The sequence below is a fragment of the Sporosarcina sp. Y1004 genome (assembly GCF_057669665.1).
Genome location: NZ_JBYHFQ010000001.1, coordinates 229,973 through 287,643, shown reverse-complemented (window position 1 = coordinate 287,643; position 57,671 = coordinate 229,973). Strand labels below are relative to the sequence as shown.

The window sequence follows — 57,671 nt, the reverse complement described above, 5'->3', positions numbered from 1 at the left end:
AGAAGAACGTTAATCATGATTCCGCAACTAATCCTTCTCAGCTTAATAATCTTTTTGCTTGCAAAAGCAATGCCGGGCGATGCGGTAACGAGTGCCTTTCAGGGCAACCCGGATGCAACGCCAGAACAAATAGAGAAGATTCGTGAAAAACTTGGTCTTAATGATCCTTGGTATGTTCAATATGGAACATGGATTGGAAATGCGGTTCAGGGTGACTTAGGTCAGTCATATACGCACAAACAACCGGTCACGACATTACTTGCCGGGAGAGTTGCCAATACACTGCTGTTAGCAATAGGTACATTAATTGTCACGTATATAATTGCTATTCCACTTGGCATTATTGCTGGGAGATGGACAGATACGTGGGTGGATAAAATCATTGTCACGTATAATTACTTCGCATTTGCAACACCGCTATTCGTTTTTGCGTTATTAATGCTGTTTTTATTCAGCTTCATATTAGGTTGGTTTCCAATCGGTGGCAGTGTCGACATACGGGCTGAGGCAGGATCGTGGGAATATATCGTCAGTAAAGTGGAACACCTCGTTTTACCCGTCATGTCAGGTGCATTACTTATGACGTTCGGGACCATCCAATACTTACGTAACGATATTATCGATACAAAGTTGAAAGATTTCGTCAAGACTGCCCGTGCTAAAGGGGTTCCGGAAGGTAAAGTGTATACGCGTCATATCTTACGCAACTCTTTGCTACCGATTGCGGCATTTCTGGGCTATGAAATTACTGGTCTTATTGCCGGTTCAATCTTCATCGAAATGATTTTCAGTTATCCCGGACTCGGAAAACTTTTCATAGAGTCGGTCTTGGGACGTGACTTTACGGTGGTTACAGCTCTTGTCATGATTTCAGGCGCAGCTGCAATTGTCGGGACGATGCTATCGGATATTATCCTCAGCATTGTCGATCCACGTATCCGTATTGACTGATGAAAATGAAGAGAAAAGATGAGGAGGGGAAACGAGTGGTAGTCTTAAATGAAAAAGAACTAATGGCAAAAGAAAAATTGAATAATCCTTCATTTTTGAAAACAATCTGGCGTGAAATAAAGAACGACAAGATGGCCTTGGGTTCACTAATCTTACTAACGATCATTCTGTTGGCCGCCTATACATCTCCATTATTCATTGACCAAGTAGCGATGACTCGCGTTAACTTCTTTAACAACTGGAAAGCACCATCTGCAGCCAATTGGCTTGGGACGGATGATGGCGGACGAGATGTGCTCAGCCAGCTACTGCTAGGGACAAGGAACTCTTTTACAATTGGTTTAAGTGTAACTTTAATAGCAGGTGTTTTTGGATTGACGGTTGGTCTGATTTCAGGCTTCTACGGAGGGCTCGTCGACAATATTATTATGCGTATCATTGACTTCCTAATGGTATTGCCGTCACTTATGATCATCATTGTTTTCGTAGTTATTGTTCCAAAATATACGATTTTCAATTTCATCTTAATCATGAGCGCATTTGCTTGGTTTGGTAAAGCACGTCTAATTCGCTCTCGAGGACTTGCTGAAAGGGAACTCGATTATATCAATGCTTCTAAGACATTGGGCACCCCGAGTTGGAGAATTATGTTTTTCGAGCTTTTTCCCAACCTGAGTTCACTTGTCATAGTTAATATGACACTGACACTTGCGGGGAATATCGGATTAGAGACAGGTCTTACATTCCTAGGATTTGGACTGCCGGCAGGAACGCCTTCTCTCGGCTCTCTAATCAGCTATGCGGTAAATCCGGATGTTGTGCAAAATAAGTGGTGGATATGGTTACCCGCAGCATTACTGATTTTAGTAATGATGCTGTGTATAAATTATGTTGGGCAAGCGGTTAAACGTGCGTCCGACGCAAGGCAAAGATTAGCTTAAAAAAAGGGGAGGTAATACAATTGGTAAAAAAGAAACTTATGCTACTCGTTGGTCTGATGCTTGTTCTCAGCATGTTTTTAGCTGCATGTGCAGGTGAAAAAAGCACAGATGGCGACAAAGGTAAAGACGAAGGCAAAGAAGGAACAAAAACAGAGGACGGAAAAGAAGAAGAGCCTGCTGATGAAAGCGGAGAACTCGTATTCCCACTTGATGTTTCAAACACTGGGACAGTTGTAGAAGACGGTGAAGTAACATTTGGTCTTGTATCCGATACGCCATTTGAAGGTACATTGAACCGCGTATTCTACTCTGGAGCTCCAGACTTTGATATAATCGAATTCTTTGACGAAGATCTTTTAGACGTTGACGGTGACTATTTGATCACGAACAACGGTGCAGCAGACTATACAATCTCTGATGACAACAAAACAATTACCGTTACTATCAAAGATGGCGTTAAATGGCATGATGGTGAGCCTGTAAAAGCAGATGACCTTCTATACTCATATGAACTTCTTGGTCATCCTGATTACACAGGAGAACGCTACACGTTCATGATTGAAAACGTAGCAGGTATGCCTGAGTATCATGAAGGTAAAACTGACAAAATTTCTGGTATTGAAGTAAAAGACGATAAAACAATTGCGGTTACATTCACAGAAGCTACACCATCACTTCTCTCAGGTTTCTGGTCTTCGCCAACACCTAGACACTATCTAGGCGATATCGCTTCACTTGACGAAATCGTAGCATCTGAAAAAATCCGAACGAAGCCGATTGGTTTCGGACCATACAAAGTTACAAAAGTTATTCCGGGCGAATCAGTTCTTTTCGAACGCTATGATGAGTACTGGAGAGGTAAACCAGCACTAAAATCAATCGATCTTAAAGTAGTAAGCTCTGCATCAGTAATTGAGTCACTTAAAAAAGGCGAAATCGATTATGCAGAGATTCCGGTTGATCAATACGAGGTGGCAAAAGGACTCGATAACATCGAACTTCTTGCAAAAGTTGACACTGCATACACATATATCGGTTTCAAACTTGGTAAATGGGATGCAGCTAAGAAAGAAAACATCACTGATCCTAACGCAAAACTATCTAACAAACTAGTACGTCAAGCAATGTGGCATGCAATGGATAACGAAACAATTGGTAAAGAACTTTACCACGGTCTTCGTTTCCCTGCAACAAGCCTGATTATACCTGTATTCGCAAGCTTCCACGATGCGAGCATCGAAGGACGCTCATATGATCCTGAAAAAGCAAAAGCACTTCTTGACGAAGCTGGATACGTTGACACTGACAGCGACGGTTTCCGTGAAGATCCAGAAGGTAAAGAATTCGTTCTTAACTTCGCTTCAATGGAAGGCGGAGAAACGGCAGAACCAATTGCACAATTCTATATTCAAAACTGGGGTGACGTAGGTATTAAGGTACAACTTCTAGACGGTCGTCTACATGAATTCAACTCATTCTACGATATGGTAGAACTTGATGATCCTAAAATTGATATTTATCAAGCTGCATGGGGAACTGGAACAGATCCGGATCCTGAAGGTCTATACGGCAGAACTGCAGCGTTCAACTACACGCGTTACACGAGCGAAAAGAACGACGAGCTTCTTGCAGCTGGTACATCAGAAAAGTCATTTGACACTGAGTTCCGTAAAGACATCTACAATCAATGGCAAGCGCTTATGGTTGAAGACGTTCCTGTAGCACCAACTGTTTACCGTTACTCTCTAATGGGTGTTAACAAGCGCATTGTTAACTACTCTATCGATCCGGCATCTGAAATTCGCCTGTTCGAAATGGGTGTAAGCGAATAATTACAAATTAAAAACCGTTACCTGGATTATTCCAGGTAACGGTTTTTATTTTGGAGAGTTATTGCAATTAAACCAAAAAATGTTACAATTACAGGTAACTAATTAATAGAATATTTAGATTTGATAGATAAGTGGGTTGGGGGGATAACGCATGGCGGTGTACATAGTAAAACGCTTCTTCATGATGATTGCTACGATACTTATCATTGCAACATTGACCTTTTTCCTCATGCATGCGATACCTGGATCGCCATTCGATGAAGAAAGGACGTCGAATCCAACAATCCAGGAAAATCTTGAAAAATTCTATAAGCTTGATCAGCCAGTTGGCGTTCAATATGTGTATTATTTAAAGTCAATTGCGACATTTGATTTTGGGCCGTCCATAAAGAAACCGAATGAGTCCGTTAACAGCTTACTAGCAAGAGGATTCCCAATATCATTTGAGCTTGGGATGATCACCATTTTGGTCGCGGTTGTATCGGGCATCATTCTTGGTACATTTGCTGCTCTGCGGCATAACGGGTTTATTGATTATATGGCTATGACGTTTGCTGTTATAGGAATATCCGTTCCGAACTTCGTACTTGCTACACTATTAATCCAGCAAGTCGCCGTCACATGGCAATTGTTGCCGCCGGCGACGTGGAGTAGCCCTCTTCATATGATATTGCCAACATTGGCACTGGCAACAGGCCCGACTGCAATCATCGCAAGGCTAACTAGGGCAAGCATGCTAGAAGTTCTGACGCAAGACTATATGAAGATGGCACGCGCGAAGGGACTTTCACCGTTTCGCATCGTTGTGCGTCACGCACTGCGTAATGCACTTTTACCAGTTGTCACGATAATGGGAACGATGCTTGCAGGTATATTAACAGGGACATTTGTCATTGAGAAAATTTTTGCGATACCGGGAATGGGTAAATATTTCGTTGAAAGTATTAATAATCGAGATTACCCAGTTATTATGGGATCTACCGTTTTCTACAGCGCATTTCTCGTCTTTATGCTGTTCCTCGTTGACATCGTTTACGGCTTCCTAGATCCGCGCATTAAACTTCACAGGAAGGATGGTGATGTGTAATGGTGCAGCGAGAAGAAAGGGTAGTCGTTCCGGATGAGTGGTTCAGACCAAAGGAGAAGGACGCGGGTAAACAAGAATCAGTCATAAGACCATCATTATCCTATTGGAAAGATGCCTGGCACCGCTTGCGAAAAAACAAACTAGCGATGGCGGGACTTATTTTTCTTATCGTCTTAACGTTGTGTGCACTATTTGGGCCGTTACTCTCACCACATTCTGTGACGGGAACAGATTATCCGAATCAGAATAAAGCACCTTCTGCTGAACATTGGTTTGGAACAGATGAAGCGGGGCGTGATGTCTTTACCCGTACATGGTATGGCGCACGTATTTCGCTATTCGTAGGAGTCATGGCAGCCTTAATCGATTTCTTCATAGGCATTATCTATGGAGGCATTAGTGGGTATAAAGGCGGGCGAACCGACACACTTATGATGCGCATTATTGAAATACTTTATGGGTTGCCGCATTTGCTTGTTGTTATCTTATTGATGGTTGTGATGGGTGCGAGTTTGACGACAATCATCATTGCACTAACCATCACAGGCTGGGTCGGAATGGCCCGTATCGTGAGGGGACAAGTCCTCCAAATTAAAAATTATGAATTTGTTACTGCTTCGAAATCGTTTGGGGCGAAGACTCCGAGGATCATTCGGAAAAATTTATTGCCAAATACAATGGGTCCAATTATCGTCCAGATGACACTTACTGTACCAAGTGCCATATTTGCGGAGGCTTTCCTAAGCTTCCTCGGACTCGGCATTCAAGTTCCATTTGCAAGTTGGGGCGTCATGGCGAACGATGCACTTCCAGTTATTTTGTCGGGTCACTGGTGGCGTTTGTTCTTCCCGGCATTTTTCATTTCAATGACGATGTTTGCATTTAACGTCCTAGGTGACGGTATGCAAGACGCGCTCGATCCGAAGTTGAGGGGGTGATGGGTTTTGAATGAACATCAATTGGATAATGCGAAAGCACTGGTCTGTAATAGGCAGGAGGACGTGCTCCTTTTTGACAGGCAAGTAGATTCTGAGAAACAGCATGGCAAAAAAAGAAGGCGTAAAGCAGTTTCAACTGAGAAAGTGCTTTCTGTGGAAAATATACACGTATCTTTCAAAACGTTTGGTGGAGAAGTCCAGGCGCTACGTGGCGTGTCGTTCGAACTGTACAAAGGGGAGACGCTCGCAATTGTAGGAGAATCAGGATGCGGGAAGAGTGTCACAGCAAATACAATCATGGGGTTAATCCCACAGCCGCCAGGGCGAATAAAGGATGGCAAGGTCTTATTCAAAGGGAAAGACCTGACCAAACTGAACATAGCAGGCCATCGGAAGATTCAAGGCGTTGATATTTCTATGATTTTTCAAGATCCGATGACAGCGCTTAATCCGACACTCCAAATTGGCGAACAGTTAACTGAAGGCTATCGGACGCATCACAAAGTAAGTAAAGGAGATGCACGGAAGAAAGCGATTGAAATGCTGGAACTCGTCGGTATTCCAAATCCACAAGAGCGGCTGAAACAATACCCGCATCAGTTTTCAGGAGGAATGAGGCAACGTATTGTCATTGCGATTGCACTTATCTGTGAACCGGAGCTGTTAATTGCAGATGAGCCGACAACCGCGCTTGACGTTACAATTCAAGCACAAATTCTTGAGTTATTCGATGAAATCCAAGAGAAGACGGGTGTCTCAATCATTCTGATTACGCATGATCTCGGTGTCGTTGCCAAGATCGCAGACCGCATCGCAGTCATGTATGCAGGAAAAGTAATTGAAATTGGGGAGAAACGAGAAATTTTCTACACACCAAAACACCCGTATACACAAGGACTGCTGAAATCTGTACCGAGGCTTGACTTGAAAGAGGAAGAGTTACAACCGATTGAGGGAACACCGCCGGATTTATTCTCACCGCCGAAAGGATGTCCATTTACTGCAAGATGTCCGTTCGCGATGGATGTCTGCGACCGCGTTTATCCAGAAACAACACAACTCTCTAAAGACCATGCAGTGGATTGTTGGCTGCAGGATGAACGCGCGAAACGGGTTTTCGCTTAAACGTTGGGTACACGCACGAAAGTGCTTCCATATTCATGACAAACAAAGGGGGATTTTGAATGAAGAAGTGGTTAACGTTTCTAATGGTAGCGTTGCTCGCGCTTGTGCTTGCAGCTTGTACAGCTACAGAAGATGCAGGAAAAGAACCGGAGAAAGTGAAGGATGACGGTGAAAAAGAGGAACCGGTCGCAGCGGAAAAGATCCTTTACCTGAACAATGGTGAGGAACCAACGTCATTCGATCCATCTGTCGGGTTCAATGCGGTTTCATGGGGTGCATTGAACAATTTGATGGAAGGATTGACACGTCTGTCAGAAGAGCACCTTGCTGTAGAGGCGACGGCAGAGAAGATTGATATTTCTGAAGATGGCCTGACATATACATTTACCATCCGTGATACTGCGAAATGGTCAAATGGAGATCCTGTTGTAGCGGGGGACTTTGTCTATGCTTGGCGCCATATGCTTAACCCAGAGACAGCTTCACCTGCTTCGTTCCTGGCGTATTTCATCGAAGGAGCGGAAGCCTATAATACTGGGGAAGGTGCTGCTGAGGATGTAGCAGTAGAAGCACCAGACGAGAAAACATTTGTCGTAACATTAACGGCTCCAAATGAGGCGTTTTTAAATATTATTACAAATCCAAGTTTCTTCCCGATTAATGAAAAAGTGGCGACTGCTGATTCAAAATGGTTTACAGAAGCGGCATCGTTTGTTGGGAATGGTCCATTCAAATTAGCATCATGGGACCATGATGTAAGTTTCATATTCGAAAAGAATGAAAATTATTGGGATGCAGACGCTGTCAAGCTCGATAAAGTGAATTGGGCTATGGTCAATGATCCAACAACTGAATATCAAATGTACGAATCGAATGAGCTGGACCAATCAGGTGTACCGCCTGAACTAGCGGAAAAGTTGAAAGATAGTGATGAACTACGCATTGACGACCAAGCGGGACTTTACTTCTACCGTTTTAATACGTCAATGGAACCTTTCACAAATAAGAAGATTCGAAAAGCATTCGGACTCGCAGTTAATCAGGAAGAAATCGTTGAGTATGTAACGAAAAATGGAGAGAAACCTGCGCACGGTTTCGTCACATACGGATTCATCGGTCCGGATGGCAAGGAATTCCGGGATTCTGTAGGTAAACTAGTTGAATTTAATAAGGATGAGGCGAAAAAGCTTCTAGAAGAAGGTATGAAAGAAGAGGGTTATACAGAATTACCGGCAGTGGACTTAACGTATTCAACGAGTCCATCTCATCAAAATATCGCAGTAGCGCTACAAGCGAAGTTCAAGGAAGTTCTTGGCGTTGACGTAGGATTGAAAACAGTGGAGAGCGCAGTTTTTGCGTCTGAACAAAAAGAGTTTAAATACCAGCTGTCCCGCTCATCTTTCTTACATGACTATGCGGATCCAGTGAACGCGCTTGAAAGTTTTATCACGGACTCTTCCATGAACCGAACAACATGGTCGAATGCAGAATATGATAAGCTTATTACGGACGTTAAAAATGAAACAGATGCAAATAAGCGCTGGGAATTGTTAAAACAGGCGGACCAGCTTCTAATGGAAGAAATGCCTGTCTTCCCGATTTATTATTACAACCAGACAACGCTTGAGAAGCCTGGCGTTACTGGGATTTTGCGTCATCCCGTTGGCTATATCGACTTGAAGTATGCAGATAAGAACTAATTGAAAGTCGCGGCGTCCGTTGTGGCGCCGTTTTTTTGCTCCCAAGGGAATACTACAACGTACTTTAACGCCCAAAAGTGTTATGAATGAAAGGAAGTTTTACTTATGAAAATACGACCACAACGCCTACAAAAAGGGGACACAATTGGTATCATCGCCCCGTCAAGCCCACCCAATCAGGAAAGTTTGGAAAAGTCACTTGCGTTTCTTGAACAACTCGGATTGAAATGGAAGTTCGGAAAAAATATGAACAATGTCAACGGCTATCTTGCAGGAACAGACGACGAACGGCTTAATGACTTACACGACATGTTTGCAGATTCGGAAGTGAAAGGAATTATTTGTGCAGGCGGCGGATTTGGTTCGGCCCGCTATGCCGATAAAATCGATTTACAGTTGATGAAAGAAAAGCCTAAAATCTTTTGGGGTTTCAGTGACATTACATTCCTGCACACGGCAATGGGTCTGTATTCTAATCTCGTCACGTTTCACGGTCCTATGCTTGCATCTTGTGTCGGAAAAGACACGTTTCACGAATTATCAGCGAAAATGTTCCAACAGTTATTTGAACCAATGGAACTTCATTATACGGAAGCAATTTCACCACTTGAAACCATTACAGCTGGAGCAGCCCAGGGAGAAATCGTTGGCGGGAATTTGTCCTTGCTTGCTAGTGGGATTGGGACTAAGTTCGAAGTGGATACAAAAGGGAAGTTACTATTTATCGAAGATGTCGGTGAAGAGCCTTATAAAGTTGACGGGCTTCTCAATCAGTTGCGCCTTTCGGGTAAATTGAAGGAAGCTGCAGGAATTATCATCGGTGATTTTTCAAAAGCTGAACCGAAAAAACGGATAGAATCGCTAACGCTTGATGAAGTTTTCAAACATTACACAGCGAATCTCGGCATACCTGTCGTGAAGGGTTTTAAAATCGGACACTGCGAACCTCATTTCGCGATACCACTCGGCATCGGCGCAAAACTCGACGCGGACAACAAGACACTGACGATATTGCCTGGAGTGGAATAATCGATTTTGAATGCAACGCCCGGCTGATGAAGTAAAACCAGTTTGGCACAAGCCTGAAATTGACCTTGAATTCGAATGACTGTGACACCTACGAAAAGGAGTGGTTTGGTCGATGGGTACGAACTTGAACACGTGGTATTGTTCCGTTTCAGTTGCAACCGTGTGGACATCACCGGAATCTGCCAGGGAAATTGACGAGCCAGGAATTGTAAACCCAGTCAGGTTAACGAAATGGCTCGAAAACTTAGCTTTCGAAGAGCGCCTCGATTTATGTAATGGGAACCGGATTCAGACCCAGTTGCTTTACGGTGAACCGGTCATCGTGGAAGAGGTACAAGATGCGTGGGCGAAAGTGATTGCTGTCTGGCAGCCTTCAACTAAAGACGAGCGCGGTTATCCTGGATGGGTCCCACTCGCGCAACTAAAAGAAGCGGAACCGATTCACGCGATTGGATTTAGTAGAGTGACTGCTGGGAAAGCACAATTGTGGAACGCGGACGGTACTCCGTCAATTGTCATTCCATTTAATTCAATACTGCCCTATATTGGTGAATCAGGTGACTATTTACGAGTATGCACACCGGATGGAGAAGCATTGTTATTGAAGGAGAACGTAGAACTTGCGCCTTCCGTCCATCAATTTGAGAAAAAGCCTGTTTCAGATGCTGTCGACAAAGGTCTTGCGTTTCTTGACTTACCTTACTTATGGGGAGGTATGTCAACGTATGGCTACGATTGTTCTGGTTTTACATACAATATGCTGAAAGCCTGCGGACATTCCATTCCGCGGGACGGCGGAGATCAGGCAAGCGGTGGTAAAGAAATTCCAGTAGATAATCAATCGCTCTGGGCAAAAGGGGACCTCCTCTTCTTTGCTGATAATGAAGGAAAAGCAAGTGTCCGTCACGTCGGGTTTTATTTTGGAGAGGGCATGCTTCTTCATTCCCATTCAACAGGAAAGTCAATTGAAGTGATGAAACTTGCAGGTACAATACTAGCGCGTGAGCTATGCGCCGTCCGACGTTATGGCATTATAGAAGGAGGCGTACGAGCATGACAAAACGGGTTTTATTGTCCGTAAAAGATTTGAAACGTTATTTTGACGTGGGGCGCGGAGAGAAGTTAAAAGCGGTCGACGGAATTAGTTTCGATATTTACAAAGGGGAAACGTTTGGACTTGTTGGAGAGTCCGGTTGCGGTAAATCAACGGCAGGCCGTACGATTCTTGGGTTGTACAATAAAACAGACGGCGAAGTGCTGTATAACGGGCAAAGCATTCACGATATGACGACTAAAGAAAGGGAACGTTTCCTAAAGAAAATGCAAATGATCTTTCAAGATCCCTATGCATCGTTGAATCCGCGTTCCACGGTCTATGAAATCATTGCTGAGCCAATGCAAGTACATGGGTTGTATAAGTCAAAGGTGGAAATGCGTAATCGGGTTTTTGAGTTACTGGAGGACGTCGGGCTAAGTCGGGATCATGCAAATCGCTATCCACATGAATTTTCCGGCGGGCAGCGTCAGCGAATCGGCATTGCCCGCTCACTCGCACTCGATCCAGAATTCATCATTGCGGATGAACCCATTTCGGCACTTGATGTTTCTGTACAAGCACAAGTTGTTAAGTTATTACAGCGACTACAGCGTGAAAAAGGCTTAACGTACCTGTTTATCGCCCATGATTTGTCGATGGTGAAATACATTTCTGACCGCATAGGCGTCATGTACCTCGGTCATATGGTGGAATTGACGACAAGTGTACAACTGTACGATAAACCTCTCCATCCATATACGGAAGCACTGTTATCAGCCATTCCGATTCCGGATCCGGACATCGAAGAATCGCGCGAACGCATTTTACTGCAAGGCGAACTGCCAAGCCCCATCAATCCGCCGTCAGGTTGCGTCTTCCGTACACGGTGTCCCTATGCAATGGACGTCTGTGCAGCACTAAAGCCAAAGTGGCTTGAGAAGGAATCAGATCACTTCGTCGCCTGTCACTTGTACGATGAACAAGTAATGGCACGACCTGATGCAGTTGCAGTACTCGAGCTATCCCGCTAAACTGGGACAGCTTTTTTCATTTTCATTTGAACGAAGTATTAACTCTTGCGAAAGACCTGGTATTACTACTTCGCTCAGCGTGATGCTATCTAGCTCTGAAAGGCACGAGTAGCTTAAACCACGAGAAGTAGAATATACTAGAGTGAGGAAAATCAATTATGAAAGTTATTTGATGGAGGACATTATGTTAAATAAGAAGCTAAAGATTTTACTCGTTTTTTCCCTGCTGGTACTCGTTGCCTCCGGTTGTGCGAAAAAAGCGGATACTGATACTAAACCAAAAGAAAATCGCCTCGTATACGCTTCCGAGTCCGAATTTGAAGGACTAAATCCGATTCTTGAAGAGACAAACCTAGATTCATTACTATTCCGGGGTCTAATGAGGTTCGATGAAAAGAATGAGGCTATTACAGACATTGCAAAATCATATACTATTTCTCCAGACTACTTAACGTATACATTCATTTTAGAAGAGGGCATCAAGTTCCATGATGGCAAAGCCCTGACGGCTGAAGATGTCATTTTCACAATTGAAAGCATCTTGGATGATAAAAATGCTTCCTTTTTAAAAGCAGATTTCACTGAAGTTGATTCTTTGACGAAAGTGGACGAGCTATCATTTGAATTGAAGTTAAAACATCCATTTGTACCGATACTCGATAAATTGACAGTACCAATCTTGCCAAAGCATGCATTTGAAAATGTCGAAATGCGTACGGCTGAGTTCAATAGCCACCCCATCGGTGCAGGCCCTTATATGTTTGATGAATGGGATCGGGGAAACAATTTGACATTGAAAGCATACAACGATTTTCATGGCACAACTCCATCTATCGAAAAAGTGATTTTTAAATTCATCCCAGATAGTAATGTCCGGGCGCTGCAATTAAAATCAGGTGAAGTCGATATTGCGTTACTTGACCCGGTGCAGGCGATAAGTTTGAAAGGTGAAAAGAATATTGACATACATGATATAGAATCAGCAGATTACCGCGGTATTCTTTATAATATGAACAAAGAATTATGGACTGATGTCAATGTGAGACGTGCTTTTAACTACGCAACGGATCGTACAGCAATCGTCAAAGGCATTTTAAAAGGGTACGGAACGGAAGCGTATTCGCCGCTTCAAAAACACGCCTTTAACAATGCTGAAGTTGAGAAATATGAGTATGACGTTAAAAAAGCGCAAACGCTTCTGGATGAAGCGGGTTGGAAAGAAGGAAAAGAGGGCTTCCGTTATAAAAACGGTGAAAGATTAGCATTTACGATTACAGTTCCTGCAACCGATACAGTTCGTGTGAATATAGCAAACTTCACGGCTGAAGGTTTTAAAGCAATCGGTGCTGATGTAAAAGTAGCTGCACTCGACTGGAGTGCAATTACCATTGAAGATACTGATGCGTTCGTAATCGCTTGGGGAAGCCCATACGACGCGGATCATCACACGCACATTTTGTTCAGAACAGATCAATCGAGTAGAACAAGTTCAGGATACAACTTCGGTGATTACTCTAATGCAGAAGTGGATACTTTGCTAGAGAAAGGCCGTTTATTAACAGATACAGATGAGAGAAAAGCAGTCTATATGGAGTTTCAGAAGGAACTAGCACTGGATCCGCCGTATGATTTTATTGCCTATGCAAATGCAATTTATGGCATCAATAAAAATCTGGAAGGTGTAAAAGAGCGAACACTCGGTCATCATGGATCTGGTTTTCTTTGGAACGTCGAGGAGTGGAAGTGGAATGAACGTTAAATGGATTGTGAAGCGAATGATGGCGGGAGTAAGTGTCCTTTTTATCATTAGCTTCCTCTCTTTTTTCATCATGCACTTGGCTCCCGGGGATCCGGCGACGGCTTTCTATGGAGGCAATGCACAAACATTAAACGCGGCTGAAAAAGAACGAATCAGCCGTGCTTTTTCGCTTGATCGTCCTGTGATCGTGCAATATGGCACATGGCTAAAGGAAACAATGCAAGGGAATTTAGGTTATTCGTCTAGGGAAGGCCGTCCTGTTAATACCATTCTTCTAGAACGTTTGCCAAATACGTTATTACTTTCAAGTGTAACCTTACTATTCATTATTATTGGTTCGCAATGGATTGGTACCGTCGCAGGTATGAAAGCCGGCTCATTGTGGGATAAAGGGCTATCGACAATTAGTATTGCGACATCTTCCATACCATCATTTTGGCTAGGGATTTTATTCATCTCATTCTTTTCGGTGAAACTCGGAATTCTTCCGTCCTCGGGTACGGGGGATATCGGAGGTGATGGAGGTCTCTTAGACAAACTTCGCCATCTCATTTTGCCAGCAGCCGTTATTATTCTAACCCATATAGGTATCTATGCGCGCTTCCTTCAAGAAAGTATAAAAGCAGAAAGCAGTAAATATTATGTAATGGTTGCGAGGGCAAATGGAGTTGTGGAAAGTGAAATCAGAAAAGGGATTTTGCGCAACGCATCCATTCCGTATTTGAATTACATCGGTATGACAATCCCTTCGTTTTTTGGTGGATCAATTATCGTTGAATCTCTATTTTCGTGGGCAGGGCTCGGACAGCTAATGGTAAAAGCGGTGATGATGAAAGACTTCCCGCTGATTATGGGTGGCATCCTTTTTATCGGGCTGCTCGTTGTCTTAAGTTTATTCGTCATCGACCTCATCATGTATGCAGTGGATCCCAAATTACGGAAGGGGGCATACAGTAGATGAAACTTCGAAAAACAATTCTATTCTGGTCTATGGTCCTTGGGGTGATTGTCATCATGACGGTTTTCGCGGGACTTTTTTCAACACATCCGCCAAACGAAATGGATATGGATGAAATATATGTACCACCAGGAGAAGGCCATTTGCTAGGAACGGATCATCTTGGGCGCGACGTGTTTTCCCGTCTACTGGAAGGCGGAAAAGTAACGCTCACTGTTGCGGGTACTTCTGTAATTCTATCCCTCATTATCGGTGTACTTTACGGCGGAATTAGCGGCTGCGTGGGGGGCTATGTAGATGCGGTAATGATGCGGTTTCTCGAAGCGCTAATTACAATCCCATCTCTAATCCTGATTTTGGCGTTTCAAGCATTTATGCAAGGCGGCATGTGGAGTATGGCGCTAGTCATCGGAGTTACTGGATGGCTAGTTACTGCACGTATCGTTAGATCGGAATTCATTCGCCTTAGAGAAACTGAATTTGTGAAAATGGCTAAAATGTTCGGGACACCACTGTGGCAAATCATTTTTGGCCATTTGCTACGTAATAGTGTGCCTGCTATTTTTGTTGTTACATTGTTCAACTTTGCGGGTGCGGTGTTCATCGAAGTATCGCTTAGTTTTCTCGGCATCGGTGTACCGCCGGCGATACCTTCATGGGGAAATATGTTGTACTACGCACAAAATGATATTTTGATTGGTGCATGGTGGATTGGTTTATTCCCAGGAATCATGATTTTCATAACGATTCTATCCGTTAACTTTATAGGTGAAGCATTGAAAAATCCAAAACGGAGGCGGTCAAATGCTTAAGGTAGACGGATTATCAATAGTTGTCGATGAACAGTACATTGTAGAGAATAATTCGTTTTCGATTCCACGCGGGAAGATTACGTCAATTATCGGTGAAAGCGGCAGTGGGAAAAGTATGACCGTCGCAGCATTGCTCGGGATCTTGCCAGTGGGTATGAAGGCGACTGGACAGGCCTTGTTTAATGGCAGGAACTTAATTAACAGCTCAACCGAGGAAATTATGGAAATTAGGAAATCACATATTTTCACGATTTTCCAGGATGCAGCAAACAGTTTTAATCCGTCTGTGAAAATGAAGTATCAACTTTATGCCTTTTCCGGAGAACGGATAGGGGATACTGTTGAACAGTTTTGTGTGAAAATGGCCGGTGCTTTAAGTAGTCTCGGTCTTTCGAATGAAGTTTTCCATCAGTATCCGTTCGAACTATCAGGTGGAATGTTACAGCGTTGTATGATTGCATGTGCCTTGTACGTGAAGCCGGAACTCTTAATTGCAGATGAACCTACAACCGCACTTGATAGAGTGTTGCAGCGGGACTTTATTGCTTTACTAAGAAAGTTGAATGAAGAGCAAGGGACGACGATTTTATTAATCACGCATGACTTGGATGTCGTAGCTGATGCGGCACATGAAATGGTCGTCATGCAAGCTGGTAAAGTGATTGAGACGGGAAGTGTTAAAGAACTATTTAGACGGCCAGAGCATTCCTATACAAAACGACTTCTGGAAAGTCGGTTTTAACAGGGAGAAATTAAGTTCCATTTCTCCCTGTTAAAGCCTCCGGCGGATGTCACAGATTTTGAAAGGTGTTAAGAGGAAGGCAGTCTAAGTTCGCAACGTCCTGTCGCAACAAGGAAGGATTGAACTACATCCTTCCCCACTGCATGACCCACAAGGAAGGATGCAGTTCAATCCTTCCCCCCTGTAGGCCTCAAGCTCAATTCAAAATCTTGACGCAATCACGCCGAGGCGTGATTGATGTGTTGGAAAGGTTGGAAAGAGCATGCTATTAACTGTGGAGAATATATCGAAAAGTTACCGCAAAGAGAAGAAAGTACTTCGTGGAATTGATATGGCTATTGGGGAAGGTGAAATCGTAGGTCTTGTTGGAGAAAGTGGTAGTGGGAAAAGTACTTTGTCACGTCTAATTATGCAGCTTGAAACCCCCGAAACGGGTGTTGTTTCCTTTCATGGAGCACCCATAACGAGGAATACGAAAAAAGTATTCTACAAAAAATGCCAGCTGATTTTTCAAAATGCATCGGCGGCTCTTAATCCAACTTGGACTGTCAAAGAAATTCTGAGGGAACCGTTACGCAATAGAAGTGGTGACCGAGATACGTATATTCGTCATATGCTCGGGAATGTAAAACTGACCGAAGCGCATTTGAATCGACGTCCATCTGAATTGAGCGGTGGTGAAAGGCAACGTGTCAACTTACTGAGGTCCATCCTCATTCAGCCGGAATTGTTAGTATGCGACGAAATTGTCTCTAGTCTCGATCGATTAATACAAAAAGAGATTATAGACTTACTCATCAAACTGAATCGGGAGACCGGTATGGCGATTCTTTTTATTTCTCATGATTTACAGGTTGTCGAATATATGTGCAACCGTATTTATGTTATGAAAGAGGGAGAGATTGTCGATGAAAGTGTTAAACAGGAAGGGGAATTCAAGTTTTCCCATCTCTATTCGAAAAAGTTATTTGTCGAAAAATGAAGAGGGTTTTACTTACTTGTTCGAAATTTTCCTATTCCATAGATTTATTAAAAAAGCCATAAACCAGACATAAAAGAACATGGAACCAAACAGTACAATAGCTACATAAATATACTGAAAAATACCAGGAATGTTGTATTCCTTAATGAAACCTGCCGAAAATAGCATAATGGCCGTAAGCGCAACAATGAGTAAAATCATTCCGATTGCATAAATGATCATCGCGGTGATAGGGGTATTTCGAAGGGTTTTACGGATGGCATCCCGGGACTTAACAGCTCTAACAAGTAGGTATGAAAACAAAATAAGTGATAAATAGTCTTTAGCTGTAAAGATTATGAAGAATCCAAGTAATACGATTAACCAAGTGATCTTTTGATAATGTGTATCGATAAAGTTCAGCATGAATAGACCTCCAGTATGTGTATACTCTATATACGGAAGGTATAGGGAAAGGTTCCCTTAATTCATAAAAGCGAAGGAGAGATTTTCATGGTAGAAAAAAGACCAATGAGCCATTCACGCACCATTCAATCCAAAATTGTCCTGCCGCCAGACACGAATCATTTACAAACAATTTTTGGTGGTCGTGTCCTGGCATACATAGATGAAATCGCAGCAATCGCAGCGATGAAGCATTCTCATTGTTCGGTTGTCACGGCATCTATCGATTCAGTCGATTTCCTGTCATCCGCACGCGTTGGTGACGTACTGGAACTCGAAGCAATCGTCACTTTTACCGGACGCACGTCAATGGAGGTGTTCGTATCGGTCCATTCCATGAACCTATTGACTGGAGAAACGAAGCTGACGACTGAATCATTCCTTACAATGGTGGCTATGGATGAAAACAACAAGCCAATTCCTGTACCTGGGGTATACCCGGAAACGGATGTGGAGAAGAGGTTGTATGAGACAGGTCCAGGACGCCAGGCCCACCGAAAATTACGGAGTGAGATGAAACACTGAATAAGTCCCGATACAATGGATAGAGTTGGAAATCCCGCTAATACCGCTTCTGCGCTTTGTGGATGCCTCCCGCGATAAGCCGGAAAGAAGAGCAAGGAGGGATTGAACTGCATCCCTCCATCAGTCTTATCGCTCCGGCTACCACGAAGACGCGCCTTGCTGGATGGTCTCTTTAAGAAAGCACATTTCGTTATTGGGGATTAGACTTGCAATCTATAGTGCGTCTTTCTTCAATGAAATTAGTATTAAATAGTAATCACATTATAATCTCAGTCTATACATCTCAAAATCACTATCAATAATGTACACTCCGGCGCAGGTGCGGCAAAGGGGTAGCCGAAGCCGTGAGACTGGATGCGAAGCGCTAATCCAGGCTCAGGGTCAGAGGCATCCCCAAAGCGCCAAGCGTAATTTCAGGAAATCTTTTTTCCAGCCTAGCAGAGTAAGAAAAACGATAGAAAAAGACTATATTTCGTTCAAAATTAACATAGTCTTTTAAATTTAGGCACATTACAGGATTTGAAAAAGTGCGTTTCTCAGTGGCCTCTACCAATTGCGAAGAGGATCTTTATTTGCGTCTATTTCTGTGGGCTAAGATTGAAAAACTACAGGCACTGAATTACCAAAAGCGATTACGTATATAGAGAGAAAGAGAAGGATTATTTACCGCATATAACTAGGTCGGAATTACCCATTCTTTCAGCATTTAATTCTGCAAAATTTTCGTAGAACCGTGTCGTCTATCAAACAGTTAAATTGGAAGAACAACGATACCTATACTATTTTGAAAGTGTTAACATTGTTAAAAAACCTCAATACTTTATAATAAATTAGTCAGCAATATCCCACGAATTTCCCCCTTGAATCCATTTCTATGGATTCAAATAACCAGGACCTTGTCCAAGTGCATATTCATGCAAAACTAAAACTAAAACTAAAACTAAAACAAAAAATTAACTGAATCATCTAATGCTTTGCTTTTTTATCTAACGAAAAGAGGTGCTTTTAAATGAAACTATCACCAGTTGAACAGGAAAAATTACTTCTTCACGTAGCTGGAGAACTTGCGCTTAAACGTAAAGCGCGAGGAGTAAAGTTAAATTATCTAGAGTCAATGGCGTGAAGACGCACAGTTTTTAATCAATAGCGGGGTACTTGAAGAAGACCGTATTTTGGGCGTTGAAACAGGAGGTTGCCCGCATACGGCAATCCGTGAAGATGCTTCCATGAACTTTGCGGCAATCGATGAGCTGAAATCTCGCTTTGAAGATCTTGATATTATATTTGTGGAAAGTGGCGGCGATAATCTATCTGCTACATTTAGCCCAGAACTTGTCGACGGCTATATCTATGTAATTGACGTTGCAGAAGGCCAGGATATTCCGAGAGAAGGCGGACCTGCTTTAACGCGTTCTGATCTTTTGTTGATCAACAAAACGGATCTTGCTCCGTACGTCGGGGTCGATCTTGATCTGATGGATAGCGATACGAAAAAAATGCGCAACGGACGTCCGTACATTTTCACGGATGTGCGAACACAGAAAAATGTAGACAAGGTCGTTGCTTGGATTAAGCACAATATGCTGTTGGAAGGCGCGGAATCCGCTGGTTCAAATGCTTAATCCGACCCGCTCCATCCATCACGGAAAACTAGATGTAGAGTTCGAGTTTAGAAGGGGCTATACACGGATGCCTCATGTTTACCAGCAGCCTCCTTTGAAGGCAAGCCGCGAACTTTACGAAGGGAAAGACCCGACAGCGACGGTTTACATAATGGAATCGTCTGGCGGGATGGTTGCAGGGGATCGAAATGACATTACGGTAAAAATTGCACCAGACAGCAGCGCGAGGCTGATTCAGCAGTCAGCTTTGAAAATCTATCCGTCCCATACAGGGGATACTTGTGTGTTGACAATCGATGTACAGCTCGCCGAACGAGCGCGTCTGGAATGGATGCCTGAAGTCATTATTCCATTCGCCGATGCGAAGTTCCAAGTCGACACGACACTTAGGCTAGCCGCTGATTCAACGGTATTATGGGGAGAAATCCTCGCTCCGGGTCGCGAAAAGCGCGGTGAAATTTTTGACTATGAATCATTGAAATCAAACTTTATGATTTTCGTTGAAGACGAACTGATCGCCTTTGATTCACTGCATTTTTCACCGAAAGAAGTTGACTTAACTGGTATTGGTGTACTGGGAGACGCAATGTATGTTGGCTCAATCTGGCTAGTATCTCCTAAAGCAAAGGACATCGATATCCGTTCATTACAGGAAACACTACGGGTAGAAGAAGGCTTGAAAGCCGGTATGACAAGGCTCGAAGGAAATGCAATCCATTGCAGATGGCTCGCGGTTGATCAGTGGATGATGCAGGAAGAGATGAAGCGTGTCTATGCGCTCCTAGCAGAAATAGTTTAAGAGGACACTCCAATAGGAGATGTCCTCTTTGGGTTTTGAAGTTTTAATTGAGTGTTGTTTACTTTGATTGGAAAGTTGCTTGGCTTAGGGTGAGAGGCATCCCCTAGCGCTGTAGCGAATTCAATGGGATTTATTATTTCAACATATGAAGATTGAGGAGTGGGATTATCATATGCTAGAAAAAGTACCAATGAGTTAGTCTCGCACAATCCAGACAAAACTGGTGTTGCCGCCTGGTACAAATCATTTATAGACTATTTTTGGAGGACAAGTTCTTTCATAAATTGATGAAATTGCTGCAATTACGGAAATGAAACATTCGAAAACTGAAGTTGTTACTGCCTCAATTGATTCGGTCGATTTTCTGTCATCTGCGCGTGTTGGTGATGTATAGGAACTTGAAGCGCTTGTCACTTCTATGGGCCGGACGTCAATGGAAGTGTTTGTAACCGTACATTCAATGAACCTGCTAACGGGCGTAACGAAACTGACGACTGAATCATTTTCAACGAAGCTCGCCATGGATGAAAACAATAAGCCTACTGCTATTTCGGACATATACCCCGAAACGGAAGCGGAAAAGAGACTATTTGAAACAGGACCTGAACACCGTGAACATCGGAAATTACGAAGCAAGATGAAGCACTGATACATTTGTTATGCGAAAAAGTCCATAGATAGTTGTGGGCTTTTTTATTTTGGTAAAAGTCGCCTAAATCTGGAGATTAGCTTGGTTATATTACTTGTGAACTAGAATTAATTAAAAATTACTAATATTTGAATTGACTTACTATTTAGATTGTCTTACAATAAAATATAAGAATTGGATATTTGAAATATCAGACTTATTTGGTGGGGGGGAGGAACCCGGTTAGGTAATGAAGTAGTTATTTTATGAACTGTTTCTGTGAAATGCAAGCGCTATCAAAAGATTGTAACATACAGTGGAGAAAACTGTTAAATCAAAATGATTTCTTACTGTTACTACAATTCCAAAATGGAGCACATCAAAAAACATCACCTAGAGACCAACGAAAGCTCAATTTAAGAGGGAATAGATTGTAGTGAGATTTAAGTTTGTTAGATTAAAAATAAATTAATAAAGGGGTATTTGGATGAAAAAAACGATTCAATATGGATTATTTTTATGTGTAATGTTAGTCGCACTTATCGGGTGCTCGAATGAAGAAGCTACTGGGGATGGTACCAAAAAAGAAACAACAGGTGGCGAATTGAGGGTGGCAATCGCTACAGAACCGGCTACATTAGACACGCATTTAAATACATCTAGTATGGTTTCAGGAATTGCTAGGCATATTTTTGAAACACTTCTTACAGTTGACTCTAAAGGCGCGATTCAACCAATGCTTGCAGAATCATACGAAGTGTCAGAGGATGGGAAAACAATAGACTTTAAATTGCGCGAGGGTGTACATTTTCATGATGGTCAAGAAATGAAAGCTCAAGACGTGGTAGTTTCTATGAATCGCTGGCTAACGCTTTCTACCTCAGGAAGAGAAACATTCGATGGAGCAATAATGAAAGAAGTCGATGAATATTCTGTTCAATTAGTAATGACAGAACCTACATCTACTGCAACATCCGTTCTTGCATATTCTGGTGCAATCTCTCCTAGTATCATGCCCGCTTCTATATTTGAGGGGAAAGATGAAGAAGAAAAAATAACTGAGCATATTGGTACCGGTCCATTTAAATTTGAGGAATGGAAACAAAACCAACATATTTATTTAACAAAGTTCGATGATTATTCAAGCCGTGATGAGCCGGGAGACGGTTTAGCCGGTAAAAGAGAAGCACTGGTAGATGATCTTTATCTTGTTTTCGTACCAGATTCCTCCACTCGAGTTGCGGGAATTTTATCGGGAGAATATGACGCGGTTATGGAGCTGCCTATTGATAGTGTAGATCAGATCGCTAGCAATAAGGACGTTGAAATGCATACTGTTCCCAAAGAAATCTTATTGCTATATTTCAATAAAAAAGAAGGTCTTTTCGCAGATAAAGTTGCGCGGGAAGCATTGGCTGTAGGACTAAATAAAGAAGAAATATTACACGCAGCATTTGTTAACCCGGATTATTACAATGCAAACCAATATGTGATGTTGGAAATTGATGGAAATCAATGGATTACCGATGTTGGTAAAGAAGAATATGGTATCCAAGACGTAGAACTATCAAAAAAATTGTTCGAAGAAGCTGGTTATAATGGCGAGGAAATTAGATTATTGACATCAAGAGATTTAGAACCTATGTTCAATGCCGCGATTGTTGTGCAAGAGCAATTAAAAAATATAGGGGTTAACGTAAAATTAGATGTTTTAGATTGGCCAACATATACGGAGCGTGCTAACGATCCGAGTGCCTATGACATTACTGTTCTTGCGAATAAAGGGAAATCAGAACCAACTTCTCTTGCATGGGCAAGAAAAGACTATTATGGCTGGACAGATAGCCCTGAATTAGATGTAATAACAAATAAAATCCGCCGGGCACCATCATTAGAAGATGCCCATGTGATTTATGACGAATTACAGTCTTGGTTCTTGGATTATAGGCCCGCTGTAAAAATAGGAGATGGAGATATGATTTATGCATCGCGTAAATCGGTCTCACAATTAGAAGATTTAGATGGACTTATTTACTGGAACGTTGCAAATTCTAAATAACTTTTTGCACAAGATAACGCCGTGTTATTTATAAAACACGGCGTTGTTATTTCAAGGAATTATTACTCTTTAAATTAATTATGAAATTAGATCAATTCATAAACTATCGCTTGATTTAACAGGAGGTAATCTAGATGCGGGCTTATATTATTAAACGGTTGTTGTCCTTAATTCCTGTATTGTTTGTTGTATCAATTGTTATATTTTCAATCATACATATCACCCCGGGAGATCCAACATCATTCATGTTGGGCGAAGAAGCAACGGAGGAACAGCTTGCGGAAGCCAGGACTCGACTGGGATTAGATATACCCATTTACGAGCAATATTTTAATTGGATAAAAAAGGCGGTAGTTGGTGATTTAGGTGAATCCTATCACATGAATATGTCAGTTAATGAAGCGATTAAGACTCATATTGGACCGACATTGTCGCTCGCTATTTTAGCTGAAATCATTGCGTTATGTATTGCGATTCCCCTTGGAATTGTTGCAGCCATTAAAAGAGGAACTGCAACAGACCAAACTGTTATGGGGATTTCATTACTAGGAATGGCAATCCCAAGCTTTTTACTCGCTTTATTTTTAGTATTGATAATTGGTGTACAGCTGCAATGGTTGCCTATAGCGGGCTACCGACCACTGGATAGTGGGTTATGGAACCACCTGAAGTATTTAATTATGCCGGCAATTTCTTTGGGAACTATTCAAGCAGCTTTGATTGCCCGTATGACACGATCTTCTATGCTGGAAGTGTTAAATACGAACTACATTAAGATGGCTCGTTCCAAAGGCGTTGTGGAGAGAAAGGTTATTTACAATCACGCATTACAGAATGCCTTCCTTCCAATCCTTACAGTTATCGGGATAACTTTCGGAGGCTTGGTAACGGGAGCGGTTGTTACTGAAACGATTTTCAATATACCTGGTATAGGTTCGCTGATTATTAACTCGGTTGAACGTCGGGATTATACAGTTATTCAAGGAATCGTGCTATTCGTAACATTTGTCTATGTAATGATTAACTTAGTTATCGATATCCTTTATGGGGTAATTGATCCGCGTGTAAGATTGGAAGAAAAATAACCTATCGGATTATACTTATTCTTAGCTAGTTTAAATCAGTAAATGAAATTTATTACAGAATTGATTCCCAAGTGTTAGGAGGCATATTATGGAGGGCATAGGAAGTACATTAACGTTATCTGAAACAAGAAGAAAGTTAAAAAAAGAGCAACAGCAACTTCTCAAAAGACGATTTTTTTCCAATTACTCCATGATGATCGGATTAATCGTACTTGTCTTTTTAGTGCTATTAAGTCTAGTAGGTCCTTTCTTAGTAAATTATAACCCTTTTGAAATGGTGGTTAGTGACCGCCTTCAAGCGCCAAGTGCTACGCATTTATTAGGGACTGACAATTTCGGGCGAGACTTGTTAACACGTATGATGTATGGAGCCCGCTCATCACTGGGTGTAGGAATCTCTATCTCATTAATAACGGCAGCAATAGGACTGACAATCGGTTTATATGCCAGTTATTATAAAACGTTAGATAATATTTTAATGCGTATATGTGATGGCTTAATGGCGATTCCTGGAATTCTATTGGCGATTGCATTGATGGCTGCCTTAGGACCGAAAGTTGAAAACGTTATCATCGCATTAAGCATAGTTTTCACACCATATGTAGCCCGTATTGTACGTTCTGCGGCACTCGTTGTCCGGGAACAAACGTATATTGAAGCGATGATGGCGCAGGGAGCCAGTTCTACGCGTATTATCTGGCTTCATATCGCACCGAACGTCCTGTCACCATTAATTGTTCAGGCAACTTTCATTTTTGCGGATGCCATTATTACAGAAGCCGCACTAAGTTTCCTTGGTGCAGGGATTCCAGCGCCGAATCCAAGTTGGGGGAATATTTTATATGATGGAAAACTTGTCATATTCAACGGGTGGTGGATGACTGTTTTCCCAGGCACACTCATTATTTTAGCTGTAATCGGCCTTAATTCTTTAGGCGATGGGTTAAGAGATATCATGGACCCACATTATAAAAAAGTTAAGAGAAAAAAACGTTCTAGCGAAACAAGTTGAAAGGGGGAAAGCTTGTAATGACTGATTCATTATTGGAGATTAATCATCTTAAAACACATTTTTACACGGAAACGGGATCTGTTACAGCGGTAAATGGTGTATCTTTTAGTGTCAATAAAGGAGAAATTGTCGGAGTAGTAGGTGAATCTGGCTGCGGAAAAAGTGTAATGTCCCAGTCCATTCTGAGGTTATTTGATGAACAGGACGTAGAATATGATGGAGAAGTTAATTATCAGGGAAAGAATCTTCTTTCCCTCAATAAAAGGCAGATGAACAAAATTCGGGGAAATGAAATTTCGATGATATTCCAGGATCCGCTTAGTACGTTAAATCCAGTCCATACAATCGGCCGTCAAATTTCCGAATCCATTATATTGCATCAAAAAGTGAATAAAAAAGCTGCGGCAGCACAATCGGTAGAACTACTAAAATTGGTTGGGATTCCATCACCTGAAAAAAGAGTGCATGAGTACCCGCATAATCTTTCAGGTGGGATGAGGCAAAGGGCGATGATTGCAGTAGCGCTCGCATGCCGTCCCCGATTATTAATAGCTGATGAACCTACAACGGCATTAGACGTTACTATACAGGCCCAGATTCTGGATTTAATGAAAGATTTAAATGAAAAACTAGATATGGGCATCATTTTTATCACGCATGACCTAGGTGTAGTGGCAGAGTTATGTTCTAGAGTCGTCGTTATGTATTTGGGCGAGATTGTGGAAGAAGCAAGTATTGAGGAGCTATTCACGAGGCCAATGCATCCCTATACGCAAGGCCTGATCAAATCAATTCCTCAGTTAGACGGAGACCGGTCTGCGCCTCTTCATACGATTGAAGGAACTGTTCCGCCCCTCACACGTGTACCTGAAGGATGTCGATTTGCGGCACGATGTCCGCATGCAGATGAACAATGCGTTGCCTCCTCCCCACCCATTTATGACTTTACGACTTCGCAAAAAGTGAAATGTTGGCACTTTGAAAAAATTCTTGCTAATCAGGAGGTGAAGGCAGATGCCCTTACTTACAGTTGAAGAAGAGATCGAACTAACAGAGAGTAAAACGAAAGAGCCTTTACTGGAAATTAAAAAATTGAAAAAGTTTTTCCCTATTAAAAAGGGCTTGTTAAACTTGAATAAGGAAAAAGTATATGTTCAGGCAGTAAATGATGTTTCTTTCAACATATATAAGGGAGAAACGTATGGACTCGTTGGCGAGTCGGGCTGTGGGAAAAGTACAACTGGCCGTACGCTTCTAAAATTGACGGAACCCACTGAAGGAGAAGCCATTTATAATGGCGATAATATTTTCAACTACTCAAATTCGGATTTAAGGAAAGTTCGACAAGACATTCAAATGGTTTTCCAAGATCCTTATTCTTCTTTAAATCCAAGAAAAAGAATAGGGAAAACATTGGAGGAACCTTTAGTGATCCATAATATCGGAACGCCTAAAGAGAGAACAGAAATAGTAATGGAGATATTAGATACAGTTGGTCTTCAACTAGAACACTATTATCGCTATCCTCATGAATTTTCAGGTGGACAAAGACAGAGGATTGGGCTTGCGAGGGCTTTAATTCTAAATCCAAAAATTTTAATTATGGATGAACCTGTTTCAGCTCTTGACGTTTCGATTCAATCCCAAATCCTAAATCTACTGAAAAAGATTCAACGTGATAAATCATTAAGTTATCTTTTCATTTCACATGATATTAGCGTTATTCGTTATATTTCTGATCGGGTTGGTGTCATGTACCTTGGAAAATTAGTGGAAGAAGCACCGACTGAGGTCTTATTTGCGGATCCATTGCATCCTTATACACAGGCTCTTTTATCAGCAGTACCTGTTCCTAAATTTGAAACGAAAAAGGACAGAATTATACTGAAAGGTGAATTGCCGTCACCTATGAACCCGCCTTCAGGGTGTGTTTTCCATACAAGATGTCAATTCGCAATGGATAGATGCATGGTAGAAATTCCGAAAACGGTACAAGTGACAGATGAGCATCAAGTAGCTTGTCATCTTTACAATTAAGTGCTGTTGTCTAGTAACGGCAAATTTAGTTCAATGATTTCACAGCTTAGATCTTAGAAACTCTCAATTACAAAAACGATATTGTCTAATTAATTATCAAAATCTGTTTTCGTGAATTGTAAGCACGGTGATAGAAAAGTAATTAATAAATACTCTAATTTAGAGGGGGGATATTAAGAGGATGAAAGTTTCGGTGACAGTAAATACAACGGATTTAACGGACTTAGATTTACAACAAATGTCTCAACTTGGCGTAGATTGCATTGATTTTGGGGTAGGGAACTCTTTTGGGGGAGTAAAGGAACAAGGCTTTCCAGATCTTGATAAGTTAGTTCAGTTAAAAAGAAGAATTCGCTCGTGGGGAATGGATATCAATCGGGTCACTTTACCTAATATTTCTGCGGATTTCATGCAAAACCGTCCAGGCAGTGAAAAGGAACTAGAGAACTCCATTAATGCAGTAAAGGTTTTCGGGGAAGCTGGAATCGAGATTGTCAGACAGAGATTTGATGGCGACGTGTTTTATGGACGTTCAAAGTTTTATAAAGCCATTCAACGTGGGGGAGCGATATCACGCGGTGAGAGCTTAGGATTACAGAAAGAAAAAACAGAAACCCCTACCCTTGAAGAACTTGAAAAATGGTGGGGTGCTTTTCAAAGTGCTTACAAAGAATTGGTTCCAGCCGCCCAAGAGCGCGATGTGAAAATCGCGATGCATCCTTCAGATACACCTCATCCGGATTCGCCTTTTGGAGGTTTAGGTCTACATAAAATCATCGATGACTTTCCGAATAAAAATGTTGGATTAGTTTATTGTATCGGAACAAGGGCGGAAGCAGGCGGATCTTCCTTAGTTTTAGATGAAATCAATCATTTTGGCCGAAAAGAGAGAATCTTTTTAGTCCATTTTCGAAATGTCAGAGGAAGTTTACCTACGGCGGGAGCTTTTGAAGAGGCACTATTGGATGACGGTGATTTGAATATGTTCAAACTGTTACTCGAGCTCAGAAAGGTTGGTTACAACGGTTGTATTAATCCGGATCATACACCGACATTTGCGGGAGACGTCGCGGATACAAATGATAAATGGGCATATTCCAATATTGGCTGGAAAGCTTCGAGTATGGGGTTTGCCTATTCAATTGGATATATTAAAGCATTATTGGCAGCATTGACAGAGTTTGAAGGCAAATAATTGATTGAGCTTCGAAATTAAACAGGCCCCGCGCGTCGGGGACATCGGCAAGTGCGGAGTGAAATGAAACACTTATACGTTTGCAAAAAAAAAGCCCACAGAATGTTGTGGGCTTTTTGGTGCAAGTGTTGTTTAGTTTTTTGGGAATGTTGAGAAGTTTTGCGTGAGGGCTGTCTATTTTGCAGGAAACGTTGTTTAGTACAGAGTAGTTGTTGTTTAATTTATCAAAATAGCTTATCTTTGCTTGAATGTCTTTAGTCTTAGAGTTTGTTCGAAGCAGCTCCTGCATGGCAAGTCGGAATTTGTGGAGTGAGATGAAGAGTTTTTTGAAAGGTCTGTAAAGTTAAAAAAATGTAATTGACTTAACAGTATAATTGTCTTACAATATAAAAAACTGATAGTTAATAAAATATAGATGAATAGAGAGGATGATCTAATAGGTAAAAATAATATCCCAAATAAAAAGGGGTATAAAGTTCTTTTTGAACTACGAAGAAAAACTGTAAAGCATGGGATATAAAATCCCAGTCCGAGTAAATAAACGTATATTTGAAGCTGGAGTTAAAACGGGTAATTTAATTTTTGTATCTGGAAACGTAGCGAAGGTAGATGGCGTTTTGAAATATAGAGGAATTGTGGGAGAAACAATTTCATAGAACAGGCGCAAGACGCAGCTAAGATCGCCTTTGTAAATTGTTTAGCAACAGTACGTAATTTGACAGGAAGTCTAAATTGTATTAAAAAAATTGTGAATGTAAAAGTCGTAAGTACACCCAATTTTATTGAGCAACCAGAGGTCATGGATGCGGTATCTGTTTTGGCGAATGAAGTATTTGGTGATGCAGGGAGGCACAGTAGAATCTCATTCGGGGCATCTTCACTTCCAGGAGGAACACCTGTAGAAGTTGAAATTATTGTCGAGGTAGAATGACATCACGGAGGTTTTATGGAAATTTGAATCATCTTTTAAGTATGATTGATTTATAGTTTAATTTGTCTTACAATTAAATGTAGATTCAGCATGTAATGATTCCTTGGATTCCTGCTGAAATTGCGCTTCATTAAACCTAAATTCATTATAATCATAGTTTATATTATCTGAAAATTTACAATGTTTTAAACAGTAGTGTGCTTATAAATAATCATGGTACTTTTTCTTCAGTAAATTGAAAGCGAATACATTAACTTTTGAATGGGGGCAATATAGTGAAAAATCAAGCAAACATTGCTGGATCTACCGTTGCAGTTCCTGGGGCCATAAATAAGAAACAGAGTTTTATCAGGAAGCTTAAAACATCTTATGGTCCAGGAATCCTTGCCGTTTTAACATGGCTTGGTGCAGGTGACTTGGTGACTTCATCAGTCGCTGGAGCTGAATATGGATATAGTTTAATGTGGGTTTTAGCCGTGTCATTATTACTGCGATTTCTAATTGTAAATATTATTGCCCGGTTCCAGCTTTGTAACACAGAGGGATTAACAATTCTTGAAGGATACGGACGTATACATCCGTTTTTTGGTTACTTTATGTTTGGTTATGCGCTAATCATGGGTCATCTATTTAATGCATATATGATTAAGGGAGCGGGAGAAGTATTATCCAATTTGTCCCGTATTAATCAACCGTTTCTATGTTCAGTTGTGGTAGTGGGATTAGTGTTTATGCTTATTGGAAGAAATATTTATAATACAATTGAAAGTGTAATGAAGGTAATCCTGGCGTTAATGACAATCGCCTTCCTATACCTAGCAATATCAGCAACTCCAGATGTGGGACAAATTGTTAAGGGGACATTTGGGTTCAGTATCCCTGGTGGTACTGGGGTTCATGGAGCATTATTGGTAGCGGTTTCAATTATTGGGGCAGTAGCAGGATCTATTTCTAACTTTGTTCATCCATATTTTATGAAAGAAAAGGGCTGGACGAAGCCTAGTCACTTAAAGCTACAAAGAAATGATCTACTGTTTGCTATCTGTGTATGTATTGTTATTAACTTAGCTATTTGGGTTGTAGGTGCAGAAATATTAAAGCCAAATGGAATCGAAGTGAAAACAATCGATGATTTAGCATTAGCACTAAAACTTTCTTTAGGACAAATGGGCGGGCTCATTTTCTATATAGGTGTATTTGGGGTATTGTTTGCAAGTATTGTTGGGAAGTCAACTGGTTTTCCAAGATTGATTGTAGATGCCTTTTACGTTATTAATAAAGAAAGAAAAGAAAAATACGGCGGGAAATATAATAAAGATCCTATGTTTAAATGGGTAATGATTTTTGTGTTAGTTACACCACTTATTTGGTCTATTCCGGGTATGCCGGGTTTCATTGCCTTAACGATTGGAGTAAATGCAATAAACATAGTAGGACTTCCTGTAATCGCTATAGGAATATTAATCCTATCGAACAAAAAAAACTTGATGGGTGAACATAAAAATAACTGGTTTGAAAATATCTCTCTATCTCTAGCATCAATTTTAGCGATTTGGTCCGCTGCGCAATTAGCCATTAACTTTTTCTAAACTGATAATAGGTTAGTAGATATGGCATCTGACTGCTTGGCTATTTAACGAACTAATCAGTTGGCAAGCACCAGTAGGAGTACCTTTAGATGGGAACAATACTTTATGAAAAGAGGAAACAATTATGAAACCCAAAGTAATCGTCTATAAGAAAGTGGATCAAAAAGTATTGGATTTTATTCAAAAGACTTGTGATATCGTTTATTTTGAGAATTTCGGTTCAGAAACATATCCTGAATTCCTTCGGGAGCTGAAGGACGCTCACGCTATACTAGGTTCGGGATTAAAGGTGGATAAGAGTCTACTAGACAAGGCCCCACATTTGAAAATGGTGTGCAACACTTCTGTTGGCTATGACAATCTTGACTTGTCTGAGTTGTATGAGAGAGGGATTATGGCTACGAACACTCCAGAAGTATTGAACGAGACAGTCGCAGATACGATTATGGGATTGATTTTGTCCACGGCTAGAAGGATGCCGGAGTTAGATCAAATGGTTAAGACAGGGAAGTGGGAATCGAATCTCGGAGAAAAGTGGTTTGGGTTGGATGTCCATCATAAGGTATTGGGGATTATTGGTATGGGAGAAATCGGGTCTTCGGTTGCAAAAAGGGCTCATTTTGGATTTGATATGGACATTTTATACCACAACCGATCCAGAAATGATGAAGCCGAGCAAAAGTATGGAGCTACATACTGCTCGATGGAAGATCTCCTAGCGCAGTCTGATTATGTATGCTTAATGACACCACTTACTCCTGAGACTGAAAAAATGATTGGGAAAAGAGAGTTCGCTCTCATGAAAAAGACTGCTATTTTTATCAATTGCTCAAGAGGGAAAATCGTTGATGAAGAAGCCTTAATCCATGCTTTAAAAACCGGTGAAATTCATGCAGCGGGACTAGATGTCTATGTTCAAGAGCCGGTCATGTTGGATAATCCATTGCTTTTCATGAAGAATGCTGTCACTTTGCCGCATATCGGCTCCGCAACATATGAAACACGCATGAAAATGGCGATGTTAGCGGCTACTAACCTCGTTGCAGGGTTGCAGGGGGAAATTCCACCAACCTTGATTAAAACTGGAGTAAAGGCAAAGTAAATAAACCACCAACTGATTAGTCTGAGAGAAAAAACTTGAATGCAATGGATAGTCTATTTAGGGCTATCCATTTTTATTAAACTGAAATCGATTAATATGCTCATTTAGATATTCAACTTTAATTTAATCAAATTTATCTGAATATATTGAAGTTTGAGTTGACAACTTATTATTATTGTCTTACAATAAGACATATGGAATACAAATTATTATTTTAGAGGGGTGGAGTTCATATGAGTACAAAGATTAGAAAAGCGCCGAAAGGGATTTTAGGATTCCCAGTCGCTCCAATGGATGCCGAAGGAAGATTGGATTTACATGGATTAGGAAAGAATATCGAGTTTTTAATCGAAGGAGGTTTGTCTTCCATTTTTGTGGCGTGTGGAGCAGGTGAATTCCATGCTATCAGTAACGAAGAATACAGATCGATGGTAGAAGTTGCCGTAGAAAAGACAAAAGGTAGAGTTCCGCTATATACGGGTGTTGGTGGGAACATTAAGCACGCGTTAGAGCAGGCGAAGATTTCTGAAGAGCTTGGAGCAGAAGGGTACTTGATTTTACCGCCGTATCTGATCGAACCTTCACAGGATGGTATTTACAATTATTTAAGCGAGATCATAAAAAGCACGGAGTTGAATGCAATCGTTTATCAGCGTGATAATTGTATTTTTGAAGCCGAAACCCTTCAAAAGTTATGCAATCTGCCACAATTGGTAGGGTATAAAGATGGTATTGGAAATATGGAAAAGAATGTCGAGTTTACACATCTAATCGGGGACCGACTTGAATGGGTCAACGGTATGCCTTTAGCAGAAGTAACGATGGCTGCATATGTGAACCTTGGATTCACTTCTTACTCATCAGCGATTTCAAACTATATTCCACATATTTCAGCGAAATATTATGAAGCGCTACTAAGTGGAAACAAAGAAGTATTGAATGAACTATATGAAAACGTGATATTCCCAATTCATCGTATCCGTAAACAGAAGAAAGGATACGCGGTTTCTTTAATCAAAGCAGGCATGCAAATTGTTGGTCTTCCTATTACAACGAATGTTAGGGCACCAATCGCTCCCGTTGAAGAAGAGCATTATGAAGAACTCAAAGTAATTATTGAAAATGCATTGAAGAAATATCCTGCTCATGCAGAGACAGTACAATAGGAGGCAATTATGACTACTACAACTGAAGTAACAACAAAAACGTATTTAAATTATATTAACGGCGAATGGGTTGCATCAGAAACAGGAAAGACAGGGGAAAGTAAAAATCCGGCTAGTAAGGATGAAATCGTAGGATCTTATCAAATCTCCTCAAGTAATGATTTCGACAAAGCCGCGACTTCCGCACGGCAAGCTCAAAAAGCATGGCGCAAACTTACTGGAAACGTTCGAGGCGACTACTTATTGAAAGCTGCTTCTATTATGGAAGAGCGCATTGACGATATCGCAACTGCGATGACACAAGAAATGGGTAAGACATTCCCAGAAGCAAAAGGCGAGACTGCACGCGGCGTAGCCATTTTACGTTACTACGCTGGTGAAGGGATGAGATCCGTGGGTGACGTAATTCCATCGACAGACAGCGAAGCACTTATGTTTACAACGAGAGTCCCGCTTGGCGTTGTTGGAGTGATTACTCCTTGGAACTTCCCGGTGGCAATCCCTCTTTGGAAAATGTCTCCGGCTTTAATTTATGGAAATGCAGTTGTTATTAAACCCGCGAGCGAAACGGCTATTACATGTGCAAAAGTAATTGAGTGTTTGCATGATGCAGGGATTCCGGCAGGGGTTGTCAATATGGTAACGGGTTCGGGTTCACTCCTCGGTCCGGAAATGGCAAGTAACAAAAACATTGATGCAATCACGTTTACAGGGTCGAATACGGTTGGGAAATCACTGGCTCAGACAGCTGTTGATAGAGGCATTAAATACCAACTGGAAATGGGTGGGAAAAACCCTGTCATTGTTGCCAATGATGCAGATCTTGATTTGGCAGTCGAAGCAACAATTAGTGGTGGATTAAAATCATCTGGTCAAAAATGCACAGCGACGAGCCGAGTCATCGTTCAGCAAGGCGTCTATGATGAATTCAAAGAGAAACTCCTTAAGAAAGTTGCAGAAATTACTGTCGGAGACGGTATGGATGCAGGTACATGGATGGGCCCTAGTGTAAACGAGGGGCAGCTGAAAACGGTCCTTTCCTATATTGAAAAAGGGAAAGATGAAGGAGCTAAGCTACTATTTGGCGGAAACGAAGTAACCGGAAAAGATGGATTGAACGGGTACTACGTAGAGCCGACTGTATTCGAAGGCGTAACATCTAAAATGGTGCTTGCAAAAGAAGAGATTTTTGGACCGGTTCTTGCACTTATGAAAGTTGATACGATGGAAGAAGCGTTAGAAGTGGCAAATGACTCAGAATACGGGTTAAGCGCGTCAATCTTTACGACGAAGATTAGTAATATGCTTTCATTCATCAATGAAATGGATGCTGGTCTAGTCCGCATCAACGCGGAAAGCGCAGGGGTTGAACTGCAAGCTCCTTTCGGCGGCATGAAGCAATCTAGCTCCCATTCGCGTGAACAAGGGCAAGCAGCTAAAGAATTCTATACGTCAATCAAAACAGTATTTATAAAATAAGATGAAAAGGAAGGAGTTATGCGATAAAAAGCTTAACTCCTTCCTTTTCAAAAGAAAGATAAGCATGAGGGGTAGGAAAAATAGTAGTCTGGGGGAATTATGAATGTTAATTGGTGAAAAATTGGAAAGTACTGATACTTTTAATGCGAATGGGAAAAAAACGAGTGCTCCGCAAGTTATGAAAATGACTGTCATTCCTGTTGCGGGTCACGACAGTATGCTGTTGAATCTGAGTGGTGCACATAGCCCATACTTTACAAGGAATATTGTTATTCTAGAAGATAGTCAGGGGAATAAAGGGATAGGAGAAGTACCGGGTGGGGAGTCGATTCGCCAGACGTTAGAAGATTCAAAGCCATTCGTAATTGGTGAATCCATCGGTACATATAACTCCATATTAAATAAAGTTCGCCAACAGTTTGCAGCTAGGGATGCAGGCGGACGCGGTGCGCAAACATTTGATCTGCGAACGACAATTCATGTTGTTACGGCTATAGAAGCGGCTTTACTAGACTTACTAGGGAAGTTCCTAGATGTACCTGTCGCTGAATTGCTTGGTGAGGGTCAGCAGCGCGATAGTGTAGAAATACTTGGGTACCTTTTTTATCTAGGTGATCGAAACAAAACGGATTTACCTTATCTAAGTGATACGGAATCGAAAGATGATTGGTTTAGACTACGTCATGAAGAAGCTTTGACGCCTGAATCGATTGTTGCTCTTGCGGAGGCGGCCTATGAACGCTATGGCTTTAATGACTTTAAACTAAAAGGCGGAGTACTATCTGGAGATGAAGAGATTGCAGCAGTGACTGCACTTGCTAAACGTTTCCCTGAAGCAAGAATCACACTTGATCCAAACGGTGCCTGGTCATTAGAAGAAGCGATTCGACTTTGTAAAAATCAACATGATGTACTTGCTTATGCTGAAGACCCATGTGGAGCGGAAGCCGGTTATTCTGCCCGTGAAGCAATGGCAGAGTTCCGCCGCGCTACAGGACTTCCAACAGCCACCAATATGATTGCGACGGACTGGAGACAAATGGGCCACGCAATTCAGCTTAATGCTGTTGATATTCCGTTGGCTGATCCACATTTTTGGACGATGCAAGGTTCGGTCCGTGTCGCTCAAATGTGTAATGATTGGGGATTGACGTGGGGCTCACACTCAAATAATCATTTCGATATTTCTCTTGCAATGTTCACACATGTTGCAGCAGCTGCACCTGGAAAAATCACAGCGATTGATACGCATTGGATTTGGCAAGATGGTCAACGGTTAACGAAGGAACCGCTTCAGATTGTAAGTGGGAAAATTGAAGTTCCCTCTGCGCCTGGCTTAGGTGTTGAAATTGACATGGAACAGATTGAAAAGGCAAACAAACTTTATATCGATCAAAACCTTGGGGCTCGAGATGACTCCATCGGCATGCAGTATTTAATTCCAGACTGGAAATTTGATAATAAACGACCTTGTTTAGTAAGGTGATTTTAAATCGACTGGGTTTTACTATATTAAAAAATGTAGGATAGGCCAGCGGAAAACGTTGGTCTCTATTCTGGTTTGAGGGGGATAAAAATGCATTTTATTGATGATCATGAAATTAGAAACCTTATTTCGATGAAAGAAATTATTGATACAATAGAAGATTATTATGTGAATGGTGGAGAGAAGAAATCATTTGTTCCAGAACGATTATTCATCAATGACTCCGAGAATTCAGCTCTATTAATGCCTTCCTTCTATGAAGATTATTACGGGGCGAAGCTGATTGGTATTGCTCCAGGCAATGCTGCAATCGGTGAAGCTACTTTGAGGGGTATCTTCCTGTTGAATGAAAGGAAGACGATGAAACCACTTGTGATCATGGATGCACGAACGATAACTGCTATGCGGACTGGTGCTGTAAGTGGATTGGGTATGAAATACTTGGCATCTAATGAGTCGGAGACCATTGGCATAATAGGTACTGGGGATCAAGGGTGGAGTCATTTGCAAGCGGCATGTGCTGTAAGATCAGTAAAGCGTGTTTTAGTGTATAATCGTAGTAAGGATAGACTCGATTACTTTATAGAGAAAGCGAAGAAGGAATTTCCAACTATACGATTTGATAGTTCAGATCCTGCGACCATTGTAAAAGAGGCACGAATTATTATTACAACGACAACATCAACTAATCCGGTTATTACTTACGATGCGCAAATTGATTTAACTGGAAAGCATTTCGCAGGTTCAGGTGCATTCAAATCATTCATGCAAGAGATTCCTGACTCAATTATCAAGGAAGCAGATCATCTATTTGTAGATACACATGCAGCGTTTTCCGAATGCGGTGAAATGATTAACGCAAGAAAGTTTGGCCATAGCGAAGAGACAATCCCCGAACTCAGGACCTTGGTTCAACAAGGTGAAAGTGAAGAGATGAAGCAAAAAGTAACCGTTTTCAAATCGGTAGGGGTTTCTATTTTTGACATCCTAACAGCAAAACTGATCTACGAGAGATATCTAAGTCGGGTTGACGTATAAAGTGTACTTGTAAACATAGGAAAAGGAGGGATGAAATGAAAGAATATAAAGTGGACAATGTCCGGAGAAGCACCCTCTCGCAACAGGTGTTAGAACAAATTGTTCAGCTATTAATGAGTGGGCAGCTAAACCCGGGTGATAAATTGCCTCCGGAAATGAATTTGATGGAACAATTTGATGTTAGCCGACCTGTTCTGCGGGAAGCGCTTAGTTCTTTGGAGACCTTGGAAATTATTACGAGAAGGCCGCGCGGAGGTACGTTTGTAAATGATAGGGTCGGAAGTAATCCGTTTAAGGTAATGCTCGCGTTATCAATTAACAATGTTCCTGCAATCATTGAAGCACGCATGGCGTTGGAGTTGGGACTTGTTACGATTGCCGCCGAAAAGATATCGGATGAGCAACTTGAAAAAATCAAAGAAACAATTGATGATATTCAAGAAAATTCAGATAGTAATTATGGACGTATAGATAAGGAATTCCACATTTTAATTGCACAAAGTGCCGATAATCCCGTTGTCGAAGGAATGATAGATTCACTGCTTATCACACACGAGAAAACGGATAGCTTAATCACCTATCGAGAGCCTGATATTACGATTGAGCATCACTTAGCAATCTATGAAGCGTTGAAAAAAAGGGATCCTTTTGAGTCGTTCAAGCAGATGTATACACATTTAAGTTATGTGAGAAAGAAAATAATGGCGGACTATGAGGGGAAACAGTAGCTAGGAAAAGTTGTACATCCTAGCTTTTTTGTTTGCCTTATTTGTCTAGGGAAAAAGACATAAATAAAATGTTTTGTATATTCTGTATTGACATTCTATTTGAAGTCGCGTATTGTACTGGTTAACAACTAAATACGTAACTTTCTTATCCAGAGAGGTGTAGGGACTGGCCCGATGATACCTCAGCAACAGACTTTTTAAGTACTGTGCTAATTCCAGAAGCGTAAGTGTAATGCTTACTGCTTGGAGATGAGAAGAGCAAATAGCGAATTCGCCAAAACCTCTTCTTGAAATTTAGAAGAGGTTTTTTGTTCTTTCTGGAGACCAAAGTTACCTTCAATATATGAAGGGAGAATTATTATGTTTTTGAACAAGACACCAATCAAATTGAGTTATCAAATAACTTAGATAAAGTGCCCTCAAAAAAACTCAGTCGTTTTTAACATCGTTCCGAAGCCAGAAAAAGCATCCGGATTTCCAGTCCGCTCATACGCGCGACTGCCGAAAGAGGAGGGAAATAACCCGCTCATACGCGGTACTGTCGTTAGAAAATAAATAAAGCCCGCTCATACGCGGAACTGTCGTAAGAAAAGAAAAATAACCCGCTCATATGCGGTACTGTCGTAAGAAAAGAAAAATAACCCGCTCATACGCGATACTGCCGAAAGAATAGAAAAAGAGTTCGCTCATTCGCGTCCTGTTCGGATAAAATCAAAAACCACTAAAAAACAGAAAGAAGGAATTTACTATGACAAATCAAGCGACAACACTAACGAAAGCACCATTCAGAGCGGACCATGTTGGAAGTTTACTACGACCGGATAACTTGCATAAAGCGCGCAAAGACTTTAAAGAAGGCACAATTACTGCACAACAATTACGAGAAGTAGAAACACAGGAAATTAAACGGGTGGTTGATAAGCAAATTGAAGTTGGTTTGGAACTTGTAACAGATGGTGAATTTAGACGTACATGGTGGCATTTGGACTTCTTGGAGCATCTGAATGGAATTGAAGGATTTGTACCTGAGAAAGGTTACACATTTGACGGGGTTGAAACTGAAAAATACGACGTTCGCAACACAGGTAAGATTTCATTTAACCCTAATCATCCATTCATTCAAGACTTTGTTGAGCTTAATGAAATCGTTGGCGGTCGTGCTGTTGTGAAACAAACGATTCCGAGCCCAAATCAACTCTTTAATGTCGGAATTCGTAATAGTGACATTTACCCGGATATTGAAGAATACGCAAACGATATCATTCAGGCGTATAAAGATGCACTGAATGCATTTTACAAAGCGGGTGTACGTTATTTACAGTTGGATGATGTGCATATTGCCGGTCTTTCCGCACCAGATCATCCATTCAAAGATGGAGACTATTCAAGGGAGCAACTAATTGACCTTGCATTACGTATCATTAATGGTGTGCTGGAAGATAAACCAGAAGATTTAGTCGTAACAACTCACTTATGCCGCGGGAACTACCAATCGACATGGGCGTTTGAAGGAAGCTATGCATTGATTGCGCCAACGCTCCTTGCAAAAGAAAAAGTGGATGGCTTCTTCTTGGAATATGACGACGAACGTTCAGGAGACTTTAAACCGTTAGATCATGTTCCAAATGGTGGAGCAAAAGTCGTGCTGGGTGTTGTTACATCGAAAAATGGAGAAGTAGAAGACAAAGATGCGGTTATCGCGCGCATTCAAGAAGCGGCGCAATACGTGCCACTTGAACAGCTGTGCTTGAGCCCACAATGCGGATTTGCTTCAACGCATCACGGCAACAAATTGACAGAAGAACAGCAATGGGAGAAATTGAAATTCATTGTAGACGTAGCGAAAGAAGTCTGGGGCTAAATAAAAGAAACCTGAACAAAGCTCATTTGCTTTGTTCAGGTTTTTTCATTCTACAGTGAATGGTACAGCGACAGACAACTCGTACAACGGCTCGCCAAGCGATAAAAATGTTTTCACAAGACGGTATTCGCCTGGAATCAGCGTCACGCCAAGCGCATCGACCGAAAAAGTCTGGCGTGCTTTGCTGCCGGCTGACAACACATTTCCATAGTCTTTGAAGGACGGATTCTTTAAGAACACAGCATCTGAATAAGTAATGATAAACCACTGGCCATCTTTATTTACTTCAATATGATAAAACTCACCCAATTGATAGTCGGATGAAGTGGCATTTTGCACGACTGTCTTGATAACAGATGGTGATCCGAGGTAAGTATCTTCTTCAAGCGTAAGTGATAAACCTTCCTCGGATGCATGCATCTCTTGGTCAGGTACCGGGTAAGACAATGTAGAAATGGTAGATTCATTTCCGCACGCGGTGAGGACAAGTATAAGGGTAAGTGCAATTGTTAGTTGTTTTTTCATAATAAGGTACACCTCCATTTCTATCATATCCCTTTGATTGTGGATAAACATTGATTAAAATCAAGTACTTGGGTGTGGATAAGTTGTAATAGTGAAAAATATTAATTATGCACATGTGGACAATTTATTGCGAGAGAATGAAACTTCCCCCTCAGATTTCCGTATAACAAAGAAAGGGGTGGTTTTGATGAGACAAGATATTCACGAACGGCAATTGGAACTAGCAACGCGACGGTCGCAACGCAATCGGATCAAACGGCGGTTGGACGGGGCTGAGTTGCAATTATCAGAAGCCATTGCAATGCGTGATAAATCCTACAAACAGCTGACAAAAGAACAACAGGATGTTGTGAAACTCGGAAAGTTTTCTTTCATGAATAAGATTAGTGAGTGGACGGGCACATGGGATGAAAAAATGGAAAAGGAAATTTCAGAAGCTGCTGAGGCTGAATTGCAATACAATGAGGCTGAAAAAGTAGTGACGGATTTAGAGGCGGAAGCCAAACAACTGCGTGAAGACATGAAAAATCCAGCTTTCACTTATATAGATGAAGACTGGGCAGATTTTATAAAGGAAAAGGAGACATGGATTCGGCACAATGATTCCGTTGCAAATAGTACACTGCAAAAAATTGCGGATGACCGGGTAAGGGTGCGTTCGCTGTGCCGCGAAATCGACGAAGCCCGCGATGCCGGTCAAAAGGCTAGCCGTGCACTTGATGCGGCGCTAGATAAGCTTGAATCAGCGGAAGGAATGTCGGTTTGGGACACATTTCTTGGCGGCGGTTTGATTGTATCAGCGCTCAAGTATTCCGAAATTAACAGTTCCGACGACCTCGTCCACCGCGCGCAACGTGCACTTCGCCATTATGAAACAGAATTGATGGACGTTCAGAATGCTGCGACTGAATCATTCATAGTAAATAAAAAGGATATTTTCACATTCACCGATCTGTTTTTTGATAATATATTTTCGGACTGGATGGTTCATTCACGCATTACGGATGCGAAAAGTAAGTTGAATGATGTGCTTCAAGAAGTGCGCAAAGTACAGGATCGGCTTGCGAGAAAATATGATGAATTGAATCATGAATTGGAACGATTGGATGTGAAGGAAACAGAAATTATCGAAGCCTGATAGATAATCCATGGTTGTTGAGGTAATTCGACAGACAATCATGGCAAACAAAAAATCCGTGAGAAAATCTCCTTATTCTTGAAGCAACGGGATGCAGGTAATGCATCCCACCACATAATGGAGCAAAATTCGAACACTCAATAGGTTTCATTCAAATGCCAAAAATTCAAGCCGATTGCCAAAAGGATCCTGTGTGAAAAAGCGAGAACGGCCTTCGATTGGGGGCTCTTCGCTAATGATGTAACTAGCTTCTTCCAATCGCGATTTTAACTGATCAAGTGCATTCACTGTAAAACCGGGGTGCGCTTTTTTGGCAGGGATGAAGTCCTGCTGAATGCCGATGTGCACTTCGTGTGAACCACACTGGAACCAGCAACCGCCGCGTGCCTTCAAGTTTTCCGGTTTTGGGATTTCCTGCATGCCAAGAAGGTCTCCATAAAACGTCCGAGCTGCATCCTCAGAACCGGGTGGCGCTGCAATTTGGATATGATCAATGCCTGTTAAAAACGAACTCATGATTCATCACTCCTTTGAACGTTGTAACTTTAGTATAGCCCTCATTCAACCGCGGCACCATTCCTCATTTTGGACTACCAGACATAAGTAACTCTTATTGAAATCGGTAAAAGTATTCAATTTTTCCTATCAGAGTCAATTTCATTGTTTCTTATTTTAATTGCAAAAACTAATATTAACAAGATTTCTTAATCGATTATTCGTTTGCATGGATGAGTTCCGTTGATTGTAACGTAAGGCGGCGACTCCTGCGGGAACAGCGCGAGCGGAAAGCCCCGCAGGAACGAAGTGACGAGGAGATTGAAGCCGTGCCCGCGGAAAGCGTCCGCCTGGAGTATAAATCAACCTTGTTCGGATTTCATAAAAAATCTTCAATTATGAAGTTAACTCATTAATCAAACGAATATCTTTACACTATATCGCATACAGTGTACTATGTAACTAATACACCGATACATTAAGGAGGAAAGCTTATGAAGCAGTGGAATGGGTTAGTGAAAAAAGAGTGGATAACGATGAAGTGGGCGTTACTCGTTAGTGCATTGTTCGGAACCCTTGTCATGTCATTTTTTCCGCTATTGATAACCAGATTTTTGGGATCCGAAGTACATGTTTTTGAAGTCGCGCTTGTTATCTGTTTTCTATGGGCGATTGCAAGTGCGTTCGCTCCGGTGATTGCATTGTCTACGATGCTGGAAAGGGAAATGAAGCGTCCGGATGTATGGCTTCATTCGACAGCATCTATTTATAAACTGGTTGGCGCAAAAGCATTGTTGGGATCCCTTATTGGCGCAGTAGGACTGCTAATTTCTACAATCGTTCTTGCGGTACAATACGCATTATTCAAATCTGCAACAATTACATTCAACGATTTGTTTTTCTTTGGAAGTATTTTCATCGTACTGGTTTTTGCGGTTTCGTTCATTTTCATGAGTGTCGGATTTTTCTTCTGGGTCATTGATCGTCTGATGAAACCCTTTTTAAAGGGATATTCAATAGTGGCTACTATCATTTTGATCTTCATTTCATCTCGAATCTATAGTCTATTCACCCTTTCCGATTTTTATCAGAAGCTGGTGTCGATTGGACCTATTGATGTTATGAAACTCAAAAATCCGTTACTTAATGTGGAGTTCATTTACTTTGAACATATGGAGACACTATTTTACTCAGGTGAAATTCTATTCAATGTTTTTTGTACAGTCGCTTTGTTCATCGTAGCAGCTGTTCTGTTCGAGAAGAAAGTGAGGTTGTAAAGCTTATGAAAAGATGGAGAGGGTTAGTGCAAAAAGAATGGGTGCAGATGAGATGGAGACTTGTTTTCTATATTTTTATCAATAGTCTAATCCTATTCTGGGGTGTGGATCACCTGGTTTTTGGGTTGCCAGAGGACCTTTTCGCTTCTCTTCAACCGATGATTGGACTTTGTTTCATACTCCACTTGGTTATGGCGGTGACCTTGCTAATTGATAGTCTTGGAAAGGAAATGGGACATCTGGCTATTTGGCTTCATTCCCCAGCATCGATGCGGCAGCTGGTGGGTGCAAAGTTTTTACTAATTAGCTTGACGGTAGGCTGTTCGCTCGTACTATGCGGAATGATTGCTGGAATTACTTATTACGCGGACGGTGGAACGGTGTCCGTTGTAGACAATCTGCTTTTATCGCTTAGTGTGGGCGCTGTCATTATGATGAACGCCCTCTATGGCATGGCACTCGTGTTTTTCTTCTGGTCGATTTACCAGGTGTTTCGTTCACGGATAGGCTTGTTCTCGATTGTTGTCATCATTATCTTGGTCAACATTTGGATTATTGGATGGGGATTTGTCTGGTTCACGGAGGTGTTCCAAACGGTCAAGGATATGGGGCCAATGTATGGCTCGATTCAGGAGATGAATCTACTAATGTTTAACAATTACATTGTCCCAAGCGGAACGATTTTAACAATCGGCAGTATTGTATTATACGTTTTGCTGACGGTATTCTATTTCGTTTTCGGGTCCATGTTATTCGAAAAGAAAGTGAGGTTGTAACAATGGGCATTAATTTTCTTCCAGACAAACCGATTTACCAACAGCTCATCGACCTGATAACGGGAGATATCATCCGAAGAACGTTGAAGCCAGGGGAGAAATTGCCGTCTGTTCGTGAGTATGCCATTGAAGCTGGTGTGAATGCCAATACGATGCAGCGCGTCTATAAGGAGCTGGAGCAAATGGAAATCACCGAAACGAAGAGAGGGCAAGGATCTTTCGTCACGGAAGATGAAGTGAAAATAGCCATGCTTCGTAATGAAATGAAGGAACAGCTTGTGGCGTCATTCATTCAAAATGTTGAAGCACTTGGTTTTACGACCTCAGAAATGCTGCAGCACCTACAGGAAAGGGGTGGAAAAGATGATTGAGCTTAGAAATATATCGAAAAAGTATGGCAGACGAAAAGCGCTTGACGGTCTTACGCTTTCCCTGCCGCAAGGAAAAATAATCGGACTTGTTGGGGAGAATGGAAGCGGGAAAACAACGCTGTTGAAAATGATTGCTGGATTAGTGACACCTGATTCTGGAAGTGCTGTGTTAAGCGGAAGTCATATTACGCGAAGGGTGGCATCCACTATCGCTTATATGCCGGACGCGGACCTGTTCTATCCGTATTTCACTGTGGGTCAGCTCATCGAATATTATGAGTCGCAGTTTACCGATTTTAACTTGGTGAAAGCGAAGGAGATTGCGCAATTTTTAAATCTTTCACTCGATTCTAAAATAAAACATTTGTCCAAAGGGAACCGGGGACGTGTCAAAATTGCGGTGACGCTTGGACGTGAAGCGGATTACTATTTGTTGGATGAACCCTTCTCCGGCCTCGATCCGATGGTGCGTGATGACATCGCGAAAGGCCTGATCCGTTTCACTGATACTGAGCGCCAAACCATTTTAATGTCGACACATGAAATAAAAGAAGTGGAACCATTGCTCGATGAAATCGTAGTACTAAGAGGGGGACGTATAATCGCGCATGAAGCGGTTGACGAAATCCGGAATACTTACGGGAAAGATGCCACCTCATGGATGGTGTCACTGTTCAAAAAGAAAGGGTGATGTGGGGATGAAACCAGTAGTAGAATTAAAGAATTTATCGAAAACAATCGGTAGAAAAAAGATTATCGACAACTTGAGTCTATCGTTGTATCCTGGACAAATTACAGGGTTCCTCGGACCAAACGGAGCTGGGAAAACGACGACAATTCGTATGATGGTTGGTCTCATGAAGCCATCGGGCGGGGATATCGTCATTGACGGTAAATTACTAGCTGATGATTTTGAAGAAGGCCTATCGAAGGTCGGAGTCATTGTAGAGAATCCGGAAATGTACAAATTCATGTCGGGTTACAAAAACTTATTGCACTTTGCGCGTATGCATGACGGTGTGACAAAAGAGCGGATTAATGAAGTCGTTAATAAGGTAGGTATGCAAAATCGAATTCATGAAAAAGTATCAACCTATTCACTTGGAATGAGGCAGCGACTCGGATTGGCACAGGCACTTTTACACAATCCGAAGTTTCTGATTCTCGATGAGCCGACAAATGGACTCGATCCCGCAGGAATTCGCGAGTTCCGGACGCATCTAAAAGTAATTGCGGAAACAGAAGGCGTTTCTGTTTTTGTTTCAAGCCATATGCTATCGGAAATTGAACTTATGTGTGATCGGATTGCAGTCATTCAGAACGGGAAACTGGTTGATATCCGAGATGTGTCGAATGAGCAAGAATCTCATTACTATATTGAAGCATTTCCGACAGAAACTGCTGAAGCTTTGCTAATTGCGGGCGGATTTACAATTGAACCACTGAATGGCGGATTTATCATTAATGCAGAAAAAACGCAGATACCAGGACTTATCCAGCAGATGATGGCACAGGAAATTCAATTGTTTGCAGTCCAGCCGCATCGCAAAACACTGGAAGATCAATTCCTAGAAATGACTGGAGGTGGCCAGATTGCTGAAGCTCATACAAAATGAATGGATGAAATTATGGAGTAAAAAAGCGACTTGGATTATGACTGGCCTACTCGTGTTGGCGATTTTAGGAATGTTCGGTCTAACGAAATGGATCGATTCGGTGAATGATTACGAGGAGCAAGATTGGAAAACAAATGTACAGAGCGAACTAACCTATGCAGAACAAGATCTAAGCAGTCCGGGTCTATCAGAAAGCGACCGAAAGCGAATTGAAAAGAATAAGAAGATTCTTGAATACCGCTTGGCAAATTCAATCGAACCGCTAGACGGTAATAGCCGGGAAAGTATGATTATGAATTCAAGTACGATCGTCGGAGCCATCGTTGTTTTGCTGACGGTTATTGTTGCAGCAGGAATTGTTGCATCTGAATTTACGCAAGGAACGATAAAGATGCTGTTATCCCGCCCCGTCAAAAGATGGAAAATCTTAACGTCCAAATACACGACGGTCATATTATTTGGCATTTTTCTTATGTTACTCGGATTTATCGTTTCCACGCTTGGCGCGTTTCTCTTATACCAATCAGGCAATGGTGCAGAACTTGTTTGGAACGGGAAGGAAGTTGTAGAAGTATCGGTTTGGGGTAAAGGGCTTTATATGTTGTTACTATCATTCGGGAATGTTTTCGTAACGGCAACATTTGCGTTCATGATTGGTAGCGTATTCCGTTCTAGCTCACTCGCAATTGGACTATCGCTGTTCATCTACTTCATGGGCTCGACATTGGTCGTACTTTTAGCAAAATACGAAGTCGTGAAATACATCGTCTTCACACATATGGATTTGACGATTCATGAAACAGACTTTCAAATTGTAGAGGGCATTACGATGCAATTTTCACTCGCCGTTCTTGCAGTGTATGTTGTAATATTCCTGTTTATCAGCTATACGACGTTCATTAAACGGGATATTACAGCTTAATCGCTCTTTTTTTAACGAGATAGTCAGAGACTTGTCCGAATGTTGTCTCGTGGAAATGCTAAATTACCAAACAAAAAGCCCTCCATCATCGGAGGGCTTTTGCATGTAATTAATTATGGTTGCTGAATGTACGAACGAGACCAGCGATATTCCCTACGATTACAAATGTAAACAGTGCGATTAGAATGTATACGAAAAACATTGGCTATCACTCCTTTTATACAATAAATCCTACCTCTATTATACCACTGGGTTGATGGGTGGGCAATGATATCCCAATTGAACTGCTACTAATTGTGACGAGGTTGTTGAGCAAGAGGGATTGAATCAGAAGTTCTTATTATCTTGTGACAATAGAAAGTCCGCAAATTTACTGAATTACCAATGAAAACATTACCATTCGGTAGAGTATTCGATATAATCAGATAGTGAAGGGGGAATGGGGATATGATCAAGCAGTCAACGATTGAAAACGTGTTAGAAGCCGCACTTTCTACAGGCGGCGACTTTTCGGAAGTGTTCATAGAAGACAAATTGTCTAACGTAATGGAGTTGCAGGGTGGAAAGATAGAAAAAAGTATTTCTGGCCGAGACTTCGGTATTGGGATACGTATCTTTTCAGGTCTGCAGAGTATCTATACGTACACGACCGATTTCTCAGAAGAAGGATTAATTAATGCGGCGAAACGGGCAGCACTTGCCATCAAAGGTGGGGGCAGCGGAACAATTCACCCGCTTCAGAAAGAGAAGTTTGAAGCGATCCATAAAATTGCCCAAATGCCGCAAACTGTGGAGCATGCACGGAAAGCAGCAGTCATGAAAAAAGCCAATGAAATTGCTAGAAATTACGATGAACGCATTAAGCAGGTAGAACTTCGATATATTGACGAGCAACAGAACGTTCTCATTGCAAACTCGGAAGGGAAATTTGTTGAAGACACACGTGTCTATAGCAGGCTTGCTATTCAGGCAACTGCATCAGACGGTATTGAATTGCAAACTGGTTTCTACGGTCCGGGTGCACATGCCGGTTTTGAATTTATCGAAAACCTTGACCTTACTCATTACGCGGGTGAAGCTGCGCGCATTGCGGTGACGATGCTTGAAGCGGATGAATGTCCGAGCGGAAAGTTTCCTGTCATCATTGACAATGAATTCGGCGGGGTCATTTTTCACGAAGCATGTGGGCATGGACTTGAAGCGACAGCCGTTGCGAAAAACAATTCCGTTTTTGCAAATCGAATTGGTGAAAAAGTCGCTCCGGATATCGTAACGTACATCGATGACGGAACACTGCCAAATGAGTGGGGGTCGCTCAATATTGACGATGAGGGTGAAAAGACACAAAAGAATGTCTTAATTGAAGACGGTATTCTCAAAGGCTATCTCGTCGATAAATTCAATGCGCGTCGCATGAATACCGAAGCAACAGGTTCTTCACGCCGTCAATCATACCGCTTTAGTCCGACATCCCGTATGACGAATACCTATATTGCTTCAGGTAAATCGACTCCCGAAGAAATTATCGCATCGACCGAACACGGTATTTATGCAAAATATATGGGCGGTGGCCAAGTGAACCCGGCTACTGGTGACTATAATTTTGCCGTGGCCGAGGCTTATCTAGTGAAGAATGGAAAAATTGACCGACCAGTACGTGGCGCAACATTAATTGGAAACGGCGCAAAAACACTGCAGCTCGTTGACATGGTTGGTAATAATCTTGCACATGGCGCAGGAATGTGTGGGTCGATAAGTGGAAGTTTGCCGGTCAACGTTGGCCAGCCCATGATTCGTATCAGTGAAATTACCGTCGGCGGGACAAAGGGGGAGTAATTGATGACGATTAATGAATTTCAAAAGAAACTGTTAGCTGAAGCTATGAACGCAGGTTTTAAAGAAGCTGAAGTTTATTATGAGAAGTCCGAGTCGTTTCAGGTCATGATTTTCAAAGGAGAAATTGACAGTTACGAGACGTCTGAAGAAGGCGGCCTTGGTTTACGTGGACTCTATAATGGTAAAATGGGATACGCTTATACAGAAAAAATTGAAGAAGCGTCAATCGGATTTTTGATAAACAGCGCCAAAGCCAATGCGGATGTTCTTGATGAAGACGACGGAACGGACATATTCGAAGGCAGTGAAACGTATGCAGCGCATGATTTCTATAGTGAAGCGCTCGCACAGGTTCCTACCCTTGAAAAGATTGAACTCATCAAGTCAATCGAAAAGAAAGTTTTTGCATATGATTCACGAATTGTCACGCTCAACTACTGTGCGTTGCAAGAGTTTTCGGCGGAGCGCGTAATGGCGAACAACAAAGGCCTAATGTTGAATGAAAAGCAGAATGGACTCATTATCTTCATTTCCGCAGTCGTTAAAGAAGGGGAAGAAATGAAAACGGGAAGCTTTAGTAAAATGACGCGTGATTTCAATGAACTTGACGCCGACGCAATTGCGAAAGAAGTGGCGGAAGAAGCACTATCAAATCTGGGTGAACAATCAATTCCAGCCAAGAAGTACAAGGTTATCCTGCGCCACGATGCATCTGCATCGCTACTCGCCGCGTTCACACCAATCTTTTCGGCTGAGAACACACAGATGGGTCAGTCATTATTAAACGGGAAAGTTGGGGAACAGATTGCGTCTGCTCATTTCACGTTACTAGATGATCCAACACATCCAGACGCGATTGCCGGTTCGAACTTTGACGGAGAAGGCGTTGCGACTAAAAAACGTGCAATCGTCACGAATGGGACACTAGAAACATTGCTTCATAACCGGAAAACGGCGAAAAAAGATGGTGTCGAAACGACCGGACATGCACGTAAATCATCCTACAAAAGTACACTGACAGTCGCTCCACAAAATTTGTATATTGCATCAGGTACGAAGAGCAAGGAAGAAATGATTGCATCTACACAAGAAGGCGTTTTGATCACAGGCTTGTCAGGCCTTCATTCCGGAGCGAGTACAGTCTCAGGCGACTTCTCCCTCGCTGCAACAGGCTTCTATATTAAAGATGGGCATATTGCATCCGCTGTTAAACAGATGACAATTGCCGGAAACTTCTTCGATTATATGAAAGACATCGAAGAGACAGGTTCAGACTTGGAATTCAAGCCAGGCGGCTACGGTTCGCCATCCGTTGTGGTCAAAAGTCTTTCTGTAACGGTCGATTAAGTCGAGATGACAGGCGTAGTAACTAAGCTACTTTTTTCGGAATAAAAAAAGGGGCAATCCCATCGCTGGGATTGCCCTCTTTTTAGTTGAATATTAAAGTGTTTTTCCTTCTTTTAACAAGTCTCGAATTTCCTCTAGAAGTGCTTCTTTAGCGTCGATTGGTGCATCATCAACGATTGGCTCTTCTTTACGCTTGAATTTCATAAGCAAACGAATGACCATAAAGATAGCAAATGCAACAATAAGGAAATCAATGACGGTTTGAATGAACATCCCGTACATAATTTTAGTATCGAGGAAAGTATAGCTTAGTCCGGAGAAGTCAATGCCGCCTGAAATTAGTCCGATTAATGGTGTAATAATATGTTCTACGAGTGAGGACACGATTTTTCCAAATGCAGCACCAATTACAACTGCGATGGCAAGGTCGAACACATTGCCTTTAAATGCAAATTCTTTGAAGTCTTTTAACACTTCATTCAATCCCCTGTCTCTTCTTAACTTTATTGAAGAGGTAAACTATGTAATGACTTTACCCTCTACCAATAGATTATAAACTGAGAGAATGCGATTAACAACAGTCGCAATACATAGGGAATGGATTAGAAATCCTCCTAATACCGATCCGACGCTTTGTCGATGCCTCCGAAGCCACCGAAAAAGTCCGATTTCCTTCAATGCCGTTGATTTCCGTTCCGAGCGGACGCTTTCCGCGGGCACGGCTTCAGCCAATCGAACAGCGAAGGGTTCGATTTGCCGTATTTCTGCTTTCTTTGCAGAAATTAAGGCATCCTTCCCTCGTGCTCCCAACGCTAGCGCTGGAGTCGCCGCTCTTCACTACAATCAACTAGTTCTTACTATAAAAAAGAACTTTTTCAGTGCCCTCGATGCCTCTCGCAGTAAGCCGGAAGTGAGCCCAGGGAGGGATTGAACTATATCCCTCCATCAGTCTTATCGCTCCGGCTACCACGAAGTCGCGCTTTCGCTAGATGGTCTCTATGTAGGGAAGCACATTTCGTTATCGGGGAAAAGACCTGTAGCCTTTAGTGAGTCATTCTTCAATGAAATTAGTATCAAATAGTAATCTCATTATAATCTCAGTCTATACGTCTTAAAATCACTCTCAATAATGGGACACCCTAGCGCAAGCGCGACAAGGGGTAGCCGAAGCCCTGAGACTGGATACGAAGCACCAATCCGCTCATGGCCAGAGGCATCCCCAGAGCGCCAAGCGGTCTTTATTCCACACTCCGAATCACAGTAATATTGCTATTCAGCCGTCCACTGCGTCATCAGGAAACCAGCGGTAAACAGTCAAATCAACTTTACCGTCCGCACTAAATGTAATGCCTTCCATTTCAAGCAACTCGCGTTGGTGAAGACCCTTGCTTTCCACGTCGGCAGGTGCAGAAATACCGCCTTGTGCATTGATGATTCGGTGCCAAGGTAGCTCATACTTTGCACTCATCGAGTGGAGTACCCGGACAACTTGCCTTGCGCCACGCGGACTTCCCGCAGCCGCGGCAACTTGTCCATAAGTCATGACGTGCCCGACGGGGATACCTTGGATAATTCCTATGACTCGTTCGGTAAATAAATTCATAAACAACACCCCCATTTTGCGTTACTTCCATTATATCAAAGCTTCATATGAAACTTTTAACGACTCAGTTCGTATAGTTAATAGAATAGTTTGGATAGGGAAAGGGTTGATGAAATGCAAGAGTTATTTGTCAGGCGCACACTCATCGGTTTTGTGTTGAAAGTCGTCGGACTGATTGCGATAAGTTGGGGTATTCTTCAAGGATTCCTCCTATTGGTTCAACTATCTTATTCCTTTCCAAATGGAATGGGGTTTATTAGTTTAGGAAGTGTGGTTGTACCCTCTGCTATTTACGGGGTGGTATTCATAGGACTTGGCGAAGTAATTGATTTGCTGCAAAAGATTCATGACCAGAATGACCCGAAAGTTCAAGCATTACAAGCAGTGGAAAAAGAGTTGCGTGCTTCAGCCATTGCACCAGTCCCTTTATATGCCGAAAAGGAAATAAAGGAATTCTATTCCAATCAAAACAGTTGGGTGGACCATATCCTACCTACGAAGGCGAAGGACATTTTTATTGTAATAGCGAATGGTCGTACAACGTATATTGAACTTGGCGGACTTGTACCAAAAACGCTCAGTGAGGATGAAGCACTGAAGCGCTTGTAATACATGGACAAAGAATATTCACATACACATCAAAACAAGAGCGTTTCCCATCACTCATCGACGCGAAACATGCTTATTTTTTTCTCATATTTGTGTTGGAAATAGGCATAAACTGAGATTGCGACTGTAACCCATAAAGCACTCGCCGCAATTCCGCCGACGACATCGCTTGGATAATGGACACCGAGATAGATTCGACTGATCCCAATCATACTAATCATGAAGGCGGCGAATAAGAACAGCAGCACACGAGTCCATGCTGTTTGCACATTGCGACTGATGCTATACGCAACGATCGCATAGGCACTAAATGCCATCATCGTATGCCCACTTGGAAAGCTGAAACCATTCGCGTCCATGATACGGTAGATTTCAGGGCGCTCTCGTTTGAAATAAATTTTTAGTAGAAAATTCAAGATAGGTGTCAGAAAAATAACGACTATGAACAAGATTGCTTGGTGTTTATGGTGTTTCACAAAGTAAAAATAGAAAAACGCAATGAGCGCAAGTGGCATGACGAAAAAAGCGGATCCGCCCCACGTGAACACGATCATGATCGTTGTCAGCCAAGGAGCTTCCAGTCCTTGAACGTATTCAATAATAGAAGTGTCGAAGTTTACTATCGATTTGTTGCTGATAGCGGTTGCGATATATCCAAAAGCGATACCGAAACCGAGAACTAGGATAAATGCTGTAAATAATCGGAGTGGGAGTTCGCGCATTAAATGCACTCCTTTCGTTTTCCCAATTGTATACCATGCTGAAGTAGAAAATATAGCTAATCTCGTTTTGAAGACTATATCATTAATGGGGAAAGATGCTACACTAGAAAAAACTATCATTTCCAAAAAGGATGTATTATGACACTACTTCTTTTATTTGTTGGTTCATACTTGCTAGGCAATGTGTTGACAGGCTCCATCATAAGTCGTTTCCTTTATAAGAAAAACATTAGAACAGAAGGCAGTGGGAATCCCGGAGCTCGCAATGCAGGGCGGATTTTAGGTAAGAAAGCTTTCATTGCGACCTTTATTGGAGATGCATTAAAAGGTGCACTGGCTGTTATCGTTGCTAAATCGCTCGGTTTTGATGCGTTCATAGCACTACTGGTGCTTTTCGCCGTAACTTTAGGACACGTGTTTCCAGTCATCTTTAAGTTTCGTGGCGGGATGGGCGTGTCCACTTACATTGGCGGTATGCTGGCTTTCGACCTGTTTCTATTTTCAGCTTTCGTGGGAATTTTCCTTGTCTTGTATCCTTTATTGAAAAGCTTCACACTTGCAGGAATGGGTGGAGTCTTACTCATGCCTGTTTTAGTGCTATTATTTCCATATACAATGCCTGTTTTCATCGCCGCCTGTTTGCTGTCCACACTTCTTTTATTCACACATCGGGATGATTTGAAACAGAAACTTATGCCGGAAAAGAGTTGAGAGAATGACTTTCATCTACAAAGTTGCGGAAACGCATTCGGAGTTTGAACAGATTCACGATTTGAATTATCGGACATTTGCAGAGGAAATCCCTCAGCATGAACGAAATGAAAAACATCAACTGATTGATAAGTTTCATGATGAGAATACATATATTATTTGTAAGAAAAAAACACAAGTTATCGGGATGATTGCGGTGCGCAGTAAGCGGCCTTTCTCGCTTGACGGAAAAATCGGGATAGTGGAAGATCATTTACCGTTTGAAGCAAATAATCCTGTTGAAATCAGACTTCTTGCGATTGAGCGTAACTATCGGAATGGTCGAGCTTTCCTTGGTCTTACGCAGGCGCTTGTTCAATATTGCCTAAAAGCAGGTTATGACGCCGCACTTATATCGGGGACAGTGCGGGAACAGAAACTCTATGGTCAACTAGGATTTTTGCCGTTTGCTCAATTGACAGGGACAAAGGAAGCTGCTTTCCAGCCGATGTACTTAACAAAAGAAACATTCGACGCTGGGATTGCAGGAAGAATTTTGAAACCGCTCATCAATTTACTACCAGGTCCTGCGACCATTACTGAAGATGTGAGAAAAGCAATGATGACTGAACCCTTTTCACATCGATCTACGGCGTTTGAAATGATATTGAAACGCGTGAAAGAGAGGCTGACAACTTTGACAGGCGCAAAGTATGTTCAGCTCTTTCAAGGAACAGGTACACTTGCGAATGATGTAGTGGCGGCACAGTTAAGTATGCACGACGGCAAGGGCCTTATACTGGTTAATGGAGAGTTTGGCTCAAGGTTATCAGATCATGCAAAGCGCTTTGGTATGGCGTTTGACACAATCGAAACCGAGTGGGGCTGTTCTTTTGATGGGGATGAAATCGACCATGCATTGCAATCCGGTCAATACAGTTGGTTATGGCTTGTGCATTGTGAAACGTCCACGGGTGTGCTGAACGATTTGGATTTAATGAAAAAATATTGTTCACTTTACAACATCACACTTGTAGTCGACTGTGTGAGTGCAATTGGGACAACACCTGTCGATTTATCAGGAGTCACATATGCTTCAGGAGTCAGCGGAAAAGGACTATTGAGTTATACGGGTCTGTCGTTCGTTTTCCATAACGAGATAATCATCAAGAGGGATAGCTTGCCGCGTTACCTTGATTTGGGCGCATACGCAGATGCATCTGGAATTCCTTATTCCCAGTCATCTAATCTGGTCTCCGCACTGGATGCAGCTTTACGGAAATTTCAGCTCCCGGAGGAAGTTTTCACGGCAATTTCAAACCGTGCACAAAAAGTTAGAAGAGCGGTTGAAGGAGCTGGATTCACAATCCTGTCGTCGGAGGAATCTGCAGCTGCTGCAATTGTTACGATTGTATTGCCGAAAGGTTTATCGGCAATACGGCTTGGAGATAATTTGTTTTTGAACGGCTTTAACGTGCATTATGAAAGTGAATATTTACGCCAACGAAATTGGCTTCAGATTTCATGTATGAACGACGTGAAGGAAAAAGAGCTCGACAGATTACTTCACTTGCTCCCGTTCTTAACATTTGCAGACGAACAAGTGTTTAAGGTAGACTCCATAGGGAAAACAAATGATAGAGAAGGAGTGGTTAGTCATGAAGGAATTAACAACAGTAGGTGAGTGGAACGACGTATTGGAACAATCAAAAGAAGGACCTTTACTCGTTTTAAAACACAGTACGACATGTCCAATCAGTGCTGCTGCCTACAGTCAGTTTGAAACCGTTACAACAGACGCACCGAAATACTTTCTGAAAGTTAGTGAAAGTCGTCCTGTTTCCAATGAAATCGAAAGTAATCTCGGAGTAGCACATGCATCTCCGCAACTGTTTCTGCTGAAAGACGGAGAAGCAGTCTGGCAAGCGACCCATCATTCAATTCAAGGAACAGCCATTGAAAAAGCAGTAGAAGATCTCGTAAATAAATAAGCTGAAACAGGTATTCCAATTGAGGATACCTGTTTTTTGTTAGAAAAAATTCGTGCTTTCCAATAACTATGTTAAAATTGGAACAATGGGAATAATCAATCACAATTCAAATGAGGGTAGGTCAAATGTATGCGATTAAGAGATAAAATTGTTGTCATAACAGGCGGTGCGAATGGAATTGGAGCTGTCGCCGCTTCACTTTTCGGCAGACATGGAGCGCAGATTGCCATCGTTGATTTTGATAAAGAGGCTGGAGAATTAAAAGCGCAACAGCTGCACGGCGAAGGAATCGAAGCTGCATTCTTTCAGGCGGATGTAGCCAATAGTGAAAAAGTGAAGGAGATGGCAACAAAAGTCATTGAGCAGTTCGGTAAAGTGGATATCCTTATTAATAACGCGGGTATTACTAGAGATGCCATGATGCTAAAGCTTGAGGCAGCAGACTTTCAGAAGGTAATTGACGTAAATTTAACAGGTGTATTTAATTGTACGCAAGCCTTTCTTCCAACAATGCTTGCACATGGCAAAGGAAAAATCATTAATACATCTTCCATTGCAGGGACAGGTGGCAATGTTGGCCAGACGAACTATTCTGCCGCAAAAGCGGGCATTATCGGCATGACAAGAACGTGGGCAAAGGAATTTGGTCCAAAAGGGATTAATGTCAACGCGGTTGCCCCCGGTTTCATCGAAACGGATATGGTTGATACGATTCCAGTGAAAGTGATGGAACAAATTAAAATGATGACTCCTTATAATAGAATGGGAACACCCACGGATGTGGCGAATGCCTATCTGTTTTTAGCATCTGACGAATCCGATTTCATCAATGGAACTGTTTTGGAAGTGGATGGCGGCATGTTGAAGTGACAGTGAAGGGCAACAAAGTAGTTAGAAATAAGAGGAGTAATGGAGATGATTGAACATCTCCATTACTCCTCTTATTTGTGCGGGGCGCTTTTATATTTGAATATCCTTACGTTTACTTGAAGGGGGGATTCGTAATTCTTCCCTGTATTTGCTGATTGTCCGTCTGGATATTGTAATTCCTTGTTCAGCATTGAAGTATTCCGCTATTTTTTGATCGGAATAGGGTTTGAATTTGTTTTCTTGTGCAATGAAACTTTCCAGAAGTGTTTTCATCTTCGTTTGGGAAATGGTATTTCCATCTGCCGTTTCTAGCTTGGAAGTGAATAGCAACCGCAAATCAAAGGAGCCGAATGGCGTCTGTATTACTTTGTTTGTCGTTGCCCGGCTGACAGTCGATTCATGCATTTCAATTTCATCGGCGACTTCTTTAAGGGTTAGAGGTTTCAATGAACGGAACCCATTTTTGAAAAAGTCCTCCTGTCGTTCCAAAAGGACATGCACAATTTTAATGATCGTATTTCTGCGCTGTTCAATGCTGCTAAGAAGCCATTGATAGTTTTTGAATTGCGTATTCATATATTTTGATGCGTCATTTTTTGCGTGAAGATGCAGTGCATAGTCTTTATTCACATGAATCGCCGGTAAAAACCCGTCATTCAAATGGAAAGCGAATTCATTATCCTTCCACTCAACGATGATATCGGGTGTCAAATACTCCGTGGAAGAATCAGAAATGAAGGAGCAAGGTCTAGGATTCAGTGTTTGGATAAAATCGAAAAGGTCTTTCACTTCGTTCATTTGGATGTTCATTTTTGAAGCGATTTCGTTCCATTTACGGTCAGCAACTAGGTTCAAATGGTGTTCCACCAAACAAGCAGCCAATTTGTTTTCCGGATAGCTATACGTAATTTGTAGAAGCAAACATTCTTTTAAGTCCCTCGCGCCTATCCCGATTGGACCTAGTTGTTGCAGGAGGTGGATACCTTTTTCGATGTCATCTTCTTCAAATGCTAAATAGTCATTCGAATAGGCATCGGTGATTTGTAAATAGCCATTGTCGTCGAGATTGTAGAGGAGATACTTAATCAGTTTTTGCGTCTGGATATCCGGGTATAAGAATTTTGCCTGTTCGAGTAATTCATCACGCATATTTTTATCGTTGCTTTGGACCGCG

Annotated in this window: 54 protein-coding genes, 4 pseudogenes and 1 riboswitch (2 of these 59 running past the window's edge); of the genes and pseudogenes, 51 read left to right on the top strand and 7 right to left on the bottom strand. The window is 41.8% G+C overall.

Going from position 1 to position 57,671, the window contains the following annotated elements:
* The 15 genes from opp4B to AC25Y6_RS01480 all read left to right on the top strand — a co-directional run.
* Window positions 1-951 carry the 3' portion of an oligopeptide ABC transporter permease gene (gene opp4B / locus AC25Y6_RS01550; RefSeq protein WP_488141842.1) on the top strand. Its footprint begins 18 nt before the window's first position, so the window shows 951 of its 969 coding nt (coding positions 19-969); its start codon lies beyond the left edge, outside the window; its stop codon occupies window positions 949-951.
* A 62-nt stretch (window positions 952-1,013) separates the two neighbouring features.
* Window positions 1,014-1,892 carry an ABC transporter permease gene (locus AC25Y6_RS01545; RefSeq protein ID WP_482104938.1) on the top strand — a complete coding sequence of 293 codons (879 nt, stop codon included), beginning with the start codon at window positions 1,014-1,016 and terminating at the stop codon, window positions 1,890-1,892.
* Window positions 1,893-1,912: 20 nt separating this feature from the next.
* Window positions 1,913-3,724, top strand: a complete 1,812-nt coding sequence (gene opp4A / locus AC25Y6_RS01540) for an oligopeptide ABC transporter substrate-binding protein (RefSeq protein WP_482104900.1) — start codon at window positions 1,913-1,915, stop codon at window positions 3,722-3,724.
* A 151-nt stretch (window positions 3,725-3,875) separates the two neighbouring features.
* Window positions 3,876-4,811 carry an ABC transporter permease gene (locus AC25Y6_RS01535; protein ID WP_488141841.1) on the top strand — a complete coding sequence of 312 codons (936 nt, stop codon included), beginning with the start codon at window positions 3,876-3,878 and terminating at the stop codon, window positions 4,809-4,811.
* Window positions 4,811-5,749, top strand: coding sequence for an ABC transporter permease (locus AC25Y6_RS01530; RefSeq protein ID WP_482104898.1), 939 nt, complete (start codon window positions 4,811-4,813; stop codon window positions 5,747-5,749). Before AC25Y6_RS01535 ends, AC25Y6_RS01530 begins: the two co-directional genes overlap by 1 nt.
* Before the next feature lie 144 nt (window positions 5,750-5,893).
* The gene (locus AC25Y6_RS01525) at window positions 5,894-6,874 is read left to right on the top strand and encodes an ABC transporter ATP-binding protein (protein ID WP_488141849.1); all 981 of its coding nucleotides are present in this window, start codon (window positions 5,894-5,896) and stop codon (window positions 6,872-6,874) included.
* Between the two features lie 59 nt (window positions 6,875-6,933).
* Window positions 6,934-8,574 carry a peptide ABC transporter substrate-binding protein gene (locus AC25Y6_RS01520; RefSeq protein ID WP_488141840.1) on the top strand — a complete coding sequence of 547 codons (1,641 nt, stop codon included), beginning with the start codon at window positions 6,934-6,936 and terminating at the stop codon, window positions 8,572-8,574.
* 105 nt (window positions 8,575-8,679) lie between these two features.
* Entirely contained in the window at window positions 8,680-9,603 is a 924-nt protein-coding gene (locus AC25Y6_RS01515; protein WP_488141839.1) for a S66 peptidase family protein, read from the top strand.
* 112 nt (window positions 9,604-9,715) lie between these two features.
* Window positions 9,716-10,660, top strand: a complete 945-nt coding sequence (locus AC25Y6_RS01510) for a C40 family peptidase (RefSeq protein WP_488141838.1) — start codon at window positions 9,716-9,718, stop codon at window positions 10,658-10,660.
* Window positions 10,657-11,670: an ABC transporter ATP-binding protein gene (locus tag AC25Y6_RS01505; RefSeq protein WP_488141837.1), complete on the top strand. Its 1,014-nt coding sequence runs from the start codon at window positions 10,657-10,659 to the stop codon at window positions 11,668-11,670. Before AC25Y6_RS01510 ends, AC25Y6_RS01505 begins: the two co-directional genes overlap by 4 nt.
* A gap of 184 nt (window positions 11,671-11,854) precedes the next feature.
* Window positions 11,855-13,429, top strand: coding sequence for an ABC transporter substrate-binding protein (locus tag AC25Y6_RS01500; protein ID WP_488141836.1), 1,575 nt, complete (start codon window positions 11,855-11,857; stop codon window positions 13,427-13,429).
* Complete coding sequence (locus AC25Y6_RS01495; RefSeq protein WP_482104892.1) at window positions 13,419-14,390, top strand: ABC transporter permease; 972 nt, start codon at window positions 13,419-13,421, stop codon at window positions 14,388-14,390. Before AC25Y6_RS01500 ends, AC25Y6_RS01495 begins: the two co-directional genes overlap by 11 nt.
* Window positions 14,387-15,199: an ABC transporter permease gene (locus AC25Y6_RS01490; protein ID WP_488141835.1), complete on the top strand. Its 813-nt coding sequence runs from the start codon at window positions 14,387-14,389 to the stop codon at window positions 15,197-15,199. Before AC25Y6_RS01495 ends, AC25Y6_RS01490 begins: the two co-directional genes overlap by 4 nt.
* A complete protein-coding gene (locus AC25Y6_RS01485; RefSeq protein ID WP_488141834.1) occupies window positions 15,192-15,941 on the top strand; it encodes an ATP-binding cassette domain-containing protein in 750 nt (249 codons plus the stop codon). The genes AC25Y6_RS01490 and AC25Y6_RS01485 overlap by 8 nt, the downstream gene beginning before the upstream one ends.
* A gap of 262 nt (window positions 15,942-16,203) precedes the next feature.
* A complete protein-coding gene (locus AC25Y6_RS01480; protein ID WP_488141833.1) occupies window positions 16,204-16,923 on the top strand; it encodes an ABC transporter ATP-binding protein in 720 nt (239 codons plus the stop codon).
* A gap of 12 nt (window positions 16,924-16,935) precedes the next feature.
* On the opposite strand, the gene AC25Y6_RS01475 is transcribed toward AC25Y6_RS01480, so the two are convergent.
* Complete coding sequence (locus AC25Y6_RS01475) at window positions 16,936-17,328, bottom strand: hypothetical protein (RefSeq protein ID WP_488141832.1); 393 nt, start codon at window positions 17,326-17,328, stop codon at window positions 16,936-16,938.
* 87 nt (window positions 17,329-17,415) lie between these two features.
* On the opposite strand from AC25Y6_RS01475, the gene AC25Y6_RS01470 reads away from it, so the two are divergent.
* The 22 genes and pseudogenes from AC25Y6_RS01470 (at window position 17,416) to AC25Y6_RS01365 (ending at window position 39,709) form a co-directional block, all read left to right on the top strand.
* Entirely contained in the window at window positions 17,416-17,892 is a 477-nt protein-coding gene (locus AC25Y6_RS01470) for an acyl-CoA thioesterase (RefSeq protein WP_488141831.1), read from the top strand.
* A gap of 1,009 nt (window positions 17,893-18,901) precedes the next feature.
* Window positions 18,902-19,012: pseudogene (locus AC25Y6_RS01465) on the top strand (urease subunit gamma); the annotation flags it as partial.
* A pseudogene (ureG, locus tag AC25Y6_RS01460) lies at window positions 19,011-19,514 on the top strand (urease accessory protein UreG); the annotation flags it as partial. The pseudogenes AC25Y6_RS01465 and ureG, both read left to right, overlap by 2 nt.
* Window positions 19,507-20,313, top strand: coding sequence for an urease accessory protein UreD (locus AC25Y6_RS01455; protein ID WP_488141830.1), 807 nt, complete (start codon window positions 19,507-19,509; stop codon window positions 20,311-20,313). The pseudogene ureG and the gene AC25Y6_RS01455, both read left to right, overlap by 8 nt.
* A gap of 208 nt (window positions 20,314-20,521) precedes the next feature.
* Window positions 20,522-20,962, top strand: a pseudogene (locus AC25Y6_RS01450) (acyl-CoA thioesterase).
* 466 nt (window positions 20,963-21,428) lie between these two features.
* Window positions 21,429-23,000, top strand: coding sequence for an ABC transporter substrate-binding protein (locus tag AC25Y6_RS01445; RefSeq protein ID WP_488141829.1), 1,572 nt, complete (start codon window positions 21,429-21,431; stop codon window positions 22,998-23,000).
* A 134-nt stretch (window positions 23,001-23,134) separates the two neighbouring features.
* Complete coding sequence (locus AC25Y6_RS01440) at window positions 23,135-24,085, top strand: ABC transporter permease (RefSeq protein ID WP_488141828.1); 951 nt, start codon at window positions 23,135-23,137, stop codon at window positions 24,083-24,085.
* An 88-nt stretch (window positions 24,086-24,173) separates the two neighbouring features.
* Window positions 24,174-25,097, top strand: coding sequence for an ABC transporter permease (locus AC25Y6_RS01435; RefSeq protein ID WP_488141827.1), 924 nt, complete (start codon window positions 24,174-24,176; stop codon window positions 25,095-25,097).
* Window positions 25,098-25,114: 17 nt separating this feature from the next.
* Window positions 25,115-26,131: an ABC transporter ATP-binding protein gene (locus AC25Y6_RS01430; protein ID WP_488141826.1), complete on the top strand. Its 1,017-nt coding sequence runs from the start codon at window positions 25,115-25,117 to the stop codon at window positions 26,129-26,131.
* The gene (locus AC25Y6_RS01425; protein ID WP_488141825.1) at window positions 26,112-27,134 is read left to right on the top strand and encodes an ABC transporter ATP-binding protein; all 1,023 of its coding nucleotides are present in this window, start codon (window positions 26,112-26,114) and stop codon (window positions 27,132-27,134) included. The genes AC25Y6_RS01430 and AC25Y6_RS01425 overlap by 20 nt, the downstream gene beginning before the upstream one ends.
* A 193-nt stretch (window positions 27,135-27,327) precedes the next feature.
* Window positions 27,328-28,329: a mannonate dehydratase gene (locus tag AC25Y6_RS01420; RefSeq protein WP_488141824.1), complete on the top strand. Its 1,002-nt coding sequence runs from the start codon at window positions 27,328-27,330 to the stop codon at window positions 28,327-28,329.
* Window positions 28,330-28,838: 509 nt separating this feature from the next.
* Window positions 28,839-28,985: a hypothetical protein gene (locus AC25Y6_RS01415; RefSeq protein WP_488141823.1), complete on the top strand. Its 147-nt coding sequence runs from the start codon at window positions 28,839-28,841 to the stop codon at window positions 28,983-28,985.
* Window positions 28,982-29,260 (top strand): RidA family protein, encoded by a 279-nt coding sequence (locus AC25Y6_RS01410; RefSeq protein WP_488141848.1) that lies wholly within the window; start codon window positions 28,982-28,984, stop codon window positions 29,258-29,260. Before AC25Y6_RS01415 ends, AC25Y6_RS01410 begins: the two co-directional genes overlap by 4 nt.
* Before the next feature lie 275 nt (window positions 29,261-29,535).
* Window positions 29,536-30,849 carry an Nramp family divalent metal transporter gene (locus tag AC25Y6_RS01405; protein WP_488141822.1) on the top strand — a complete coding sequence of 438 codons (1,314 nt, stop codon included), beginning with the start codon at window positions 29,536-29,538 and terminating at the stop codon, window positions 30,847-30,849.
* Between the two features lie 124 nt (window positions 30,850-30,973).
* Complete coding sequence (locus AC25Y6_RS01400) at window positions 30,974-31,951, top strand: 2-hydroxyacid dehydrogenase (protein WP_488141821.1); 978 nt, start codon at window positions 30,974-30,976, stop codon at window positions 31,949-31,951.
* Between the two features lie 233 nt (window positions 31,952-32,184).
* Window positions 32,185-33,117, top strand: a complete 933-nt coding sequence (gene kdgD / locus AC25Y6_RS01395) for a 5-dehydro-4-deoxyglucarate dehydratase (RefSeq protein ID WP_488141820.1) — start codon at window positions 32,185-32,187, stop codon at window positions 33,115-33,117.
* A 9-nt stretch (window positions 33,118-33,126) separates the two neighbouring features.
* Window positions 33,127-34,596, top strand: coding sequence for an alpha-ketoglutaric semialdehyde dehydrogenase GucD (gene gucD, locus AC25Y6_RS01390; protein ID WP_488141819.1), 1,470 nt, complete (start codon window positions 33,127-33,129; stop codon window positions 34,594-34,596).
* Between the two features lie 103 nt (window positions 34,597-34,699).
* Entirely contained in the window at window positions 34,700-36,082 is a 1,383-nt protein-coding gene (gene gudD / locus AC25Y6_RS01385) for a glucarate dehydratase (protein ID WP_488141818.1), read from the top strand.
* A gap of 90 nt (window positions 36,083-36,172) precedes the next feature.
* The gene (locus tag AC25Y6_RS01380; RefSeq protein ID WP_488141817.1) at window positions 36,173-37,120 is read left to right on the top strand and encodes an ornithine cyclodeaminase family protein; all 948 of its coding nucleotides are present in this window, start codon (window positions 36,173-36,175) and stop codon (window positions 37,118-37,120) included.
* A 35-nt stretch (window positions 37,121-37,155) separates the two neighbouring features.
* Window positions 37,156-37,848 (top strand): FadR/GntR family transcriptional regulator, encoded by a 693-nt coding sequence (locus tag AC25Y6_RS01375; RefSeq protein WP_488141816.1) that lies wholly within the window; start codon window positions 37,156-37,158, stop codon window positions 37,846-37,848.
* Between the two features lie 142 nt (window positions 37,849-37,990).
* Window positions 37,991-38,104, top strand: a riboswitch (SAM riboswitch).
* A gap of 100 nt (window positions 38,105-38,204) precedes the next feature.
* Window positions 38,205-38,403, top strand: a pseudogene (locus tag AC25Y6_RS01370) (hypothetical protein); the annotation flags it as partial.
* A 193-nt stretch (window positions 38,404-38,596) separates the two neighbouring features.
* On the top strand, window positions 38,597-39,709 hold the full coding sequence (locus tag AC25Y6_RS01365; RefSeq protein ID WP_488141815.1) for a 5-methyltetrahydropteroyltriglutamate--homocysteine S-methyltransferase: 1,113 nt from the start codon (window positions 38,597-38,599) through the stop codon (window positions 39,707-39,709).
* Window positions 39,710-39,754: 45 nt separating this feature from the next.
* On the opposite strand, the gene AC25Y6_RS01360 is transcribed toward AC25Y6_RS01365, so the two are convergent.
* On the bottom strand, window positions 39,755-40,234 hold the full coding sequence (locus AC25Y6_RS01360) for an immunoglobulin-like domain-containing protein (RefSeq protein WP_488141814.1): 480 nt from the start codon (window positions 40,232-40,234) through the stop codon (window positions 39,755-39,757).
* A 187-nt stretch (window positions 40,235-40,421) separates the two neighbouring features.
* On the opposite strand from AC25Y6_RS01360, the gene AC25Y6_RS01355 reads away from it, so the two are divergent.
* Window positions 40,422-41,372, top strand: a complete 951-nt coding sequence (locus AC25Y6_RS01355) for a hypothetical protein (protein ID WP_488141813.1) — start codon at window positions 40,422-40,424, stop codon at window positions 41,370-41,372.
* A gap of 147 nt (window positions 41,373-41,519) precedes the next feature.
* Here AC25Y6_RS01355 and AC25Y6_RS01350 read toward each other — a convergent pair whose 3' ends face one another.
* On the bottom strand, window positions 41,520-41,888 hold the full coding sequence (locus AC25Y6_RS01350) for a VOC family protein (protein ID WP_488141812.1): 369 nt from the start codon (window positions 41,886-41,888) through the stop codon (window positions 41,520-41,522).
* A gap of 473 nt (window positions 41,889-42,361) precedes the next feature.
* Between AC25Y6_RS01350 and AC25Y6_RS01345 the strand changes: the two genes are divergently transcribed.
* The 8 genes from AC25Y6_RS01345 to AC25Y6_RS01310 all read left to right on the top strand — a co-directional run bounded on the left by AC25Y6_RS01345 (window position 42,362) and on the right by AC25Y6_RS01310 (window position 50,012).
* The gene (locus AC25Y6_RS01345; RefSeq protein WP_488141811.1) at window positions 42,362-43,144 is read left to right on the top strand and encodes a hypothetical protein; all 783 of its coding nucleotides are present in this window, start codon (window positions 42,362-42,364) and stop codon (window positions 43,142-43,144) included.
* Between the two features lie 5 nt (window positions 43,145-43,149).
* Window positions 43,150-43,920, top strand: a complete 771-nt coding sequence (locus AC25Y6_RS01340; RefSeq protein ID WP_488141810.1) for a hypothetical protein — start codon at window positions 43,150-43,152, stop codon at window positions 43,918-43,920.
* A 2-nt stretch (window positions 43,921-43,922) separates the two neighbouring features.
* Window positions 43,923-44,291, top strand: coding sequence for a GntR family transcriptional regulator (locus tag AC25Y6_RS01335; RefSeq protein WP_482104874.1), 369 nt, complete (start codon window positions 43,923-43,925; stop codon window positions 44,289-44,291).
* Window positions 44,284-44,982 (top strand): ABC transporter ATP-binding protein, encoded by a 699-nt coding sequence (locus AC25Y6_RS01330; protein ID WP_488141809.1) that lies wholly within the window; start codon window positions 44,284-44,286, stop codon window positions 44,980-44,982. The genes AC25Y6_RS01335 and AC25Y6_RS01330 overlap by 8 nt, the downstream gene beginning before the upstream one ends.
* Before the next feature lie 7 nt (window positions 44,983-44,989).
* Window positions 44,990-45,907, top strand: a complete 918-nt coding sequence (locus AC25Y6_RS01325) for an ABC transporter ATP-binding protein (RefSeq protein WP_488141808.1) — start codon at window positions 44,990-44,992, stop codon at window positions 45,905-45,907.
* The gene (locus AC25Y6_RS01320; RefSeq protein ID WP_488141807.1) at window positions 45,885-46,829 is read left to right on the top strand and encodes an ABC transporter permease; all 945 of its coding nucleotides are present in this window, start codon (window positions 45,885-45,887) and stop codon (window positions 46,827-46,829) included. Before AC25Y6_RS01325 ends, AC25Y6_RS01320 begins: the two co-directional genes overlap by 23 nt.
* Before the next feature lie 447 nt (window positions 46,830-47,276).
* Window positions 47,277-48,665, top strand: a complete 1,389-nt coding sequence (locus AC25Y6_RS01315; RefSeq protein WP_488141806.1) for a TldD/PmbA family protein — start codon at window positions 47,277-47,279, stop codon at window positions 48,663-48,665.
* Between the two features lie 3 nt (window positions 48,666-48,668).
* Window positions 48,669-50,012 (top strand): TldD/PmbA family protein, encoded by a 1,344-nt coding sequence (locus AC25Y6_RS01310; RefSeq protein ID WP_488141805.1) that lies wholly within the window; start codon window positions 48,669-48,671, stop codon window positions 50,010-50,012.
* A gap of 93 nt (window positions 50,013-50,105) precedes the next feature.
* Here AC25Y6_RS01310 and mscL read toward each other — a convergent pair whose 3' ends face one another.
* Together mscL and AC25Y6_RS01300 are read right to left on the bottom strand one after the other, a co-directional pair.
* Window positions 50,106-50,486, bottom strand: a complete 381-nt coding sequence (mscL, locus tag AC25Y6_RS01305; protein WP_482102731.1) for a large conductance mechanosensitive channel protein MscL — start codon at window positions 50,484-50,486, stop codon at window positions 50,106-50,108.
* Between the two features lie 799 nt (window positions 50,487-51,285).
* Entirely contained in the window at window positions 51,286-51,615 is a 330-nt protein-coding gene (locus AC25Y6_RS01300; RefSeq protein ID WP_488140974.1) for an MGMT family protein, read from the bottom strand.
* A 114-nt stretch (window positions 51,616-51,729) separates the two neighbouring features.
* Between AC25Y6_RS01300 and AC25Y6_RS01295 the strand changes: the two genes are divergently transcribed.
* Window positions 51,730-52,224: a hypothetical protein gene (locus AC25Y6_RS01295; protein ID WP_482104867.1), complete on the top strand. Its 495-nt coding sequence runs from the start codon at window positions 51,730-51,732 to the stop codon at window positions 52,222-52,224.
* A gap of 50 nt (window positions 52,225-52,274) precedes the next feature.
* Here AC25Y6_RS01295 and AC25Y6_RS01290 read toward each other — a convergent pair whose 3' ends face one another.
* Entirely contained in the window at window positions 52,275-52,946 is a 672-nt protein-coding gene (locus AC25Y6_RS01290) for a phosphatase PAP2 family protein (protein WP_488141804.1), read from the bottom strand.
* 138 nt (window positions 52,947-53,084) lie between these two features.
* Here AC25Y6_RS01290 and AC25Y6_RS01285 point away from each other — a divergent pair, with 138 nt between their 5' ends.
* From AC25Y6_RS01285 to fabG, 4 genes are all read left to right on the top strand, one after another.
* Window positions 53,085-53,657 (top strand): glycerol-3-phosphate acyltransferase, encoded by a 573-nt coding sequence (locus AC25Y6_RS01285; RefSeq protein WP_488140976.1) that lies wholly within the window; start codon window positions 53,085-53,087, stop codon window positions 53,655-53,657.
* Window positions 53,658-53,661: 4 nt separating this feature from the next.
* Entirely contained in the window at window positions 53,662-55,320 is a 1,659-nt protein-coding gene (locus tag AC25Y6_RS01280) for an aminotransferase class V-fold PLP-dependent enzyme (RefSeq protein ID WP_488141803.1), read from the top strand.
* Entirely contained in the window at window positions 55,295-55,627 is a 333-nt protein-coding gene (ytxJ, locus tag AC25Y6_RS01275; protein WP_482102714.1) for a bacillithiol system redox-active protein YtxJ, read from the top strand. Before AC25Y6_RS01280 ends, ytxJ begins: the two co-directional genes overlap by 26 nt.
* A 129-nt stretch (window positions 55,628-55,756) precedes the next feature.
* Window positions 55,757-56,497, top strand: a complete 741-nt coding sequence (gene fabG, locus AC25Y6_RS01270; protein WP_488141802.1) for a 3-oxoacyl-ACP reductase FabG — start codon at window positions 55,757-55,759, stop codon at window positions 56,495-56,497.
* Window positions 56,498-56,587: 90 nt separating this feature from the next.
* On the opposite strand, the gene rpoN is transcribed toward fabG, so the two are convergent.
* On the bottom strand, window positions 56,588-57,671 hold the 3' portion of the coding sequence (rpoN, locus tag AC25Y6_RS01265) for an RNA polymerase factor sigma-54 (RefSeq protein ID WP_488141801.1). Its footprint extends 230 nt past the window's final position; only the last 1,084 of its 1,314 coding nucleotides appear in the window; its start codon lies off the right edge, out of view; its stop codon occupies window positions 56,588-56,590.

Bases quoted from the DNA above. Each gene is read 5' to 3' on its own strand.
- AC25Y6_RS01545 (WP_482104938.1), top strand. From the start codon at position 1,014: ATGGCAAAAGAAAAATTGAATAATCCTTCATTTTTGAAAACAATCTGG.
- AC25Y6_RS01535 (WP_488141841.1), top strand. From the start codon at position 3,876: ATGGCGGTGTACATAGTAAAACGCTTCTTCATGATGATTGCTACGATA.
- AC25Y6_RS01530 (WP_482104898.1), top strand. From the start codon at position 4,811: ATGGTGCAGCGAGAAGAAAGGGTAGTCGTTCCGGATGAGTGGTTCAGA.
- AC25Y6_RS01520 (WP_488141840.1), top strand. From the start codon at position 6,934: ATGAAGAAGTGGTTAACGTTTCTAATGGTAGCGTTGCTCGCGCTTGTG.
- AC25Y6_RS01515 (WP_488141839.1), top strand. From the start codon at position 8,680: ATGAAAATACGACCACAACGCCTACAAAAAGGGGACACAATTGGTATC.
- AC25Y6_RS01510 (WP_488141838.1), top strand. From the start codon at position 9,716: ATGGGTACGAACTTGAACACGTGGTATTGTTCCGTTTCAGTTGCAACC.
- AC25Y6_RS01505 (WP_488141837.1), top strand. From the start codon at position 10,657: ATGACAAAACGGGTTTTATTGTCCGTAAAAGATTTGAAACGTTATTTT.
- AC25Y6_RS01500 (WP_488141836.1), top strand. From the start codon at position 11,855: ATGTTAAATAAGAAGCTAAAGATTTTACTCGTTTTTTCCCTGCTGGTA.
- AC25Y6_RS01495 (WP_482104892.1), top strand. From the start codon at position 13,419: ATGAACGTTAAATGGATTGTGAAGCGAATGATGGCGGGAGTAAGTGTC.
- AC25Y6_RS01490 (WP_488141835.1), top strand. From the start codon at position 14,387: ATGAAACTTCGAAAAACAATTCTATTCTGGTCTATGGTCCTTGGGGTG.
- AC25Y6_RS01485 (WP_488141834.1), top strand. From the start codon at position 15,192: ATGCTTAAGGTAGACGGATTATCAATAGTTGTCGATGAACAGTACATT.
- AC25Y6_RS01480 (WP_488141833.1), top strand. From the start codon at position 16,204: ATGCTATTAACTGTGGAGAATATATCGAAAAGTTACCGCAAAGAGAAG.
- AC25Y6_RS01475 (WP_488141832.1), bottom strand. From the start codon at position 17,328: ATGCTGAACTTTATCGATACACATTATCAAAAGATCACTTGGTTAATC.
- AC25Y6_RS01470 (WP_488141831.1), top strand. From the start codon at position 17,416: ATGGTAGAAAAAAGACCAATGAGCCATTCACGCACCATTCAATCCAAA.
- AC25Y6_RS01455 (WP_488141830.1), top strand. From the start codon at position 19,507: ATGCTTAATCCGACCCGCTCCATCCATCACGGAAAACTAGATGTAGAG.
- AC25Y6_RS01445 (WP_488141829.1), top strand. From the start codon at position 21,429: ATGAAAAAAACGATTCAATATGGATTATTTTTATGTGTAATGTTAGTC.
- AC25Y6_RS01440 (WP_488141828.1), top strand. From the start codon at position 23,135: ATGCGGGCTTATATTATTAAACGGTTGTTGTCCTTAATTCCTGTATTG.
- AC25Y6_RS01435 (WP_488141827.1), top strand. From the start codon at position 24,174: ATGGAGGGCATAGGAAGTACATTAACGTTATCTGAAACAAGAAGAAAG.
- AC25Y6_RS01430 (WP_488141826.1), top strand. From the start codon at position 25,115: ATGACTGATTCATTATTGGAGATTAATCATCTTAAAACACATTTTTAC.
- AC25Y6_RS01425 (WP_488141825.1), top strand. From the start codon at position 26,112: ATGCCCTTACTTACAGTTGAAGAAGAGATCGAACTAACAGAGAGTAAA.
- AC25Y6_RS01415 (WP_488141823.1), top strand. From the start codon at position 28,839: ATGGGATATAAAATCCCAGTCCGAGTAAATAAACGTATATTTGAAGCT.
- AC25Y6_RS01400 (WP_488141821.1), top strand. From the start codon at position 30,974: ATGAAACCCAAAGTAATCGTCTATAAGAAAGTGGATCAAAAAGTATTG.
- kdgD (WP_488141820.1), top strand. From the start codon at position 32,185: ATGAGTACAAAGATTAGAAAAGCGCCGAAAGGGATTTTAGGATTCCCA.
- gucD (WP_488141819.1), top strand. From the start codon at position 33,127: ATGACTACTACAACTGAAGTAACAACAAAAACGTATTTAAATTATATT.
- gudD (WP_488141818.1), top strand. From the start codon at position 34,700: ATGTTAATTGGTGAAAAATTGGAAAGTACTGATACTTTTAATGCGAAT.
- AC25Y6_RS01380 (WP_488141817.1), top strand. From the start codon at position 36,173: ATGCATTTTATTGATGATCATGAAATTAGAAACCTTATTTCGATGAAA.
- AC25Y6_RS01375 (WP_488141816.1), top strand. From the start codon at position 37,156: ATGAAAGAATATAAAGTGGACAATGTCCGGAGAAGCACCCTCTCGCAA.
- AC25Y6_RS01365 (WP_488141815.1), top strand. From the start codon at position 38,597: ATGACAAATCAAGCGACAACACTAACGAAAGCACCATTCAGAGCGGAC.
- AC25Y6_RS01360 (WP_488141814.1), bottom strand. From the start codon at position 40,234: ATGAAAAAACAACTAACAATTGCACTTACCCTTATACTTGTCCTCACC.
- AC25Y6_RS01355 (WP_488141813.1), top strand. From the start codon at position 40,422: ATGAGACAAGATATTCACGAACGGCAATTGGAACTAGCAACGCGACGG.
- AC25Y6_RS01350 (WP_488141812.1), bottom strand. From the start codon at position 41,888: ATGAGTTCGTTTTTAACAGGCATTGATCATATCCAAATTGCAGCGCCA.
- AC25Y6_RS01345 (WP_488141811.1), top strand. From the start codon at position 42,362: ATGAAGCAGTGGAATGGGTTAGTGAAAAAAGAGTGGATAACGATGAAG.
- AC25Y6_RS01340 (WP_488141810.1), top strand. From the start codon at position 43,150: ATGAAAAGATGGAGAGGGTTAGTGCAAAAAGAATGGGTGCAGATGAGA.
- AC25Y6_RS01335 (WP_482104874.1), top strand. From the start codon at position 43,923: ATGGGCATTAATTTTCTTCCAGACAAACCGATTTACCAACAGCTCATC.
- AC25Y6_RS01330 (WP_488141809.1), top strand. From the start codon at position 44,284: ATGATTGAGCTTAGAAATATATCGAAAAAGTATGGCAGACGAAAAGCG.
- AC25Y6_RS01325 (WP_488141808.1), top strand. From the start codon at position 44,990: ATGAAACCAGTAGTAGAATTAAAGAATTTATCGAAAACAATCGGTAGA.
- AC25Y6_RS01315 (WP_488141806.1), top strand. From the start codon at position 47,277: ATGATCAAGCAGTCAACGATTGAAAACGTGTTAGAAGCCGCACTTTCT.
- AC25Y6_RS01310 (WP_488141805.1), top strand. From the start codon at position 48,669: ATGACGATTAATGAATTTCAAAAGAAACTGTTAGCTGAAGCTATGAAC.
- AC25Y6_RS01300 (WP_488140974.1), bottom strand. From the start codon at position 51,615: ATGAATTTATTTACCGAACGAGTCATAGGAATTATCCAAGGTATCCCC.
- AC25Y6_RS01295 (WP_482104867.1), top strand. From the start codon at position 51,730: ATGCAAGAGTTATTTGTCAGGCGCACACTCATCGGTTTTGTGTTGAAA.
- AC25Y6_RS01290 (WP_488141804.1), bottom strand. From the start codon at position 52,946: ATGCGCGAACTCCCACTCCGATTATTTACAGCATTTATCCTAGTTCTC.
- AC25Y6_RS01285 (WP_488140976.1), top strand. From the start codon at position 53,085: ATGACACTACTTCTTTTATTTGTTGGTTCATACTTGCTAGGCAATGTG.
- AC25Y6_RS01280 (WP_488141803.1), top strand. From the start codon at position 53,662: ATGACTTTCATCTACAAAGTTGCGGAAACGCATTCGGAGTTTGAACAG.
- ytxJ (WP_482102714.1), top strand. From the start codon at position 55,295: ATGAAGGAATTAACAACAGTAGGTGAGTGGAACGACGTATTGGAACAA.
- fabG (WP_488141802.1), top strand. From the start codon at position 55,757: ATGCGATTAAGAGATAAAATTGTTGTCATAACAGGCGGTGCGAATGGA.